The sequence below is a fragment of the Metabacillus idriensis genome (assembly GCF_050483325.1).
Classification (GTDB): Bacteria; Bacillota; Bacilli; order Bacillales; family Bacillaceae; genus Bacillus_P; species Bacillus_P idriensis_A.
Genome location: NZ_JBCMYF010000018.1, coordinates 57,190 through 106,977 on the forward strand (window position 1 = coordinate 57,190; position 49,788 = coordinate 106,977).

The 49,788-nt window shown below is 41.7% G+C and carries 44 protein-coding genes and 1 riboswitch (1 of these 45 only partly in view); of the genes, 12 read left to right on the top strand and 32 right to left on the bottom strand.

Annotated features, from left to right (window positions below; all coding sequences use genetic code 11):
- Window positions 1-544, top strand: partial view of a uracil/xanthine transporter gene (locus ABEQ24_RS11770; RefSeq protein WP_430006982.1) — the 3' end only. 728 nt of this gene lie to the left of the window's left edge; the window shows 544 of its 1,272 coding nt (coding positions 729-1,272); the start codon falls outside the window, past its left edge; the stop codon is at window positions 542-544.
- Window positions 545-1,153: 609 nt separating this feature from the next.
- Here ABEQ24_RS11770 and ABEQ24_RS11775 read toward each other — a convergent pair.
- From ABEQ24_RS11775 to ABEQ24_RS11790, 4 genes are all read right to left on the bottom strand, one after another.
- On the bottom strand, window positions 1,154-1,543 hold the full coding sequence (locus ABEQ24_RS11775; protein ID WP_430006983.1) for an RDD family protein: 390 nt from the start codon (window positions 1,541-1,543) through the stop codon (window positions 1,154-1,156).
- 406 nt (window positions 1,544-1,949) lie between these two features.
- Complete coding sequence (locus ABEQ24_RS11780) at window positions 1,950-2,669, bottom strand: hypothetical protein (protein ID WP_430006984.1); 720 nt, start codon at window positions 2,667-2,669, stop codon at window positions 1,950-1,952.
- Complete coding sequence (locus tag ABEQ24_RS11785) at window positions 2,666-3,541, bottom strand: ABC transporter ATP-binding protein (RefSeq protein WP_430006985.1); 876 nt, start codon at window positions 3,539-3,541, stop codon at window positions 2,666-2,668. Before ABEQ24_RS11785 ends, ABEQ24_RS11780 begins: the two co-directional genes overlap by 4 nt.
- The gene (locus ABEQ24_RS11790; RefSeq protein ID WP_430006986.1) at window positions 3,538-3,906 is read right to left on the bottom strand and encodes a GntR family transcriptional regulator; all 369 of its coding nucleotides are present in this window, start codon (window positions 3,904-3,906) and stop codon (window positions 3,538-3,540) included. The genes ABEQ24_RS11785 and ABEQ24_RS11790 overlap by 4 nt, the downstream gene beginning before the upstream one ends.
- A gap of 433 nt (window positions 3,907-4,339) precedes the next feature.
- Here ABEQ24_RS11790 and ABEQ24_RS11795 point away from each other — a divergent pair, with 433 nt between their 5' ends.
- On the top strand, window positions 4,340-4,657 hold the full coding sequence (locus tag ABEQ24_RS11795; protein ID WP_430006987.1) for an ArsR/SmtB family transcription factor: 318 nt from the start codon (window positions 4,340-4,342) through the stop codon (window positions 4,655-4,657).
- Window positions 4,658-4,723: 66 nt separating this feature from the next.
- Here the strand turns inward: ABEQ24_RS11795 and ABEQ24_RS11800 are convergent, their stop codons facing one another.
- Together ABEQ24_RS11800 and ABEQ24_RS11805 are read right to left on the bottom strand one after the other, a co-directional pair.
- The gene (locus ABEQ24_RS11800) at window positions 4,724-5,203 is read right to left on the bottom strand and encodes a CarD family transcriptional regulator (RefSeq protein ID WP_430006988.1); all 480 of its coding nucleotides are present in this window, start codon (window positions 5,201-5,203) and stop codon (window positions 4,724-4,726) included.
- A gap of 135 nt (window positions 5,204-5,338) precedes the next feature.
- Window positions 5,339-6,151, bottom strand: coding sequence for a YihY/virulence factor BrkB family protein (locus tag ABEQ24_RS11805; protein ID WP_430006989.1), 813 nt, complete (start codon window positions 6,149-6,151; stop codon window positions 5,339-5,341).
- Between the two features lie 129 nt (window positions 6,152-6,280).
- Between ABEQ24_RS11805 and ABEQ24_RS11810 the strand changes: the two genes are divergently transcribed.
- Entirely contained in the window at window positions 6,281-6,931 is a 651-nt protein-coding gene (locus tag ABEQ24_RS11810) for a phosphatase PAP2 family protein (RefSeq protein ID WP_430006990.1), read from the top strand.
- Window positions 6,932-6,967: 36 nt separating this feature from the next.
- On the opposite strand, the gene ABEQ24_RS11815 is transcribed toward ABEQ24_RS11810, so the two are convergent.
- The 3 genes from ABEQ24_RS11815 to pruA (ABEQ24_RS11825) are packed head-to-tail and all read right to left on the bottom strand — an operon-like array spanning window position 6,968 to window position 11,044.
- On the bottom strand, window positions 6,968-8,239 hold the full coding sequence (locus tag ABEQ24_RS11815; protein WP_430007021.1) for a Glu/Leu/Phe/Val family dehydrogenase: 1,272 nt from the start codon (window positions 8,237-8,239) through the stop codon (window positions 6,968-6,970).
- 42 nt (window positions 8,240-8,281) lie between these two features.
- Window positions 8,282-9,484 (bottom strand): ornithine--oxo-acid transaminase, encoded by a 1,203-nt coding sequence (locus ABEQ24_RS11820; protein ID WP_430006991.1) that lies wholly within the window; start codon window positions 9,482-9,484, stop codon window positions 8,282-8,284.
- Between the two features lie 12 nt (window positions 9,485-9,496).
- Window positions 9,497-11,044: an L-glutamate gamma-semialdehyde dehydrogenase gene (gene pruA, locus ABEQ24_RS11825; RefSeq protein ID WP_430006992.1), complete on the bottom strand. Its 1,548-nt coding sequence runs from the start codon at window positions 11,042-11,044 to the stop codon at window positions 9,497-9,499.
- Between the two features lie 201 nt (window positions 11,045-11,245).
- On the opposite strand from pruA (ABEQ24_RS11825), the gene ABEQ24_RS11830 reads away from it, so the two are divergent.
- The gene (locus ABEQ24_RS11830; protein ID WP_430006993.1) at window positions 11,246-12,646 is read left to right on the top strand and encodes a sigma-54 interaction domain-containing protein; all 1,401 of its coding nucleotides are present in this window, start codon (window positions 11,246-11,248) and stop codon (window positions 12,644-12,646) included.
- 28 nt (window positions 12,647-12,674) lie between these two features.
- Here the strand turns inward: ABEQ24_RS11830 and ABEQ24_RS11835 are convergent, their stop codons facing one another.
- From ABEQ24_RS11835 to ABEQ24_RS11850, 4 genes are all read right to left on the bottom strand, one after another.
- Window positions 12,675-13,712 (bottom strand): PTS sugar transporter subunit IIC, encoded by a 1,038-nt coding sequence (locus ABEQ24_RS11835; RefSeq protein ID WP_430006994.1) that lies wholly within the window; start codon window positions 13,710-13,712, stop codon window positions 12,675-12,677.
- 220 nt (window positions 13,713-13,932) lie between these two features.
- A riboswitch (purine riboswitch) is annotated at window positions 13,933-14,036 on the bottom strand.
- A gap of 243 nt (window positions 14,037-14,279) precedes the next feature.
- Complete coding sequence (locus ABEQ24_RS11840) at window positions 14,280-16,808, bottom strand: cyanophycinase (RefSeq protein ID WP_430006995.1); 2,529 nt, start codon at window positions 16,806-16,808, stop codon at window positions 14,280-14,282.
- Between the two features lie 53 nt (window positions 16,809-16,861).
- Complete coding sequence (gene iadA / locus ABEQ24_RS11845) at window positions 16,862-18,037, bottom strand: beta-aspartyl-peptidase (protein ID WP_430006996.1); 1,176 nt, start codon at window positions 18,035-18,037, stop codon at window positions 16,862-16,864.
- A gap of 38 nt (window positions 18,038-18,075) precedes the next feature.
- Window positions 18,076-19,494 carry a YfcC family protein gene (locus ABEQ24_RS11850; protein ID WP_430006997.1) on the bottom strand — a complete coding sequence of 473 codons (1,419 nt, stop codon included), beginning with the start codon at window positions 19,492-19,494 and terminating at the stop codon, window positions 18,076-18,078.
- A 519-nt stretch (window positions 19,495-20,013) separates the two neighbouring features.
- Here ABEQ24_RS11850 and ABEQ24_RS11855 point away from each other — a divergent pair.
- Entirely contained in the window at window positions 20,014-22,032 is a 2,019-nt protein-coding gene (locus tag ABEQ24_RS11855; protein ID WP_430006998.1) for a sigma 54-interacting transcriptional regulator, read from the top strand.
- A 37-nt stretch (window positions 22,033-22,069) separates the two neighbouring features.
- On the opposite strand, the gene ABEQ24_RS11860 is transcribed toward ABEQ24_RS11855, so the two are convergent.
- Window positions 22,070-22,750: a zinc metallopeptidase gene (locus tag ABEQ24_RS11860; protein WP_430006999.1), complete on the bottom strand. Its 681-nt coding sequence runs from the start codon at window positions 22,748-22,750 to the stop codon at window positions 22,070-22,072.
- A 133-nt stretch (window positions 22,751-22,883) separates the two neighbouring features.
- Here ABEQ24_RS11860 and ABEQ24_RS11865 point away from each other — a divergent pair, with 133 nt between their 5' ends.
- A complete protein-coding gene (locus ABEQ24_RS11865) occupies window positions 22,884-23,291 on the top strand; it encodes a YkvA family protein (RefSeq protein ID WP_309190535.1) in 408 nt (135 codons plus the stop codon).
- A gap of 49 nt (window positions 23,292-23,340) precedes the next feature.
- Here ABEQ24_RS11865 and ABEQ24_RS11870 read toward each other — a convergent pair whose 3' ends face one another.
- The 11 genes from ABEQ24_RS11870 to ABEQ24_RS11920 form a co-directional block, all read right to left on the bottom strand.
- Window positions 23,341-23,667: a YnfA family protein gene (locus ABEQ24_RS11870; protein ID WP_430007000.1), complete on the bottom strand. Its 327-nt coding sequence runs from the start codon at window positions 23,665-23,667 to the stop codon at window positions 23,341-23,343.
- Between the two features lie 28 nt (window positions 23,668-23,695).
- A complete protein-coding gene (locus tag ABEQ24_RS11875) occupies window positions 23,696-24,916 on the bottom strand; it encodes a PucR family transcriptional regulator (RefSeq protein ID WP_430007001.1) in 1,221 nt (406 codons plus the stop codon).
- 157 nt (window positions 24,917-25,073) lie between these two features.
- Entirely contained in the window at window positions 25,074-26,168 is a 1,095-nt protein-coding gene (locus ABEQ24_RS11880; RefSeq protein WP_430007002.1) for a Gfo/Idh/MocA family protein, read from the bottom strand.
- Between the two features lie 19 nt (window positions 26,169-26,187).
- Window positions 26,188-27,009 carry a carbohydrate ABC transporter permease gene (locus ABEQ24_RS11885; RefSeq protein ID WP_430007003.1) on the bottom strand — a complete coding sequence of 274 codons (822 nt, stop codon included), beginning with the start codon at window positions 27,007-27,009 and terminating at the stop codon, window positions 26,188-26,190.
- Window positions 27,006-27,953: a carbohydrate ABC transporter permease gene (locus tag ABEQ24_RS11890; protein ID WP_430007004.1), complete on the bottom strand. Its 948-nt coding sequence runs from the start codon at window positions 27,951-27,953 to the stop codon at window positions 27,006-27,008. The genes ABEQ24_RS11885 and ABEQ24_RS11890 overlap by 4 nt, the downstream gene beginning before the upstream one ends.
- A 68-nt stretch (window positions 27,954-28,021) precedes the next feature.
- Window positions 28,022-29,317 carry an ABC transporter substrate-binding protein gene (locus ABEQ24_RS11895; protein WP_430007005.1) on the bottom strand — a complete coding sequence of 432 codons (1,296 nt, stop codon included), beginning with the start codon at window positions 29,315-29,317 and terminating at the stop codon, window positions 28,022-28,024.
- A 30-nt stretch (window positions 29,318-29,347) separates the two neighbouring features.
- Complete coding sequence (locus ABEQ24_RS11900; RefSeq protein WP_430007006.1) at window positions 29,348-30,112, bottom strand: sugar phosphate isomerase/epimerase family protein; 765 nt, start codon at window positions 30,110-30,112, stop codon at window positions 29,348-29,350.
- Window positions 30,113-30,233: 121 nt separating this feature from the next.
- A complete protein-coding gene (locus ABEQ24_RS11905; protein ID WP_430007007.1) occupies window positions 30,234-31,244 on the bottom strand; it encodes a LacI family DNA-binding transcriptional regulator in 1,011 nt (336 codons plus the stop codon).
- Window positions 31,245-31,747: 503 nt separating this feature from the next.
- A complete protein-coding gene (gene putP / locus ABEQ24_RS11910) occupies window positions 31,748-33,217 on the bottom strand; it encodes a sodium/proline symporter PutP (protein WP_430007008.1) in 1,470 nt (489 codons plus the stop codon).
- A 166-nt stretch (window positions 33,218-33,383) separates the two neighbouring features.
- Window positions 33,384-34,925, bottom strand: coding sequence for an L-glutamate gamma-semialdehyde dehydrogenase (gene pruA, locus ABEQ24_RS11915; RefSeq protein WP_430007009.1), 1,542 nt, complete (start codon window positions 34,923-34,925; stop codon window positions 33,384-33,386).
- Between the two features lie 36 nt (window positions 34,926-34,961).
- Entirely contained in the window at window positions 34,962-35,879 is a 918-nt protein-coding gene (locus ABEQ24_RS11920; protein ID WP_430007010.1) for a proline dehydrogenase family protein, read from the bottom strand.
- A 374-nt stretch (window positions 35,880-36,253) separates the two neighbouring features.
- Between ABEQ24_RS11920 and ABEQ24_RS11925 the strand changes: the two genes are divergently transcribed.
- The 3 genes from ABEQ24_RS11925 (at window position 36,254) to ABEQ24_RS11935 (ending at window position 40,661) form a co-directional block, all read left to right on the top strand.
- Entirely contained in the window at window positions 36,254-37,726 is a 1,473-nt protein-coding gene (locus ABEQ24_RS11925; RefSeq protein ID WP_430007011.1) for a SulP family inorganic anion transporter, read from the top strand.
- Between the two features lie 146 nt (window positions 37,727-37,872).
- Window positions 37,873-39,171: an MFS transporter gene (locus ABEQ24_RS11930; protein WP_430007012.1), complete on the top strand. Its 1,299-nt coding sequence runs from the start codon at window positions 37,873-37,875 to the stop codon at window positions 39,169-39,171.
- Between the two features lie 293 nt (window positions 39,172-39,464).
- Window positions 39,465-40,661 (top strand): oxalate decarboxylase family bicupin, encoded by a 1,197-nt coding sequence (locus ABEQ24_RS11935; RefSeq protein WP_430007013.1) that lies wholly within the window; start codon window positions 39,465-39,467, stop codon window positions 40,659-40,661.
- A 189-nt stretch (window positions 40,662-40,850) separates the two neighbouring features.
- On the opposite strand, the gene ABEQ24_RS11940 is transcribed toward ABEQ24_RS11935, so the two are convergent.
- The 7 genes from ABEQ24_RS11940 to ABEQ24_RS11970 all read right to left on the bottom strand — a co-directional run bounded on the left by ABEQ24_RS11940 (window position 40,851) and on the right by ABEQ24_RS11970 (window position 47,638).
- Entirely contained in the window at window positions 40,851-42,503 is a 1,653-nt protein-coding gene (locus ABEQ24_RS11940; RefSeq protein ID WP_430007014.1) for a ribonuclease J, read from the bottom strand.
- A 171-nt stretch (window positions 42,504-42,674) separates the two neighbouring features.
- On the bottom strand, window positions 42,675-42,827 hold the full coding sequence (locus ABEQ24_RS11945; RefSeq protein ID WP_223440000.1) for a lmo0937 family membrane protein: 153 nt from the start codon (window positions 42,825-42,827) through the stop codon (window positions 42,675-42,677).
- Window positions 42,828-42,917: 90 nt separating this feature from the next.
- Window positions 42,918-43,367 carry a FixH family protein gene (locus ABEQ24_RS11950; RefSeq protein ID WP_430007015.1) on the bottom strand — a complete coding sequence of 150 codons (450 nt, stop codon included), beginning with the start codon at window positions 43,365-43,367 and terminating at the stop codon, window positions 42,918-42,920.
- A 5-nt stretch (window positions 43,368-43,372) separates the two neighbouring features.
- Window positions 43,373-44,785: a PepSY-associated TM helix domain-containing protein gene (locus ABEQ24_RS11955; protein ID WP_430007016.1), complete on the bottom strand. Its 1,413-nt coding sequence runs from the start codon at window positions 44,783-44,785 to the stop codon at window positions 43,373-43,375.
- Between the two features lie 13 nt (window positions 44,786-44,798).
- Window positions 44,799-45,323 (bottom strand): SCO family protein, encoded by a 525-nt coding sequence (locus ABEQ24_RS11960; RefSeq protein WP_430007022.1) that lies wholly within the window; start codon window positions 45,321-45,323, stop codon window positions 44,799-44,801.
- A 242-nt stretch (window positions 45,324-45,565) separates the two neighbouring features.
- The gene (locus tag ABEQ24_RS11965) at window positions 45,566-46,960 is read right to left on the bottom strand and encodes a sensor histidine kinase (RefSeq protein WP_430007017.1); all 1,395 of its coding nucleotides are present in this window, start codon (window positions 46,958-46,960) and stop codon (window positions 45,566-45,568) included.
- Window positions 46,961-46,963: 3 nt separating this feature from the next.
- On the bottom strand, window positions 46,964-47,638 hold the full coding sequence (locus ABEQ24_RS11970) for a response regulator transcription factor (RefSeq protein ID WP_430007018.1): 675 nt from the start codon (window positions 47,636-47,638) through the stop codon (window positions 46,964-46,966).
- Between the two features lie 138 nt (window positions 47,639-47,776).
- Between ABEQ24_RS11970 and crcB (ABEQ24_RS11975) the strand changes: the two genes are divergently transcribed.
- From crcB (ABEQ24_RS11975) to ABEQ24_RS11985, 3 genes are all read left to right on the top strand, one after another.
- Window positions 47,777-48,175, top strand: a complete 399-nt coding sequence (gene crcB / locus ABEQ24_RS11975) for a fluoride efflux transporter CrcB (RefSeq protein WP_430007019.1) — start codon at window positions 47,777-47,779, stop codon at window positions 48,173-48,175.
- Window positions 48,169-48,531 carry a fluoride efflux transporter CrcB gene (gene crcB, locus ABEQ24_RS11980; protein WP_430007023.1) on the top strand — a complete coding sequence of 121 codons (363 nt, stop codon included), beginning with the start codon at window positions 48,169-48,171 and terminating at the stop codon, window positions 48,529-48,531. Before crcB (ABEQ24_RS11975) ends, crcB (ABEQ24_RS11980) begins: the two co-directional genes overlap by 7 nt.
- Window positions 48,532-48,598: 67 nt before the next feature.
- Window positions 48,599-49,687, top strand: a complete 1,089-nt coding sequence (locus ABEQ24_RS11985; RefSeq protein WP_430007020.1) for a M42 family metallopeptidase — start codon at window positions 48,599-48,601, stop codon at window positions 49,685-49,687.
- Window positions 49,688-49,788: the final 101 nt, after the last annotated feature.

Consider the following 49,788-nt stretch of genomic DNA (forward strand, 5'->3'; position numbering starts at 1 on the left):
CATGATGAACCTCAGCAATACAATTGCTTCCGTTCAGGCTGCCGCAAAACTTTATAAGGATGTTCCAGACTCTGCTCAATATAGAAGATCGTTTTTTTTAACTGGCACTTATTCCGTATGTGCCTCCCTGCTTGGCCTTGTCTCTTATGCACCTTTTACATCGACAATCGGATTTTTAGAAAGCACTCAACTATTTAAACGCAAACCCTTTTTCATTGGCGGGGCACTCATTACCCTTTTAGGCATTTTCCCGCCGCTTGTAGCTATTCTTATTACCCTTCCAATAACAGTCGGAAACGCAGTCCTTTTCGTTGCCTATCTGCAGCTTTTCGGCACAGCACTTAAAAGCATTCAAGGAACAAGCTTTGACTCAAAAACCATTTTCCGGATTGCAGCGCCTCTATTGCTCGGAGTAAGCATCATGAACACAGATCCTGCAGTCTTCCAGAATCTATCAGTCTATATTTCGCCCCTCCTCTCAAACGGTCTTATGATGGGAATTCTGCTTTCTATTCTGCTAGAGGCTTTTGTGAAGTGGGAATAATTAGAAAAGCGGAATCGCCTGTTTAGCTCCGACAGACAGATAAGGATACGCCAGTAAAGGCGCTTTTTGCCTTTGCTGGCGTATCCGTTCTGGCCGAGGAGTTGGGCGGTGGAGCTGGACAAAGTGTTAAACAGAACTACCTGATTTGTTCTGGCCGAGGGGCTAGGAGATGGAGCTAGACAAAGCCGAAAAGCGGAAGCGACTGTTCAGACTCGGGCAGACAGATAAGAATTCCCCCGAAAAGTCCGGGTCCCGCCTTTTTGGGGGAATTTGTTCTGGCCGAGGGGCTAGGAGATGGAGCTAGACAAGCCGAAAAGCGGAAGCGCCCGTTTAGCGCAGGCAGACAAGATAAGGATTCGCCAGTTAATGCGCTTTTTGTCAATACTTTCGAATCCGCTCTGACCGAGTAGCTGGACAAAGCCTAAAGACGGAAGCTGAACTTACACACCCAGCATTTTGGAAACGTGCAAAAGACAAATAGTTATGCTGTTCAACAATACGGGGTGTTTCGTCATTCTTGATGTTTTAGGATTGGTCCCCAGTTACAATTAAGTCGGGGACCGATCTTTTTATTGGTATTCGAACGTAAAAAGATAACTTTTCACCTTTTTACAGTTTTCTTACAACTGTACCTGAAAAACGGTCATGTGGAAGTATCGCTCCTTCTTGGACTTCGAACGTTTTCCGGCTTTTCAAGTAATCTAAAGTACTCACTGTATCCCTAAATCCTATTCGCTTAATGATTTGACAGGGTGTAAGTTCTGAACCATCCTCATTCTCAAGTGCCAGTCCCATTTTTTTGTACCCAATTGTCTGACCTCTTTGGCGCATCTGTGCGTACTCAAGTGTCCACATTACAATAGTCGGTGTTATCAAAGCATGCACTACTTCGCTTTTCACTTTTTTCCGCAAGAAATACTCAACACCAGCAGTCAAAGCGCTTGAAATCGCCAAGTCTATCAGAAACGCTTTCGTTCGTTTTTTCGTTATGGATTTCACCAAAATTCCTCCTCTGATTTTTTCTTTTGATTTCATTTTCTGTTTTTCGTCATTAATAGAAAGACGACTTGCTGAACCTCTATTGCTTCATCTTCTTTTAAGGAGATCCACATTCATTTTAATACCATTTACCAGGGCATTTTCAAACGAGAAGTCTTCATAATCGTTACCAATTGTCCATTCTAAAACTCTTTGATTCATATTCTCTTTATCAAAAGTTAGTATTTGGTCTAGCTATAAGGAATCCTGAATCTTAATCCCAATTATTTCAAATTGAAGTCTAATTAACAACAATTAGTTGCATATAAAAAAAGCTTATCTTGTTCCAGATAAGCCGCCGATTGTAGATAAACCACCTTTGATGAAAAAAGCTGTTTTAATCTGACCACACTTATTAGGCTTTTTACTAATTCTTTTTCGACTTAGCCGTTAACGGTGCATTTCGCATAATAGGATATGTGAGGAACAATGCGATCAGACTGATTATCATCACAAAAGAAACTATCACCATGTCATGAAACTCCTGCGTCACTAACCATTCCCATAATGTTAAATTGATCAAACCGCTGTAGTTTAATAGCGTACCAATGATCACTAACACCAATAACCAGATCAGACTTTTCTTGAATCCGAGTCTATAATATATACTAGAAAACAGAAAAGCGAAGGAGAAGGTAAAAATACCTAATATTAAATCTATTAAATAATAGGACAGGAAGGTATACTCTAGATTAAAAAAGGCTGCTGGATGCAAAATTTTAGCCGCTGCGTCCCAGCGTTCATAAAGTGTTAAGAGCATCCATTGAAAGACGTTTAAAATAAATGTGCTAACCAGAACACTTGCTAAACCCACCACATAAAAGGTTTTTAACAAATTAACCCTAGTACTTCCCAATCCTACTGCTATTGGGAGGATAGTATTGAATCCACTAATTGCAAACAGAGGAATAAAAAAATAAGCTGGTCCTGAGATGGCTGCTACTACATCTTCTCCCAAGGTGAAGAAATATCCAATGAATAACCATAACAAAAGTAAAGGGATGGTTAAATACAGGAAAAGAAACTTCCCTAACAAAAATAGTGCCCCTTCATAAACCATCCTAAATGTTCCGCTGTTCAAGTTCATGTGCTCACCTCATTTCGTTCTTCCGTTCTATTTAATAAATAATCATGTAAGGAGGCTGATTCAATTGATAAGCCATGGGACTGAGCAAAATGCTTCCATTCGTTCGTATAAGGTTCATCAAGCATGACTTTCATTTTCGTACCCATTTCTTGTTGCTCCAACACAGTGTGCGACTGGATGATATTAACAAAAGAAGTCTTCTCTCCACTTAACCAAATGCCTTTTTCCCGCATCGCTTCCATTGTTTCATGGAGAAATACACTGCCATCATGAATGACTACCAACGCTTCACATAGAGTTTGAATTTCTTCGATATGATGGGAGGATAAAAGAATGAGCCTCGGTTTTTCTTCATAACTTTCCAATAATACTTTGTGAAATTTCTTTCGCATGCCTATATCTAAACCATTAGTCGGTTCGTCAAGTATTGTTATATCAGCATTACTGGAGATGCCGATAATAAATTGCAGTGCCGATTTCATACCTTTAGAGAGACTTGATACATATTTGTTTTCATCTAAATTAAACACAGTTAAAAGCTCTTCAGCAAAATTCATATCAAAATTTGGATTGTAATAATCGCCAAAGCGTAACGCATCTTTCACCTTCCAAATCTTACTGAATGGATGCTCTTCTTGCATATAACATAAATGATTATTTGTTCGATTATCGTTATAAGGATTAAATCCCTGTATTTTTATCTCCCCTTGATCAGGTTTTATATGACCAGCTAACAACCTCATAAAAGTTGTTTTCCCAGTTCCATTTCGCCCCCAAAGTCCAACGATGATCTTCTCACTCTCCGACAAATTAAAGTTATGCAATATTCTGTTTGAATCATAACTAAAGTGAACCTGATTGATTTCTATCATGATAGATCCTCCTTTTTAATTAATTGGATAATCTTTTGAACATCCATCCCTAGACGTGCCCCCTCTTCTAATAAAGGAGTTATATAATTCTGATGATATTGTTTCTGCCGTTCATCTATTATCTTTTGATAAGCCCCTTCACTCACAAACATTCCGATACCTCTTTGTTTATAAATAAAAGCATCATCCACTAACGTTTGAAGCCCTTTTCTTACGGTTGCACGATTAATATTGTAAAAGCGGGACAATTCATTTTCGGAGGGCAATTGTTCTCCTTCTTTTAAATGACCTTCCACGATTTCATCTAATATGATTTGTGCAATTTGTTGAAAAAGCGGCTGATTTTCATCTAATAATGGCTTCAATGCTTCACCTCCAAATCCAAATATATGTTTACTTGGACACTCGACTATACAACTGTACAATATTTTAATTATTTTGTAAAGTTTTTCCACAAAGTTTCTATCGGTTCCAGTTTTCATCATTTGTCTTTGAAATAACAGTAGTCACTTATTCCGTTAAACTGCCCTTTAGCGGATACCTGATATATCCATTTATACATATTTGTCAGATCCGCCCTTATAAAAAACACACCATTTCAACTACAAAATGGTGTGTGATTTTAACTGCAATTTCTATTGAGTTTCAAGAAAAATTGAAATTTTCTCCTCCAAAACGGAACCCGTTCCCTTCATGATAAACGGTTTTTTATTTTCTTTTTTTAAGAGATTTCTCTTGATAAAACATTGTCAAACAGTTTCAGAGCGAATATACTTTAATCCATGAAAGGTGATGAATATGGAACAAACAATTAAAAAAGAACCCTTTGCACGCTATGAAAAAAAATTCAAAGCGCTGGCTGATCAGAAACGGCTGGAAATTCTTCAGCTCATTTGCCGGCACCAGACAGTGTGTGTGGGCGATTTGAGTGAAATGATAAACATGCCCCAATCTAAATTATCCTATCATCTGAAGATTTTATTGGACGCAGAGGTTATTTTTATAGAAAGCAAAGGCACCTGGAGTTATTATTCTTTTAATAAAAATGAAATGAATCAGCTTCTTTCTGAAGAATTGTGCGGACTGTTTAAATCAAGGTGCATAGAGGAAAAGTGATGCTCAGGAATTATTTTTTTCAAAAAATCAAAAAAAAAAAATAGCTTTCACTATTTTGGGCAGAGCTTAAGATATTTTTTTGGTCATCAGCATTTCATTAGCCTGATTTTCCGTACAGCCTTTTATTAATACAAGCTCACTGACAAAAATGTTCTTTGCGTTGTTCAGCATTTGTTTTTCACTTGTATTTAGGGCTTTTTCAATGCTTTTTCGCATGAGGTCTCTTACTACTTCCGCCCCCTGCTGGAATTCTCCTGATTTTATTTTATCCATATTGGTTTTATATCGTTCTTTCCAAGGCAGCTGCTCATCTGATTCTCCGTCATGAAAAACAACTAAGACTTCTTCTAGTTTTATTTGATTTTCAACAGGACGAATTCCGAGCTTTGAAAGTTTTTGCAGAGGGATCATAATCTGCATATTTCCGATTGACAGCTGAATCACAAAGTACTCCTGTTTCTTTCCTTGTATCTCCATCTCTTTTACAGATTCTATAATTCCTGCTCCGTGCATTGGGTACATAATTTTGTCGCCTATTTTGAACAAAAAAACACCTCCATATGGTATCCATTTACATTATACCACACAGAGGTAAATATATAAAATTTTTAATTTTAACATCATTCTTCATTTAATGTCAATAGTTTTTTATTTCCGCAGCGGGAGCCACTGTAGAATGGCTTAAACACATTTCTTCCCGTTCCTCTCACAAACCTTAATGGCGTTGATTTCTCCGCCGATCAAAATGGCAAATCCGGATAAATAAAGCCAGGTTATAAGAACGATGACACCTCCAAGACTGCCGTATGTAGCATTAAAATTCCCAAACTGAGAAACATAAAATGCAAACCCGAGCGATACAAGCTGCCATAAGATGGTTGCAATGATTGCCCCGAAGTAGACTCCTTTTAAAGTCATCTCTTCATTCGGTGCCAAATAATACAAAACCATCAGCACGGCACACATCATCAGAAAAGAGATTAAAAATCTCATCACATTTAAAATAATTTCATTGTCACTGACAAATGAAAAATAATTTCCCACAAATCCGATAATGGCACTTCCAAACACGGGCAGTACAAGTGTTAGAGCAAACGTAATGACAAGACCGATTGTCATAATGACTGCGTGAAAACGAATTTTCCAAAATGGGCGTGTTTCTTCCACAATAAATGCTTTATTTAACGACCTGATGAGGGCATTTGTTGCATTAGATGCTGACCAGATCGTTGCCAAAATACCAAATGACAGCAAGCCTCCGTTAGGTTCACTGATTATCCCTTCTAAATGGTCAGAAAGCATTCCCCCTGCCTCTGCAGGCGCATATTGGTTTATAATATCAACCATACTGCTCATTTCAATATTAAAGTAAGGAAGCAATGCAACCAGGAAAATTAGAAGCGGAAATAAGGACAGTAAAAAGAAATGGGACAGCACTGCTGCCTGATCACCTGTTTCATGCAGCTGGATTCGTTTAATAAGTTCTTTAATCAACCTGAGACACCTCCAATTGTACTATTCTTTTTCCTTAAATCACGTTCTTAAAACCTGAATCCATCATGAATGTTTGCCGAATGAGCAATAGTGGTATTTTGTTAATTAAATACGGTAAGGAGTTTTACAATGAAGAATGATGCACAAGAAAGAATGTCAAAGACATTTATTATGTATTCCATCCTCCTTATTGGAGCTTTCAGTTTTATCTTCATAGAATTTGCAGATGAAGTCATTGAGATGGAACTTAAATCATTTGATCAGAACATCATCCAATACATACATGGATTGCGCACCCCTATGCTTGGTCAAATTATGGCAGGCATTACTTTCCTTGGATCTGTAACCGGCATCATGATTGGAATGTCCATCGCACTTATTGTGCTGTTCATCAATCGCCAGTGGTGGGAAGGCCTGTTTTTAATTGTGGCTGTATCGGGTTCATCTCTATTGAATTATTATCTGAAATGGATGTTTAAACGGGACCGTCCCACATTTAACCCTCTTATTGCCGAAGACGGATATAGTTTTCCGAGCGGACATTCAATGGTTTCCTTTTCATTTATTGGTATTCTCGCCTATTTAACAATATTAAATATCAAAAAAAAGAGTCTTAAGGCTCTGATTATGGCATCTTTCTTTTTATTCGTTTTTTTAATAGGCTTCAGCAGAATTTATCTTGGCGTCCATTACCCGAGTGATGTCATTGCAGGATTTGCTGCGGGAGGCGCGTGGCTCGTCATTTGTATTGTGGCCCTTAAGTTTAAAGCAAAAATATAGAAGAGCCCGGAGAATGATCTCCTGGCTCTTTTCACTTTAAATCCATCCGCGGAAACGGGAAGCTTCCGCCATTTTCCGGCTTCCGATCATATACGCAGCAAGTCTCATGTCTACATTATGGACAAGTGCGGTTTGAAATGTGTTTTCGAAAGAATCAATCATCACTTTTTGAAGTCTTTCTGCTACTTCTTCTTCTGACCAATAATACCCCTGATTATTTTGGACCCACTCGAAGTATGATACTGTCACACCGCCGGCACTTGCCAGCACATCCGGCACGAGAAGAACACCACGCTCCGTCAAGATTCTAGTGGCTTCGATCGTTGTCGGTCCATTTGCAGCCTCGACCACGATAGACGCTTTGATTTGATGCGCATTTTCAGCTGTAATCTGATTGGAAATGGCAGCCGGTACAAGGATGTCGCAATCAAGTGCAAGCAGTTCTTTGTTTGTAATGGTATTCGTAAAAAGTGTTGTTACTGTTCCAAAACTGTCTCGGCGGTCCAGCAAATAGTCGATATCCAAGCCATCTGCATCGTAGAGTGCACCGTATGCATCTGAGATGCCGATTACTTTTGCACCTGCGTCATGCATGAACTTCGAAAGGAAGCTTCCTGCATTGCCGAATCCCTGAATAACTACGCGTGCACCTGCAAGGCTTATGCCTTTTTTCTTAGCTGCTTCTTCTATGCAGATGGTCACGCCTCGGGCTGTTGCTGTTTCTCTTCCGTGTGAACCGCCAAGGACAAGCGGTTTGCCTGTAATGAAACCAGGAGAATCAAATTCGCGGAGCCTGCTGTATTCATCCATCATCCACGCCATGATTTGAGAGTTTGTAAACACATCCGGGGCAGGGATATCTTTCGTGGGACCTACAATTTGGCTGACTGCCCTGACGTATCCGCGGCTCAGTCTTTCCAGTTCTTTAAGTGACATTTCTCTCGGATCGCAGATGATTCCGCCTTTTCCCCCTCCATAGGGCAGATTCACAATGCCGCATTTTAAACTCATCCAAATGGACAGTGCCTTTACCTCATCTTCGCTTACTTCGGGATGAAAGCGCACTCCTCCCTTAGTCGGTCCGACGGCATCGTTGTGCTGTGAGCGGTACCCGGTAAAGACTTTTACCGAGCCATCGTCCATCTGAATCGGAATACGAACCGTGAGCATTCTGACAGGTTCCTTCAGAAGCTCAAAAAATTCTTCTGAGTAGCCTAATTTATTCAATGCCTCTTTAATAATCGTCTGCGTCGATTGAAATAAATTTAAGCTTTCTTTTTCTTTATCTGCCTGTACGTCCTTAATCATCCCCATGATTCCACCCCATTGATATGAATAGTATTTATTTTTTTATTCTGATAACACGCGCGTGATTTTTTCGATTGCCCACTTAAGATCTTTTTCTGAAATCACAAGCGGCGGTGCAAAGCGAATCACTGTTTCATGTGTTTCTTTGCACAGCAGCCCTTCATCTTTCAGTTTTTCGCAGTAAGGACGGGCTGGTACTGTAAGCTCCACCCCAATAAACAAGCCTCTTCCACGCACTTCTTTGATTAGAGGATTCTTAATTTCTGCAAGCTTTTCTTTAAAATAAGCACCTAGCTTAAGCGAACGCTCAGAAAGTTTTTCTTCTTCCAGAACCTGAAGGGCTGCAACAGAAACAGCACATGCAAGAGGATTGCCTCCGAATGTTGAACCGTGTGACCCTGGGTTGAATACACCTAGAATGTCCTTGTTTGCAGCAACGCAGGAAATTGGGAAAACACCGCCTCCAAGAGCTTTGCCTAAAATGTACATATCAGGCTTTACATCTTCCCAGTCACAGGCAAATGTTTTTCCTGATCTGCCGAGCCCTGACTGTATTTCGTCAGCAATAAAAATGACGTTGTTCTCTTTGCACACTTGAGCTGCCTTCTTCAGGAATCCCTGAGGAGGAATGACGATTCCTGCTTCTCCCTGGATCGGCTCGATTAAAAAGGCTGCTGTACTTGGTGTAATGGCTGCTTCCAATGCTGCCAGATCACCATAAGGAATCAGCTTAATTCCAGGGAGCATCGGACCAAAACCGCGCTTGTATTCTTCTTCTGAGGAAAGCGACACAGCTGACATGGTGCGGCCGTGAAAGTTTCCGATGCACGCAATGATTTCAGCGCTGTTTTCAGCAACGCCCTTCACATCATAAGCCCATCTTCGTGCAGCTTTGATAGCTGTTTCCACCGCTTCTGCTCCCGTGTTCATCGGGAGCACCATTTCTTTTTCTGTTAATGCAGCAACAGCCTCGTAGAATGGTCCAAGTTGATCGTTATGAAATGCGCGTGATGTAAGCGTAATTTTATCTGCCTGATCCTTTAGCGCCTGAATGATTTTCGGATGTCTGTGCCCCTGATTGACAGCTGAATAGGAACTAAGCATATCCATATACTTGTTGCCTTCAGGGTCTCTCACCCAAACGCCTTCAGCCTCCGAAATCACAATTGGAAGCGGGTGATAATTGTTTGCACCATATTGGGATGTTTGCTGAATGAGTTCTTGAGATTTTGTCAAAGTTGTCATATGTGTTCCTCCTTAAAATGTCTCTGAAGTTGTTTTTGCCTGCATGTGAAGCAGCAAATAGTCAGGTCCGCCGGCTTTAGAATCTGTGCCTGACATATTAAATCCTCCAAACGGCTGATAGCCGACAATGGCTCCTGTACAGCCTCTGTTAAAATATAAGTTTCCAACGTGAAACTCTTCTTTGGCACGTTCAATGTGATCGCGGTTGTTTGAGATGAGCGCACCTGTTAATCCATAATCTGTGTTGTTGGCAATCTCAAGAATGTGATTAAAATCCTTTGCCTTGCAGAAGGCTACGACCGGTCCAAAAATCTCTTCCTGCATAAGGCGGTCTTTTTCGCATATATCTGCAAAAATAGTAGGCTGGATGAAGAAGCCGTCTGAATCGTCTCCCTCCCCTCCTGTCATAAGTCTGCCTTCTTCTTTGCCGATTTCTATATAACTCATAATCTTTTTGAATGCACTCTGATCGATAACCGGCCCCATATAAGAGTCCGCATCCTCAGGATTTCCGACTTTCAGCTCTTTTGTAAGTGCTACTGCCTTTTCAAGAACTTCATCATATACATCCTGATGAACAACCGCACGAGATCCTGCCGAACACTTCTGCCCTGAAAAGCCAAAAGCAGAGGCAACAATGGCTGATGCAGCCAAGTCCAAATCCGCGTCTTTATCAACGGCAACAGTATCTTTTCCGCCCATTTCAGCGATGACCCGCTTCAGCCATTTTTGTCCGCTGTGAACTTTCGCCGCACGTTCATAAATTCTGCAGCCGACTTCACGAGAACCTGTAAACGAAATAAATCGTGTTTTCGGGTGATCAACCAAGTAGTCCCCTACTTCAGCACCGCTTCCCGGAATGTAATTCAGTACACCCGCTGGAAGTCCAGCTTCTAAAAGGAGCTCCGCAAATTTCGCTGCCACAACAGGCGTTGAATTAGCAGGTTTTAAAAGAATCGTTTTTCCCGCAACAATAGCCGCTGCTGCCGTTCCCGCCATTATGGCAAGCGGAAAGTTAAAAGGAGAAATAACGATTCCAGCTCCAAGAGGAATATAGCTGAACGAGTTCCGCTCTCCTTCTCTGCTCTGCACAGGAACACCGTCCTTCAGCTTCAGCATTTGGCGTGCATAATACTCAAGAAAATCAATGGCTTCTGCCGTATCTGCATCTGCTTCACTCCATGGCTTTCCAGCTTCTTTTATGAGATAAGCTGAAAATTCATGCTTTCTGCGGCGAAGAATGGCTGCTGCACGTATCAGGATGGCTGCACGCGCTTCGGGTTTTCTAAGTTTCCATGTTTCAAAAGCTTCCAGCGCCTGCTCCATGGCTTTTTCGGCTAATTCCTTTGTCGCTTTGGAAACGACTCCAACCACTTCTGATTTGTTGGCCGGATTAACAGACGTTATTTTTTCTGATGTGGTGATCCGTTCTCCCCCGATGATAAGCGGATACTCCTTATTCAGATGAGAGTTCACGAATTCCAGTGCTTCTTTTATTGCCTGAATGTTTTCATTTTTACTAAAATCTGTAAACGGTTCATGCTTGTATGTGACGGTCATGGCCATTCCTCCTAAGTTTGATTCTTCAATTAAGATAGAATGCAAGTTCCGTGCCAACCTATTATTACAGAAGTGAAAGGGTTTAAGTGCAAAATAATATGGCAGTGCCGAATTTTTTTGCATCTAAAACGCAAAATTATTTTGCCTGCAATACATATGAGAGGATAGAATGGAAGAAAAGCACGATAAAGGGGGTCAACTATGAATCTAAAAAAAGAAAATCTGTATTTGTTTATGGAATCCATCATTGATGAAATTGATGTGGGTCTTCATGTGATCGATAAAAAAGGACATACCATCCTCTACAATAAAAAGATGATGCAAATTGAATCAATGGACAGCAGGGATGTCATGAACAAAAATCTCCTGGACGTTTTCATGTTTTCTAAAGACGGAGACAGCACGCTCGTGCAGGCTCTTCAAAACGGCACCGAAACGAAGAATATTAAACAAACTTATTTCAACAACAAAGGAAAAGAAATCACGACCGTCAACAACACTTTTCCAATCCGGGATGGCGATGAAATCATCGGCGCTGTTGAAATTGCAAAAGATATTACTAAGATCGAGAGGCTGATAAAGGACAATATTAAAAGAAAGGGAGGTACACGTTATACCTTTGAAAGTATTATTGGGGAAGGTCCTGCTATAAAAGAAGTCATTGAAAGTGCCAAGCGTGCGACACGCACAGCGTCATCTGTCCTGATTGTCGGGGAAACCGGTACAGGAAAAGAGCTTTTTGCACAAAGCATCCATAACGGAAGCAGCCGTTCAGCAGCTCCTTTTATCTCTCAGAACTGTGCCGCACTGCCGGACAGCCTGATTGAGAGTTTATTGTTCGGCACCAAAAAAGGAGCTTTTTCAGGAGCGATTGATCATCCCGGTTTGTTTGAACAAGCAGAGGGAGGCACGCTGCTGCTTGATGAAATTAACTCTTTGAATCCCCATCTGCAGTCCAAGCTTCTGAGGGCTTTGCAGGAGAGAACGATCCGGCGGATTGGCGATACGAAAGATACGCCAATTGATGTAAGAATCATAGCGACAATTAATGAAGATCCGATTGAAGCGATAACGAATGAACACATGAGAAAGGATCTATACTACCGTCTGAGTGTCGTGACTGTTTTTGTTCCTCCGCTGAGAGACAGAACGGAAGATATCCCTCTTCTTATCAGGCAATTCATCCGAAAATATAATGAGCTTTTTCAAATGGATGTTCAGCGTGTTGATCAGGAGGTCATGGATAATCTTCTTTCTTACGAATGGCCGGGCAACGTGCGGGAGCTTCAGCACATAATTGAAGGAGCGATGAATTTCATTGCAGATGAGGAAACGATCCGCCTTAACCATCTGCCTCTGCATTTCCGCTCAAAATCAAAGGCGCGGACAACTGATTCTTCTCAAGTGCAGGTTTATGAAGAAACAAGTGAGTCCCTGAAGCTGAAAGAACACTTGGACCGTTCAGAAGCTAACTATATTAATGCCTTGCTGAAAAAGAACGGATATAACATTTCAAAAGCGGCAGAAGAAGCAGGATTAAGCCGCCAGAGCCTGCAATATAGAATGAAAAAGCTTCATATTGAAGCAAAAAAAAGCTTCTGAGGAAAGATGTCCCCAGGAGCTTTTTCCGTTATGCTGCCTCTTTAAGATCGCTGCTTTTACGAATATCAGAAACTGTTTTGATCTTATAATTTTTAAACAAAATCGATCCAAGCAGGCCGAAAACTCCACCGGCAAGAGCACAGAGCGCAGCTGTTATCGTAACGGTTAATGGGTCATTAAATCCATACATGACAGCTAAACCTGCGATTGGAGTTGCCGTTCCTGTTGCGTTGTTTACAAGTCCGAATAAGGCAACGACTACACCTGCTGCAGCTCCGCCGAAAAAGTTCGTCACATACACCGGAATCGGATTTGCCGTAATAATGTCTGCTTGAGTCAGAGGCTCAATCGCTACGGCAATCGTTGTTCGTCTGTCGCCAAATTTCAGACGGCTGAAGAGAACATAGTTCATGAAGGAAGAACCGAATACGGCCAGGGCGCCAATCGCCATAGGCAATCCAGTTAAACCAAGCATAGCTGTTAGAGCCATGGAGCTTAATGGCGCTGTAGCTACAACTGTAATCACTCCGCCAAGGATAATTCCCATTAGAATCGGGTTGCTGTTGGCTGTTTCAGTAATAATACCGCCAATGTTCAAAAGAGTAGCATCCACTACTGGAGTTAGAGCGTTTCCTATTAATCTCACAAGTGGTGCCGCGACGATAATCGTCACAAGCAAATCAAGACCGGCAGGCGTTTTCTTCTCAATCAGTTTTACCAGGAAAGCAACAAGATAGCCTGCAAAAAAGCCAGGAAGCAAACCCAGTCCGGCACACGATACGCCAAGCATCAGGGCATAAACCGGGGACACACCTAGTGCGAGCGCCACAAGAGCAGCAGCTGCTACCCCCCCCATGCTTCCTGCGGCATCCCCAACTTCTCCGAGAAATTCAACCTTCAGAAGATCTCCTCCAACATATCGCTGAAAGGCTTCAACAAGAAAAGCAGCAACGGCTGCGTTTGCGAGCGCCCCCATCGCTTTCATGCCCTTTGGAGCTTTGTAGCTGAATAATGAAAATAACCCAAGTACTAGTAATAATAGCGCTGTTCCTTTTACCAATTCCATCTGTCTCTCTCCTCTGGCTGTTAAGAATGCAACATCAGCTGGCATTCATTCTTTTATAATCATCAAAAAGCTCTTATCCTTTCACACCTTCAGCCGCAAGACAGAAGGGATGAAAAAATAAGAGCCTGAATGCGGAATCACTGTACAATACGATTTTCATAGATTAGCCTCACAGGATAATCAAAGATTAGCATATCACACAATTCACATCTTCTCATCTTAGTTGTTCATACCTTCTTGTAGTCTGGCATTTTAGCGGCTGCCAGGTAGAAACGATCAGACCATCTTAACTGAAATTATACAAGAATATAAAAATTTTAATAATAGTTAGAAGTATATAGGAATTGGTTACATTGGACAATGGATATTGAAAAGTTCGGAATAATCAATATACAAATTACATAATCTGCTGAATATCGCAGAACTCGCTCAAATCTTCCTCCAACTATAGAAAAGTGGTCTCTAACTCGCGGGAAACCGTCCACCTCGCCACCTCCAATTCCTGATTAAAACTTGTTAGCCTCCTTAAAAAAAGAACCAAACCGCATTCGGCTTGGTTCCCCGTTCTTACTTCACTTTTACAGACACTGGAGTAATATCAAGAACAGCGTTAACTACTGAATAATCATCTTTTCCGCCATCTTTATATCCCCAGAATCCGTCTGTTTCTTCGGTTTTTCTGAATGTAAGTTTGACACCCTTTCCCTGGTCAAAAGCATAGCTCATTACTTCTTTCTCACCGTTGTTATCTACCAGGTTATAAGAGAGGAACTTGCTTAATGTTCCGTGAGCAGTCAGAACGCCTGAATGCGGTGCTGCTTTGTAATCTCCGTACTCATAGCCAGCTGTACTGACTTTGTGTTCGCTGATGTCGAATTGGTTTGTTTGAAGATCAACGGAGTCACCCGCTGCAATAGTTGAAAGAAGAATGTTCTTAAATTCATTCTGTACTTTCGGATTTGTTTTTACTTTAGATAAATCAATCACTGTCACTCCTGCACGGCCGACTACTTCAATTTTCCTTTCTTCATTGCGGACGACCATGGCTGTATCTTCATCGATTCCATAAGAAAGCTGATTACTTTCTCCTTTTTCATAAGCTGTCGCAATCAATCTGCCAAGGCGGGCTTTGTTGTCAAAGTGCTGGTCGATGATGCCGTATTGGAAGAAACCAAGTCCGCGTTCAAGATAGCCTGGTCCGCCTTCTTGCTGCTGCATGCCGTCATATGTGTCAGTAAAGCCTTTTGAAAGAGTATCAAGACTGCCGCCGCCTGCAAGCATAACATCGCTCATAATCGCTGCACCGGCACTTGTGCCGCCTAGAACAGCTCCTTTTTTATAGATGTCCCAGATGGCTGTTAATGCTTTCGATTCAGATTGGTCAGTATTAAACAGCGCTTTTGTAATTTTCGTCTGATCGCCCCCTACAAACCAGATGGCATCAAGCTCTTTAATGCTTCCAGCTGCTTCTTCACTGTTTTTATTCTTTTCCCACTCTGCTGCATCGTTTTCAGGAGTATCTTTGTAGTTTGTCGTTGAAATCGGCAGAATCTGAATATTTTCTTCTTTAACTCCGTATTTTACAAGATCATTTTTAAACGCATCGGATGATTTCAACGACCCGCTCGCTGCCGGAACAATCCCAAATTTCGCGTCTGTTTTCCCTTCAGCAAGGTCAATAAAAGCTTTATATACTGCTTCGTTTGTTGATCCAAGAGCACCGCCTGCGATTACAAGGTTTCCTTTAATTTGGCCGCGATCGGTTTCTTCATGAATTTCGAAATTAGAAGGTTTATAGTCTTTGAATGCCTTATCATCTTTTTTGAACTCAATAGAAACCGGTGTAACATCCATTTTTACGTTTGTGATTGAATAGTCATCTTTTTGGCCATCCTGATATCCCCAATAACCATTCGTTTTATCTGTTTTACTGAACGTTAAGGCAAAGCCCTTTCCTTTACTGTCATATAAATAGCTTTTTACTGATTCGGTCGATGAGTTATCAATCAGCGAGTAAGAAAGATATGGTTTGAGTCTTCCGTAAGAAGTAAGGACTCCAGTCGCTTCAAGCGGTTTAAACGAATAATACTCGTAGCCTTTTGTTTCATCTTTGTCCGGATTCACCGTAAAAGCTTTAGTCTTCAAGTCAATTTTGTCCCCAGGAGATAAGAAGCTGATGGAGACGTTATTGACTGGGTGCAGTTTCTTGCTTGCTGGTTTTGCCTTGCTGGCATCTACAACTGTGACACCGCCTCGGCCTGCAATTTCCGCTGTTTTCTCCTTATTGTCAACGATTAAGGCTGTATCTTCATCAATCCCATATGAATGAAACTTCTCTTTTTGCTTTTCATATTTCACAGCTGCTGCTGCAAGCCGGCCCAGTCTTGCTCTTTCATCAAAGTGCTGATCCACAATGCCGTATCGGAAAAAACCCAGCCCTTTTTCAATGTAAACAGGTGCATATTCTTTGTTCGCAGGTGCTTTATCCGCCTCTGTGAATTCACCTTTTAACCCTCCAAGGCTGTCGCCTCCTGTAATCATGACGTCACTCATGATCGCAGCTCCGGCGCTTGTCCCGCCAAGAACAGCCCCATCCCTGTAGATGTCCCAGATCGCATCTAGTGCTTTGGTATTTTTTCCTTTTTCATCAAAAAGAGTGTCCGTAATTTTCAGCTGATCTCCGCCGACGAACCAGACTGCTGAAAGGTCTGCAATCTGATTGATAATCTCTTTTTCGTTTACGTTGTTTTTCCACTTGCTCTCATCAAAATCAGTATCACTGAAATCATGATTTGAGATTGGAAGAATATCTACATTTTCGGCTCTCACCCCGTATTTAACGAGGTCTGCTTTAAACTCATTTGAAGATTTCAGCTTTCCGCTCGCAGCAGGAATAATCCCGATTCTGGCATTATCCTTTCCGCCTGCACGGTCAATAAAAGATTCATAGACTGCTTGATTGCTGCTCCCCAAAGACCCTCCTGCAATAACAAGACTGCCTTTAATTTCTTCCTTGCTGCCTGCTGCTGCAGCAGACATGCTGAAACTTGATGCAAGCAGACAGGCTGCTGCAAGCATACTGAATGGTTTCTTCACTCCAATTCCCCCTAAAATTAGATATTCTTCTGTTAAAGCAGACTGACATCCATTTATGCTTCAAAAGTTCCCTTAATAGTTGCGATGCCTCCTTCAACCATTACTTTTCCCTTTGCCAGAACTGTGTCAATGTCGAGTGTTTCTTTATCAAGCAAAACGAGATCTGCATCGTTGCCTGCACGAATTTCCCCTTTTTTCTTCAGCTTTAATATGCGGGCTGGATTCGATGTAATGACTTGAAGAGCTGTCTCGAGAGAAACTCCCTCATCAAGAACAGATGAACGGACCTCTTCAAAAAGGGAAGATACTTTCCCAACTTGAAGCCCGGCAAAATCACCGTCTGAATTAAAATATGGAAGGCTTGCCTGACCATCAGATGAAAACGTAATTTGTGTAACTGGAATACCTCTTTCAAGCATCAGGCGCAAGCCTCTGCTGCACTTCACTTCGCCCTCCTCTAGAAATTGAGGAATGGTGCTTGTGGTCATATCTACATAACCGCCAAGTTCCGCATATTTGATTCCCTCTTCAAACAGATTTGCGTTTCGGTTAATATGGGTCGGGTGGAAGTGATGGATAGGGATGTCCGTTTTTTCTGCAATTTCAAATAACAGATCAAGTTTGCGGTCACTGTCGCCGACATGAATTTCAAGCACGCCGGCTTTCCCAGTAATCAAACCGCCATTTCTGGCGGCAGCTGCAATTTTGGCCAGCTCTTCAATCGTCGGTTCAGATGAACGGTGATCAGATATCGCAATCTCTCCAACACCGATGATCTTTTCAATAAAAATCAGATCCTCTTCAATTTTACCGGTCAGCGTTTTCACCGGAATCTGGTAAGACCCTGTGTGAAGATAAGATGTGATGCCTTCTTCATCAAGTGCATGTGCTTTTGCAAGCAGACTCTCAATTCTTCTTGTTGTTCCGTCCGTTCCGAGTACTCCTATAACGGTAGTAATCCCGGCAGTCGTAGCATCCGTCAAATTCAGCTCAGGGGTGCGTGTTTTAAATCCGCCTTCCCCGCCGCCGCCAATCAGGTGAACATGAGCATCAATAAAACCGGGCACTAAAAGCTTGCCTGTTCCGTCGATCACCAGCACATCAAGTGATGCCGCATCCAAATTAATGCGGTCTTTGATATAGCCGATTTTATCTGCCGTAAGGAGCACGTCCTTTTTGCCTAAATAATGAGGCGCGTATACTTCTGTATTTTTTATAAGAGTAAGCAATGTTTGACCTCCTGTGTTTATCTATGATGACCAGTCTTTTAAAACGGCCCGTAATTCATCAAGTGAGCAAGAACAACTGCTGCAAGCCCGATGAGATATTGAATGAAAACAAGCGGCAGCACCCATTTAGCCCACTTCGTCCAAGGTATACCAGCGATAGCAAGACCTGCCATTAGTGTACCTGCTGTCGGGAAGATGATGTTTCCGATTCCATCTGCAAATGAGAAGGATAGGACAGCTGTTTGACGAGTAATATCAAGCAAATCTGCAAGAGGCGTCATGATTGGCATTGTAAGCATCGCATGTCCGCTTCCTGAAGCAAGGATAAAATGGATAATAGCCTGGAAATTGTACATTCCGATGACACTCCAAAAAGCAGGAATATTCTTAAGCGCATCGGAAACTCCGTAAAGCATAGGATCAATAATATGCCCTTCATTTAACACGACCAGCGTCGCTCTCGATACCCCGATAATGAGTGCTCCGCCAATTAATAGGGAAGAACCTTCTACGAATGATTTCGCAATTTGATCTGCAGAAAGTCTGCCGATGATTCCGATGACAATCGTTAATACGATAAAAAGAGCAGCAATCTCAGTGATATACCATTGAAACTTTATGACTCCAAATGCAAGAACTACGTAATTCAGCAAAAAGGCGCCTAAAATCAATTTATGTTTTGTCTCTAATTTTTCATTTGAATTCAACAGGACATCCGCTTCTTCTTTACTGTATTTTCCGAAAAAGCCCTTTGATGGATCTTTCTTCACTTTCATTGCATGACGGTAAACAAAAATAACCGATACTGCATAAACAATAACGAATAATACAAGCCTGTACCCCATGCCGGAGAACATCGGAAGCTCAGCAATACCCTGTGCCACCCCGACTGTAAATGGGTTCATAACAGCTGTTGTAAAACCTGCCGCAGCCCCAAGAATGACGATCGCTGTTCCGGTCAGCACATCAAATCCCAATGCGAGCGCAAGCGGAATCAGTAATGGAATATAAGCAAGTGTTTCCTCTGCCATCCCCATAAGAGATCCCCCGATGGCAAAAAACAGCATCATCGCAGGAATCAAAAGTTTTTCACGTGTTGCAAGCCTCTTAGCGAGCGTAGTAATCAACAGGTTAATCGTACCCGTTGCCGTTAACACTCCAAAAAATCCGCCGATGATCAAAACAAAGAAGATAATGTTTGCAGCTTCTACCATCCCGGTATGGAGTGCTTTTACCATTCCAAACGGGCTGACCGGTGTTTGTTCAGCGGACTGAAACGTATCCGGATCAATTTCCGTTCTTCCGTCTACCTCTACCCTTGCATAATCTCCTGCAGGCAATACGTAAGTTAATAGTGTTGCAACAACCAATACACCCAGTAAAAGGGCAAATACATTAATCTTGCGTTCTTTCTTTTCCTTCCCCTTTGGTTGATAAGCTAATTCAGCTTGAGCCATAAGTTCTTCTCCCCTTTTTCATGTTTTATTTAGATGGCAAACGACATCTCCCTTGGAAATGCCTCTCCTCTCGGAAATTGTCATTTGCAAGTATATAATGCAATTTTTGTGCCAACATGAAATGAGAGGGGCTTTTTTATTTTAGGCTCTTTTCGTAATTATTGTTGCTATTAGACTAAATGATAAAAACATGAGTGGATTGCAGCGGAAGGAACTTGACTCCTGCGGGATATAGAGCAAAATGGGAGACCCCACAGGCAAAGCCGAGGAGGCTCCCATGCTCCCCGCGGAAAGCAAGTTCCTGGAGCGGAAAGGAACGGACAACATTTATCATGTCGTCCACCTCACAGCTTGTCCTTTAGTAAGTATAGTCCAAAAATAAAATTGACCCAACTCTAATATTCATCATATTGCATAAAGTATTATTATCTAAAATTTCTAATAATCATTGTCTTTTTGGTCTAAATTGGTTTGTTTTTATGATATTATATAACCAATAGAACCAAAAGGAGTGAGAAAATGAAACCTTCCATTATTCTCCTGACAGGCGGTATAAAAACAAAGAAAACGCTTCATACCCAACTCAATCAGCTATTGGGAGATTATCTTTCCATTAAGAGCTATGCTGCCGATGATGGTCTTCCGGCTGACCTTAAGGCAGACATTATTCTCTATTCCTCAGAATCCCTGAAAGAAGAACTAAGTCATTTAAAGAATATAGATGCAAAAATACTAATAACCGGCCAGAGGACTGTTCATCACGAATACTTGGACAAGATGCTGAACCTTCCGGCGGGTTCAAACGTGCTTGTGGTAAATGATGAATACAATGTTACTATGGAGCTGATTCAATCCCTTTATCAGCTGGGAATTAACCACGTCCGCTTTATTCCATTTAAGAAAAGTCACTCTTATCAAGAAAATATAGATGCTGCGGTTTCACCCGGTGAAACCGAGCTTGTCCCTTCATATGTTCCGCTAATATTGGATATTGGCGTCCGTCTCTTTGATATGACCACTATCCTGAAAATAGCTGATTACTGCAGCCTGCCTGAAAATGCCACCCTGCAGATCTCTGAAAGATACATCCGCAGCATCATCGAGCTTCAGCAGAAACTGATGCTTGCCGAAAAGCAGACAAAAGAGGTCTATCAGCACATTCAGAATGTAGTTAACACTGTGGACGATGGCATTTTAGCCATGAATGAAAGAAATGAGATTACCGTTTTTAATGAAAAACTTGAAGCGCTTTTTCAAGTTAAATCATCAGAAATAATCAATTTCCCCATCCAGACTGCCAATTTTGAGAAAGAAGTGGTGGAATTTATTATGCAAGGATCGGAAGAAAGTCATTTATTCACCATTAACGGGGTGGATGTCGTCGTATTCCGCCACTCAATGACAGGAGAACAAACAACTGTTGCTGTTTTTAAAAGTGTGCGCCAAGCCTTTGAAATTGAAAAAACAGCACAGCGAAAGCTAAAGGATAAAGGTTTTTATGCTAAATACAGCTTTGATGACATCATTTGTGAAAATTTAAAAATGAAAGAGCTTAAACAAATTGCAAAGAAGCTTGCATTATCTGAACACCCGATTTTAATTCAGGGAGAATCAGGAACCGGCAAAGAATTATTTGCCCATGCGATCCACCAGCATTCCATGAGAAAGAACGGCCCATTTTTGCCGGTGAATTGCAGTGCCCTGTCAGAAAGCCTGCTTGAAAGTGAACTTTTCGGATATGAAGAGGGAACTTTTACCGGAGCACAGCGCGGCGGAAAGAAGGGATTGTTTGAACTTGCAGATAACGGCACCATTTTCCTTGATGAAATTGGGGATATCAGTCTCTCCATGCAGTCCAGGCTGCTTAGGGTTCTTCAGGAAAAGGAAATTAGAAGAATCGGTGGAACCAAAATTATTCCGATCAACGTAAGGATTATTTCAGCAACAAATAAAAGAATTGAGGAACAAATGAAAACTCAAACATTCAGAAATGATTTGTTTCATCGTTTAAACGTGCTGAATCTTTCCATTCCTTCTTTAAATCAGAGAAAAGAAGATATTCCTCTGCTGATTCACCACTTTATTACGAAGAATGGAAAATGGCTGAAGGTCGATCCTATTCTGATGGAAAAGCTGACGGCAGCTGAATGGAACGGAAACATCAGAGAGCTTAAAAATGCAGTGGATTATATGATTACGGTTTGTGAAGGGGCCATCCTTTCATTAAAAGATCTCCCTCATTCTTTTTCAGCAGCTCTGGAGACAGAACCGCCACATCAAAACATGCTTGAACAATCAGAACATGACACCATCCTGCAGATTGTAAAAGAATGCAATGATTCAGGAAAAGCTGCAAGCAGGGACTATATTTCAGAAAAAACAAAAGAACGAAGCACTCCGCTGCCATTGTCTCCGCAGCAGGTGAGAAGGCGTTTAGATGACCTCGAGGAAAAAGGAATGATTTTGAAACGCAAGGGACGCGGAGGCACAAGGATAACAGAGAACGGCTTAAAGTATTTAGAGAGAATTCTCCGCTAAAAAACCGGACTCTTTATCATGCGAGTCCGGTTTTCCTTTATTCTCTGTTACCTGCAAAGATCATAATGAATTTCAGCAATTCAAACAGCGAAATTAAAGCAGCTGCTACATATGTCAGCGCAGCGGCTCCGAGCACTTTGTTCACTCCTCGTTCTTCTTCATTGCGGATGATGCCTTCTGCAATCATAAAGTCCTTCGCTCTTCTGCTTGCATTAAATTCAACAGGAAGTGTGACAAGCTGAAAGCCAACTGCTGCGGAAAAGAAGAGGATTCCGACCCCGATCAGATTCAGCGAACCGAGCAAAAATCCACCAATCAGCAAAAACGGAGCAATGCCGGAAGAAATACTGACAACAGGGAACATTTTATGCCTGAGCGTTAATGCACCATACGCCTCTTTATGCTGAACAGCATGGCCCACTTCATGAGCTGCAACTGAAATAGCCGCAATGGACTGCCCGCCGTATACAGGCTCAGACAGTCTGACTGTTTTCTTAGTCGGATCATAATGATCTGAAAGTGTGCCTCTTACAGGTTCAACGGGTACATGATGAAGACCGTGATGATCAAGAATTCTCCTGGCAACCTCCATTCCGGTTAACCCTGAAGAAGCCTGAACTTTTGACCATTTATTAAAATTGCTTTTCACTTTAGCCTGAGCCCAAAGCGCAAGGCCAAAGGCTGCAAAGACCAAAATATCCATAGGATGAAAAAACATACAGCGCCTCCTGAATCAGATTCTTACTGTTATATTTCCTCTAACAGCTTCTAATAAACAGAGAAGTGCTAACATGATGTGCCCGGAATGTAGTAAAATAATGGTATACTCCAATCGAAACGGATGTGAATACATGTCTTTAAAACAGGAACAGGACACCCTTCAAGAATTACAAGAAGCTGAAAAGCATTATTCAGAAACAAAATTCTGGGATAAATTAAAGAAATTCGGAAAAAAAGCGGGCTCATCTGTAGTCTATGCCGTATTGCTTTTGTATTTTACGCTGCAAAAACCTGAAGTGCCGAAGAAAACAAAAGCCATCATTATCGGGGCATTAGGCTATTTCATATTGCCGCTCGATCTAATCCCGGACCTTGCAGCCGGAGTCGGCTACACGGACGATTTGGGTGCACTTGGTCTAGCCCTTCTGCAGGTAGCGATGTATATTGACGACGATATTAAAAATCAGGCGAAGGAAAAGCTGACAGAGTGGTTTGGCCAATCAGTCGATACTTCTGATATTGATGCGAAAATTAAATAAAAACAGCAAAAATGTCTATTCCGTTTGGGATAGACATTTTTGCTGTATTCTAATGCCTGGGAGCAAACAGCATTACCGAAACTCCGGCCAAACAGATTACTGCGCCCGTCCAATCATAAACATCAGGCGTTTTCCGGTCCACTCCCCATCCCCACAGTACGGAAAGAATAATAAATATACCGCCGTAAGCCGCATAGACCCTCCCAAAGGAAGGGAAAGTCTGCATAGCTGCAATCAATCCATATATAGCTAAAGAGATTCCGCCAAAAACACCCCAATAAGCCGGCTTGCCTTCCCGGAGCCAAAGCCAAATTAAATATCCTCCGCCAATTTCTGCGAGCCCTGCCAGCAGAAATAGGGAAATTGTGTAAACCAACAGACACCCTCCTTTTGCAATATTTTTATTAAATTTCTTTCTTCATCAGCTGAAGATCAATATATAATTGAATCCTTGTATGAAAATCATCAAAATCAACGGATGTGAGCTCATTGATTTGATTAATCCTGTATTTGAGCGTGTTTGTATGAACATACAGCTGCTCGGCTGTCGGCTTGATTTTACAGTTGTTGAACAAATAAATCTCAAGTGTATGAATCAGTTTTGTCTGGCTTTCTTCATCCTTCTTCTTCAATATTTGAAGGCTTTTATTATTATAGCCGGTTATACTGTGATGCTTTGAAATGGTTTCGAGATAGCGGAATATCCCAAGTTTGCTGTATGTGAAGGGAAGTTTTTCAGGAGAGCCGACAAATTTAGCTGCATTAATGACTTCCAGTGCTTCAAAGTACGATTTTCTCAACTGCAAAATGGACGAATAAGCATTGCCGATCCCGGCATAAATTTTCTGGCTGTTTAATTGCGAAAGGACGGTTGATGTCAGCTCTGAAGCACTTGCTGCGAGCTGGTCTGCAACTTTTGCATTGCTCCCGATAATGACGATCACTTTCAGCTGATCTGTAAACACATGCGCAAAATGATTCAATGCGTTCGCAAATAAACGAACCGTTTCAGTCAGGTCATCCAGCTGTTCTTCTTCACTTTGAGACACAGTGAAAATATTGACGATAAACGTTTCCGGGATGAGAATACTGTGATTTGCCGCTTCCCATTTAACTTGATTCTCCGTTTGAAAGACTTCTCCGATAATTTTTTTATAAAACTCGTTTTTTTCTTCATTTTCTCTTATGTTTATCTGATTTTTTTGATATAAAAGCTTTCCTATATGATGGGATACTTCATGAAGGAAATTCAGTTCCTTCTCGGTCACCCGCTTTGTTTCCTGAACCCATATATAGCCGAATACCTGATCTTTGTAGATGGCGCTTACTACAACCCGCTGATTTAAACCGATTTCTTTTATCTGTTTTACCCTAAAGGGATGAGGAATTGTTTTAAGCTGATCCACAATGCCTTCATCCATGAATTTCTCAAGGATGGGGATCGGCCAGTGCTTTGTAAAAATAGTCTGCTGATTGGCTTGATCGAAATGGTCTATGTAATATGAGCTGTATGAAAGCAAAGAGAATTGATCATTTTCAATGACGACCGGTTTTTTCAAGTACGTGCTGACCATATCAGTAATATCGTTAATGTTAGTAATCGTCTGAATCTTTTCCAGGATCATAGAGATGGACCCCCGCTTCTCAAGTAAATGATGAACCTAATTATAATACTTTTAAGCGGGGAAAGGGAATAGAGAAAAGCGGAGCAGGCTATTCAGGTCAAAAAAGGCCCGCATAATTCTCATGCGGGCCGCTTTTCTATCACTAAATTGTCTCTGTCTATTTCCCTTCAGATATGAATGTGTTCACACCTGCAGGAAAGCTGTAAGAACTTTGCATCTCGTAATGCTTGCCAAGGGATGCCGACTCATGAAATCCATGCATGATTTCAAGGACATGAAAAGCAAGATCGCCCGAGGCACGATGCTGCCGATTATTCAAGATCGCATCTGCCATATCTGCAATCCCCAGGCCGCGGAGGTTCTCAACTTCATCCGTTACCAGCTCCTGCTCTACCCACTGATCCGTTCCTTTGCGGTTTAGCTTTACCGGTCCGGCAAACGTGTTTGGATCGGGAACAGAAATTGTACCTTCCGTTCCGTAGATTTCAAGAAACGGAGTTTGTGTGGACTGCACATCAAAGCTTGTGATGATGGTGCCGATCGCTCCGCTTTCGAACTCCACATTTCCGGAAATATGGGTTGGTGTCTGAACAGGTATTTTCTTGCCTGCATCCTCTCCCGTCATGATTGTCCGCTCTAAAAAGGGGATGCCTGCAGAAGCGGTAACCCGTTTAACAGAGCCCATAAGAGAGATAAATGCAGTTAAGTAGTAAGGACCCATGTCATACATGGGACCGCCTCCGGTCTGGTAAAAAAATGCTGGATTCGGATGCCATTGCTCAGGTCCGCTCTTAAGCATAAAAGCCGCAGCTGCTACCGGCTGGCCGATTGCGCCATTCTCAATGAGTGCCCGGCATGTCTGCAATCCTGCTCCAAGGAATGTGTCTGGTGCTGCACCAATCATCAGTCCGTTCTTTTTTGCCGCATCCACCAGTTCTTTCCCTTCTTGGACAGAAACGCTGAGCGGTTTTTCCACATAGACATGCTTCCCGGCATTTAAGGCCTGAAGACACAATGCATAATGTCCGCCAGGAGGTGTTAAATTAAGCACAATATCAACGTCTTCATGGCTGATTAATTCATCTGCTGAAAGAACAAAAGGAATGCCATGCTCCTTTGCCTTCTCTTCTGCTCTGCCGCGATCTAAATCAGCAACCGCAATAATGGTTACATGCTCAAAACGACTGCAGTTATTTAAATAAATATCACTGATGACACCACAGCCAATCAGTCCAACGTTCAGTTTTTTCATGTTCTTCCTCTCCTGTCTATTACTCTTTTACAGCTCCCCCGGCCAATCCTTTCACCACTTTTTCCTGCGAAAAAATATAAATGACAAGGATCGGCAGACTTGCAAGTGTAAGTGCGGCCATCAGCCCCGGAATATTGACTGAAAATTCCCCTTTAAAATCCTGCAAACCAAGCGGCAAGGTCATATTTTCCGGACTTGAAATCAAAACAAGAGCAAATATGAATTCATTCCATAAATGAATAAAGTTATAAATTAAAACGGTCATTAACGCAGGTGTCAGCATCGGCAGAATGACACGCCAGAAAATACCGAAATGATTACAGCCGTCAATTTTTGCCGCTTCCTCAAGCGACACTGGAATCTCTTGCATGAATTGAGTCAGAATAAAGATTGAAATCGGAAGACTGAAGGCAATATACGGCCCGAGCAATGCCCAGATTGTATCGTACATCCCCATACTTTGTGAAAGCTTGAAAACAGGAATTAAAGTTGCATGGATCGGAAGCATCATCCCTGCAATAAAAAGAAGAAACACGACACGATTGAACTTAAACTTCATCCTGCTTAATGGATAACTCGCCAATGCAGCGATGAGCATTACGGCAAATACAGCCACAACCGATACAAGTATGCTGTTAAAAAAATAGCGGGACAGTCCCATTTCAAATACACTCTTAAAGTTTTCAAGAGTAAAGGAAGAAAAAAGAGAATAAGGCTGTTCAAAGAACTCTGTTCTGCTCTTTAAACTTGTTGAAATCATATAAAGAAAAGGAAAACCTGTAAAAACAAGCAGAACAATGGCAATCAAGTACAGAGGAATCTTCTTTATCGCTAAATTCATGCATAGGCTCCTTTCTTTTTCCGATAAAAGTCTAGCGCCTGAATGATGACCGTTACGATCATTGCAAGGAAAAACATAACAAACGCAATGGCACTCGCATATCCCATGTTAAAGTTTATAAATGCCTGCTTAAACATGTAGGTTCCCAGCAGTTCAGTTCCATGGTTTGGTCCGCCGCCCGTCATTACATAGAAAATATCAAACGCCTTAAGAGATCCGACAATCGCAAGGATGGATGAACTGACAATCGTAGGCATTAACAGCGGAAATGTGATACGGAAAAACTTCGTGAAGGCATTAGCGCCATCAATTTCAGCAGCTTCATAAAGCTCTTCTGGAATTCCAACAATTGCTGCTTTAAACAGAATCATATAAAACGGTGAAAACTGCCAGACGATAACAAGCAAAACCGCAAACATGGCTGTATGCGACTCGCTCAGCCATTCCACATTTGCAAATCCGAACAAGCCTACAAGCTGGTTGATGATGCCGTTCAAAGGATCGAGCATGAGCATCCATAATAGTCCAACTGCTACAGTGGAGATTAAAAATGGAAAAAAGTAAACACCGCTGAACAGCCTGATGCCCCTGATTGGTGCAAGGAGCATTAGAGCCATAATCAGTCCCAGAGGAATCTGGACAAAAACTGAAGTAAGCACAACCCAAGTATTATTCGTCAGCGATGTCCAAAAAATGCTGTCATTTAATAGATTGGCATAGTTTTGCAGTCCAACATATGTGCCGGCACCAACACCATCCCACTCGTAAAAGCTGTAGAGCAGGGTGGAGAAAATGGGGTACAGCACATAAATGATATAAATGATAATGGCAGGGGCTAGAAACAGACTGATCGTTACAAATTTGTTCAGTGATTTCCTCTTTGGTCTCACAGCAGGCTGAACTGCCGTCTTGCTCGTTCGTATTCCTTTTAATTGCGTTTCCACGTCATCCCTCCTAGTCGTATTTCAAATGCAAGGAACAAAGGGGCATAGCCCCTTTGATACAGTTCCAATTACTCTTTCTTCAAATCTTCCTTGGCTTTTTGCTCCATCTTTTTTGCCGCTTCTTCCGGTGTCATATCAAGACCGAACACAGCTTGGGTAGTATCTTTATGCAGCTCTGCAAGCTCCGGAGGAAGTGTCTGATCATATGGCATCTGAAGGTGAGTCGCATTTTTTACCACATCATAAAAACGTTTAGTGAATTGATCTTTTGGAACAACATTGTCCACAGCTGTTAACGAGCCTGTGCGGTCTACATACTGCTGGGCAGTTTCCGTACTGCTCAGTTCCTTGGCAAGCTCGATTGCAAGCTCCTGGTTATTGCTGTTTTTTGCAACAGACCATACCGGACTCGCTGATGCGCCAAGGTGGGTTTGATCGCCATTTCCTCCATCCACTGTCGGGAATACAAAGAAATCGAGCTTACTTTCAAATTCAGGAGCTTCTTCTTTCATATTGTTCACAAATGAAATGGTCATATCGGTCATTGCAGCCTTGCCTGAATACATGAGCTGGCGCCCTTGACCTTCATCATAAGGAACACCATTAAATCCTGAGTTAAAAGCTTTCATTTTTACCATTTCCTGAATGAGTTCCCCTGCTTTTACATACGCCTGATCGTCAAAGCCTTTTCCAGTCCGGCGGAACGCACTGTCGAATAGCTCTGGACCGCCAATACGGCTGGCGAAGTTCATTAAATAGTAAGCACCTGGCCACTTAGTTTTATTGGCAAGCGCAATTGGAATAATGTCATTTTGATTAAGAGTATCAATAATCTTCAGCCACTCATCATATGTTTTTGGAGGAGTTAATCCGTACTCATTGAATATTTCTTTATTATAAAATACAACGTCAATGGATAAGCCGAGAGGCAATCCGAACACTTTGTCATCATACGTGGAATTATCCAGAGCCAGTTTGTTGAAATGATCTTTATCAGTTTCAGAAGTAATATCAAGTACCTTATCTTGGTCCACAAAATTCTTCAGCCATCCTCCTCCCCAGCTCACAAAAACGTCCGGAGCACTGTCGCCGGACATGGCAACGGAAAGCTTCTGCTTGTAAGCATCATTTGGAATCTGGAGCATTTCCACCTCAACATCGGGATGTTTTTCCTCAAACCGCTCCACAGCTTCCTGGTACACTTTTTCTTTCTCACCCGGATCAATTTGCCAGAACTCAAGTGTCTGTTTTCCCTTGGAGTTTGATTCATCAGCTGACGATTCTTTCGCCCCTCCGCCATTTAAACCGCATGCAGATAACAACATTGCTGCTGAAATACTTAACGTCAACAATCCTCTTTTCACGGCTATTCCCTCTTTTCATATAAATGATGATTACGCAGTTATGTAGTTCTTGGTGAGGTATTGAAAACTGATCTCAATGCTTTCAAGCGGTGAACGTCTGCTTTGATCTTGCTCGACAATCCACCAATTCACTTTGGAGGATTCCCCTGTGTTTAAGATTGCTTCAAGATTTACACCGCCTGTTCCAAGTTCCGCGAAAAACTGATCTCCATCTGTGGTCATGTCTTTTAAATGAACAAGCGGGGTTCTTCCCTGATATTTTTCCAGCCACTTCACCGGATCCTCTCCTGCTTTTGTCAGCCAGTACACATCAAGCTCCGCTTTTACCCAATCATGATTTGTTTCATCTAGCAGCAGTTCCAGAGGCTTTTTGCCATCAGACAACGGCTGAAGTTCAAAATCATGATTATGATAAGCAAATGACAATCCTTCTTTATGACAAGTTTCGCCAACAGTATTAAGGATAGATATTAGCTCACGGTAATCCTGCTCACTTCTCCGCTCTGCCGGGAGGAATGGACAGACAATGTGTTTATTTCCGATTGCGTGCTGATATTCTATGACAGAACTCAATTCCATCTCCAATGTTGATAGGGGAATATGGCTTGATGCTGTCTTTAATCCGAAATCATCCAGCACCTTTTTCAGCTCTGATGCTCCCAGTCCGCCATATCCGGCGAATTCAACGCCTTCATATCCGATGCTGGCAACCTTTTTCAGCGTTCCGATAAAATCTTTTTCTGCTTCATTGCGCAGGGTATACATTTGCAGGGCTACAGGTATGCGTTTTGACATTTCAGCCTCTCCTCTTCTATAAATCTGGATTTATTAAATGTAATCGGTTACATTTTTCATCACCTTCAAAGCCTTTATTTCATAAGTATTTGAGTTTCATATAATGAAACCGATTACAATATTAATTATTTTTAAGTAGTTTCGCACCGCATGATTCACGAATAATCAATTCGTTCTCAAGTACATATTGCCTTTTTGTCATTTCAACTCCATTAATCTGCTCAAGCAGCAGTTCCATCGATTTTTTGCCCATCTCAAACATAGGCTGAGCAATTGTGGTTATACCCGGATCATAAATAGCTGAAAGCTTAATATTATCAAACCCTACAACTGCAAGATCCTCAGGAACCGAGAGTCCGTAATCTTTCGCAGCCTTTATCACGCCTGTTGCCATTTCATCATTTGCAGAAAACACAGCAGTCGGCGGATGTTCCAGCGCCAGCAGCTTGGTCATCTGGTTATAGCCGGATTCATAGGAGAAATCGCCTTCCTGAATCAGGATGTTGTCAACAGCCAAATCATTTTGCAAAAGTGCTTGACGATAGCCCTTCAGCCTGTCCTGACTCAAAAGCAGATGAAGCGGGCCTGTGATATGAGCGACCCTGGAGTGTCCAAGCTTTATGATATGCTCTGTTGCGGTTCTTGCGCTGCTCACGTTATCGATGGAAACGGTTGGAATGGCAATGCCTTCGAGGTAGTCCGCCGTAAGTACGACCGGGTACTGTCTCATCACTTCGCCTAAAACACCTTTGTCCATTCTGGCAGACAGCAAGATCATTCCATCCACCTGACGCTGTTTTAAATGATCAAGGTATTCATATTCTTTTTCTACCTGTTTATTTGTGTTTGCAAGCAGCACCCGGTACCCTTTCTCTCCTGCAGCATGCTCAATTCCGCCGAGAATATGGGAAAAAACAGTGTTCATGATATTTGGAACAACTACCAGAATCGTGTTGGTCTCACTTCTTCTGAAATGACGGGCCAAAATATTCGGCTGATAATTCAGCTGCTCAATAATTGCCAAAACCTTCTCCCGCGTATCCTTCTTCACTGTTTCCGGGTTTCTGAGCACTCTGGAAACCGTAGCCTTTGAAACATTTGCTTTTTCTGCAACATCGTTCATCTTTACCATTGATGCATCCCCTATACTACTAAAATTGAATCTATAAAATGTAACCGGTTTCATTGAGTATATCATAAGATGTCAGAATTAAAAGATTATTTATTGAAAAATATTAAAATAGACCGTATTTCCTAGATTTCACTTTAAAAACTTACTAGAGTTTAAGTGTGATAATAACGATTAAGACTGTTTTCGAATAGATTGTTGATTTTGAGTACCCTCTTTAAATTTGGTTATTGTGCAGAAAAGTAGAATCAAATTCATGCTTTGATTCCACGATTTTAGCTTTTGCACCGAAGAGTGGAATCAACCGCAAGCTATGATTCCACAATTTAAGTTTTTGCACCGAAAAGTGGAATCAACCATTCCCATTAATCTCCAGAAGAAGTCAAGTTCCTCTCGCTGCAAGGAACGGGCAACATTAAAACAACAATCTATGCGATAACAGCCTTAAAAAAGAGCAATAAAAAAACAGAAAGCTCCCGCAAAGGGTTCTTCCTGTTTTATAATACCTACTGCTTTAAAATTCTCTCAAATTCATCAAATTGCTCTTCCGCTTCTTTTGGAGGCTCAGGTGTCAGCAAGCTGACCGCAACAATAGCGATTAAGCTTAATCCAAATCCAGGGATCATTTCATAAAGAGTGTCTGACAATCCTGCCATCGACCAGAAGATAACGGTTGCCGCGCCGACGACCATCCCTGAAAGCGCTCCCCACTTCGTCATTCTTTTCCAGAAGAGACTCAGCAAAATCAGCGGTCCAAATGAAGAACCAAATCCAGCCCAGGCATAACCGACAAGTCCAAGGATTGTGTCGTTTTGCTCCCAAGAAAGAATAAGGGCAATGACCGAGATGAGCAGAACGGAGGTTCTGCCTAAAAAGACAAGTTCTTTATCTGAAGCAGAACGTCTGAAGAATGTTTTGTAAATATCCTCTGTTAAGGAACTCGCTGTTACAAGCAGCTGAGAAGAAATCGTGCTCATAATCGCTGCGAGAATAGCTGAGATCAAAAATCCTGTAATAAACGGATGAAACAGTACTTCTCCTAAAACGATGAAAACTGTTTCCGGATCATCAAGCTTCATCTCATTTTGTGAAAAATAAGTGATGCCGATAAATCCTGTAAGCATCGCACCGATACTTGAGAAAATCATCCATCCCATCCCGATATTTCGGGCTTTTTTGATTTCTTTTACAGAATTAATGGCCATAAAGCGGACAATGATATGCGGCTGGCCAAAATACCCGAGGCCCCATGCAAATAATGAAATAACTCCCAATAGGCTTGTTCCAGTAAAAATATTTAAAAGTGCCGGGTCAATTGAACGAGCTGTGTCAATCGAAGGACCAAACCCTCCAACATGGATAAGAGTCACAATAGGTACAAGAATCAAAGCAATAAACATGATGATTCCCTGAACAAAGTCAGTCCAGCTTACCGCCAGGAATCCGCCAAACAATGTATAGGCTACTACAACGCCGGTTAAAATCCATAATCCAGTATGATAATCAAGGCCGAATGTGCTTTGGAATAAAACACCGCCCGATACCATTCCAGATGAAACATAAAAAGTAAAGAATATTAAGATAACTAAAGCTGAAATAAGTCTCAGAATCCGTGATCCGTCAGCAAAGCGATTTTCAAGGAATGCCGGAATGGTGATGGAATTGTTCGCTACTTCTGTATACGTTCTTAATCTAGGAGCAACATAAAGCCAGTTGGCATAAGCGCCAAGCGTTAAACCGATGACGATCCATATAGAACTGAGTCCCGTTGCAAACATAGCGCCCGGCAGTCCCATTAAAAGCCATCCGCTCATATCTGCCGCACCGGCGCTTAACGCCGTAACAGCTGGTCCGAGACCGCGGTCTCCAAGCATGTAATCATTCAAATTAGACGTTCGTTTATAAGCAAAATACCCGATCAGGAGCATGCCTGCCATGTAAATGCCTATAGATGTAATCAATGCGTAGTCAATCATAGATGAACCCCTTCCCCGCCAATACCTCTATTTTTATAGCAGCGAATTTCACCAATTGCTGCGGAAAACCGCCTTTTTGAGCGAAATTAGCTTTTAAAAAGAGGAAGCAACCTGTTATGTTACTTCCCCCATCTATTAAACCCAATCTTTTCTATGAATCTGCAGATTAAAATGTTTCAGATGTTGTTTTAGCCTGCATGTGAAGCTGAAGGTAATCAGGACCGCCTGCTTTAGAATCTGTTCCTGACATGTTGAAGCCTCCGAATGGCTGGTAGCCTACGATTGCGCCAGTACATCCGCGGTTGAAGTAAAGGTTTCCTACATGGAAGTCTTCACGTGCTTTTTCCATGTTAGCGCGGTTTGTCGTAATAACCGCACCTGTTAAACCATACTCTGTGTTGTTTGCAATTTCAAGTGCTTCATCAAAGTCTTTCGCTTTTGCAAAAGCAACAACCGGTCCAAAGATTTCTTCCTGCATTAAGCGTGCTTTTGGATCTACATCTGCAACGATTGTCGGCTGAACGAAGTAGCCTTTAGAGCTGTCTCCTTCTCCGCCTGCAAGAATTCGCCCTTCTTCTTTTCCGATTTCTGCATAGCTCATGACTTTGTCAAAAGCAGCCTGATCAATAACCGGTCCCATGAAATGGTTTTCTGTCGGATTGCCGACTGTTAATTGTTTTGTTAATTCTACAGCGCGGTTCAATACTTGATCGTAAACATCTTCTACGATTACTGCACGTGAACAAGCAGAGCATTTTTGTCCTGAGAAGCCAAATGCTGATTTTACGATCGATTGAGCAGCAAGCTCAAGGTCAGCCTCTTTATCTACTACAATTGTATCTTTTCCGCCCATTTCAGCGATAACGCGCTTCAGCCAGATTTGTCCGTCGTTAAGCTGTGACGCACGGTTGAAGATGCGAAGGCCTACATCACGTGAACCTGTGAAAGAGATAAAACGTGTTTTTGGATGGTCAACAAGGTAGTCTCCAACTTCTGCACCGCTTCCTGGAACAAAGTTCAGAACGCCTGAAGGAAGTCCTGCTTCCATCATAACTTCTACAAATTTAGCTGCAACAATAGGTGTAGTTGAAGCCGGTTTTAATAGAATCGTGTTTCCAGTAACGATTGCAGCTACCGCTGTTCCTGCCATGATCGCAAACGGGAAGTTCCAAGGTGAAATGATGATGCCGACACCTAGTGGAATGTAGTCATAGCGGTTGTATTCTCCCGGACGGCTTTCAACAGGAACCCCGTCTTTAAGCTTCAGCATTTGACGGGCATAAAACTCAAGGAAGTCAATCGCTTCAGCTGTATCAGCATCAGCTTCATTCCAAGGCTTTCCTGCTTCTTTTGTTAAAAGAGCTGAAAACTCATGCTTGCGGCGGCGGATGATGGCTGCTGCTTTTACAAGAACATCTGCACGGATTTCAGGCTTTACTTTTTTCCAGCTTTCAAAAGCAGCAGAAGCTTCCTGCATCGCTTTTTCTGCATGGTCACGGCTTGCTTTTGACACGCGGCCGATTACTTCTTCTTTATCAGCAGGGTTATAAGACACGATTTTATCATCTGTCGTTACTTTTTCTGCACCGATGTATAAAGGATAATCCTGTCCTAAATAGCCTTCAACTTTTTGAAGAGCTTCCTGGTAGGCTTTTTTGTTGTCCTCGTTTGTGAAATCAGTAAATGGTTCGTGTTTGTATGGAATCATTAGAAATCGCTCCTTTAGAATAATTTAGTGTAATCCTTAACTTTTCACCATGCCTTTAAAGGCAAAAGCAATATTGGATGGCCGCTCGGCAAGTCTTCTCATGAAGTAGCCGTACCAGTCAAGACCATATGGTACATAGACGCGCATTTTGTACCCTTGTTTGACAAGGTCTAATTGCGTTTTGCTTCTCATTCCGTAAAGCATTTGGAATTCAAACATAGAGCTTGGAATGTTATGCTTTTTGGCGAGCATTTTTGTGTACTCGATGATCTGGTCATCATGAGAGGCGATAGCTGTATAGTTGCCGTTAAGCAGACTTTGTTCAATCAGCTTTTTATAGTTCTCATCAACATCTGCCTTTTCAGGAAAGGCCACCTCAGGTGACTCTTTATATGCGCCCTTTACGAGACGCAGAAACGGTTTATACTTGGCGAGATCGCTTAAATCTTTCTCTGTACGATATAAGTAAGCTTGTAAGACTGTGCTGATGCAGCTGTACTTTTCTTTAAACTGTTTGAAAATATCAAGAGTAGCCTGACAGCGCACTTCATCTTCCATGTCAATCGTCACCATGACATTGTGTTTTTGTGCTGTATCAAGGATTTTTGTCATATTTTCGATGACCAGCTTGTGATCAATATCAAGACCGAGGGATGTCATCTTTAATGATACTTGTGAATCAAGCTTTTCCCTGCTGATCATTTCGATTGTTTCGATGCATTCTGCCGTTCTCTCTCTTGTGACTTCCTCTGAATCTACGAATTCTCCAAGATGATCGACTGTTACCAGCAGGCCGCTTTCATTCAGCTGTTTAATAAATTTGATTGAACTTTGAAAATCCGTTCCGCCGATTATTTTTCCAGCTGCAAAACTGCCGCCGCGTTTCTTTGCAATATTATTAAGTAAGTTATTTTTGGATAAGAATAAGAAAAAATCTCTTGTAATCGCTTCCATCGTTAACGCACACCTCCTGTAGAAGTTGTAATCACAAGATAATCTTACTTTTTTTCGACAATTTTCACAACGTTCTAAAAATACAAGAATTAAGCGCTTTATTTGTTGTTTTTGGACAAAAGACAATCAATTTATGAAAATGATAGATTAATAAATTCCGTTTACATTTTTTACATAAAGATATAGCTGTATAGGCAATTTAGTACCTAATCGGACGAAAACAAGGGATATAAAGAGTAGTTTGCTAATGTACCCGCTTACTTCAAATTACTGTTTTTTCATAAAAGATGATATAATTTCCGGGTTAACAGCGGCCACGGCTTTCATGAGAGTTGAAAGTCACAACAAAATAAGATAAAAGAGGTGTTTTTTGATTGAACGCACAGACAATTAAACAAGAGTGGTTCGGCAATATCCGGGGAGATATTTTGTCGGGTATCGTCGTTGCTTTGGCTCTTATTCCAGAAGCAATTGCCTTCTCCATTATTGCAGGAGTTGACCCGATGGTCGGATTATACGCATCCTTCTGTATTGCTGTGGTAATTTCATTTGTAGGCGGCAGACCTGGAATGATTTCGGCAGCTACAGGAGCCATGGCATTGCTGATGGTGACGCTTGTTGCTGATCACGGCCTGCAATATTTACTGGCGGCAACCGTGCTTACAGGTGTCATTCAATTTGGTATGGGTGTATTAAAGCTCGGAAAAGTAATGAAATTCATTCCAAGATCGGTTATGGTTGGATTTGTAAATTCATTGGCTATTCTGATCTTTACGGCTCAGCTTCCGCATTTCGCTGGTGAAACGTGGATCATGTATGCTATGGTAGCAGGTGCTTTAGCTATTATCTATATCCTGCCTAGATTCACTGCAGCCGTTCCTTCTCCGCTGGTGGCAATCATTGTGATTTCCATTATTTCAGTTATGACAGGAGCAGGTGTAAGAACAGTTGGAGATATGGGCGAATTAACACAGGCACTGCCTTTCTTCTTGATCCCTGATATTCCATTAAACTTTGAAACTCTTCAGATCATTTTCCCTTACTCATTCGCTTTAGCCATTGTCGGATTATTGGAATCCCTGCTGACAGCGCAAATCGTGGATGACATGACAGATACGGAAAGCGATAAGAATAAAGAAGCAAAAGGCCAGGGTATTGCCAATATTATCAATGGTTTTTTTGGCGGTATGGCAGGCTGTGCGATGATCGGCCAGTCTGTTATTAATGTTAAATCCGGCGGAAGAGGCAGATTATCGACTTTTGTTGCCGGAGTATTCTTAATGGTGCTGATCTTATTGTTAAACGACCTGCTGATTCAAATTCCAATGGCAGCTCTTGTTGGAGTGATGATTATGGTATCAATTGGAACTTTTGACTGGTCTTCTTTAACAAAGCTGCATATTATGCCAAAAACAGACGCAGCGGTCATGATTGTAACAGTTGTAACAGTTGTTGCTACACATGATTTATCAAAAGGTGTGCTTGCAGGAGTCCTTTTAAGTGCGCTGTTCTTTGCAGCAAAAATTTCTAAAGTACATGTAGAAACACTTGTCAGCGAAAACAAATTAATGAAAACCTATAAAGTCAGCGGTCAGGTCTTTTTTGCATCAGTTGAAGATTTGCTTTCAACATTCAACTTCAAAGAAGAGATTGATACCATCACGATTGACTTAACCAATGCCCATCTTTGGGACGATTCAGCTGTAGGGGCAATTGATAAGATTATCCTTAAGTACAGACAAAATGGGACTGAGGTCAGAATAATGGGGCTGAACAAAGACAGTACCACCCTTTTAAATAAATTGGCCGTATATGACAAACCGAATACTAAAACAGCAAACCATTAATTCCTAAGAGATGCACATTCGTGCGTCTCTTCTTTTGTTTTACGGTGGCGTGAATCAAAAAGAATGATAAATAAAAAAGAGGAAACCTTAAACAGGAATTCCTTTTTTTACTTCCTTCCCAATGGGCTAAAAAGGCGGTGTCTGTTTTGAGCAAGTCTGAAAAAATAATCCGTCCTCTCGGCAAAAACACGAGATGGGCCATTTCTTCCCTGCTTAGCAGTCTGATTATTTTAAATTACTTTGACCGGGTTGCAGTTGCTGCAGCAGCACCAGAACTGCAGAAAGCTTTTTCTCTCAGTGCATTTGAAATGGGACTTGTTTTTACTATTTATAACTACGCTTATACTTTTATGCAGCTTCCTATTGGAGGGTTGCTTGATAAATGGGGAGTCGGCTGGGTTACAAGAATCGGCATGATCCTTTGGACGCTTTTAACCATCAGTATAGTGTTTGTTCAAGGAACCCTTCTCTTATATATTCTGCGTTTTTTTACCGGCATTACGAGCGCATCCGCTTTTCCTGCAGCAGCAAAAGCTACAGCCAACTGGTTCCCTTTTCATGAACGGGGATTCGCAAACGCTCTTTTTGATTCTTCAGCCAAACTGTCCAATGTAATTGGAGGACCGCTGACAGCTATTTTAATTACTCTTTATGATTGGAGAATTGCCTTTTTAACAATTGGAGTCATAAATGTAATTTTTACGATTATCTTCTGGAAATATTATGATGAACCGCGTTCTCATAAGAGCATTTCAAAAGAAGAAATCAATTACATTCAAAAATATGGGGATCTTTCTGATATGCCTTCCTATAAAGTTCTTCGCGTAATAAAAACCTTCTTTAAAAATCGAAAAGTATGGGGGCTCATGATCGGCTTCACAGGATATGGCTACACCTTTAATTTGCTTCTGCTCTGGCTTCCGACTTTTTTCAGAGAGCAGTTTAAACTTGATTTACTTTCCTCTTCCCTTTATACGGCCATTCCCTGGCTGATTGCCGCGATTTCAGGGATTATTGCAGGAGGCTGGCTGGTTGATTTTCTGATAGGAAACGGTCATGCTCCTAACAAAGTTTATAAAGGCATCATTGTCACCGGAATGACAGTCGGACTGACATTTATTGGATCTATTTTTACGGAAAATCCAATCATGTCCATGCTTTTTATTTCGATTGGCCTCGCAGGTATTTCTGCTGCTGCCCCGGTCGGATGGACGATTGCAGCAAAGCTTTCCCCTCCTGGTTCAACCTCTGTTCTCAGTTCAATGGTTAACTTTTCAAACAATTTATTCGGAGGAATCATTGCCACTTTCCTGACAGGGTACATCGTTGATAAGACAGGTTCATTTAACATGGCATTTGTTCTTGCTGCTGCTTTGGTAATTGGTTTGTTCTTTTACACAGTTGTTCTAGGCAAAATTGAACAAATTTCAATTGAGAATACATAAATAAAGCTGAAAATCTATCTTTTTATTACAGTTTAGAGGTGCATAAACCCAAATAAATACCGTGTTAGAGTCTGATTTAACCGCTAAATCAGACTCTTTACTTTTCGTTGATAAATAACCAATATTAGATCTCAGTAATTCGATTATTCATTTCATTACAACTAAAGGGAGCATTCCTTCATTAAGGGATGCCTCCTTTTTTTATCAATAGGCAAAGTAACCCTTTGAAGCCCAATTCATACACTACGATGAATGATTCTCACTTAATAATCCCATTAAAGAGGAGCATAATGATGGAAAAACGCACTATTAATCAAGCAGGCGAAAAAGTGCCACAACCAATCCGGAGTGACGGAGCAGGTGCGATTGACTCCGGACCGCGTAATATTATGCGGGATCTTCAAAATCCGAATATGCTTGTCCCGCCTATGACAGATGCTGGATTGGTTCCAAACTTAAAATTCTCATTCTCAGATACTTCTATGACATTAAATCACGGTGGATGGTCCCGGGAAATTACCGTCAGGGAACTTCCAGCAGCGACCACTCTTGCTGGAGTAAATATGAGCTTAACTGCCGGCGGGGTGCGTGAACTCCATTGGCATAAACAAGCAGAATGGTCTTATATGCTGTTAGGCCGGGCACGAATCACTGCGGTTGACCAGCAGGGCCGGAATTTTATTGCCGACGTTGGCCCAGGCGACCTTTGGTACTTTCCGCCTGGCATTCCACATTCGATTCAAGGGTTGGAACATTGTGAATTTCTGCTCGTCTTCGATGACGGGAACTTTTCCGATCTTTCCACTTTATCCATCTCCGATTGGTTTGCACATACGCCAAAAGATGTTTTATCGGCTAATTTCGGAGTACCGGAAAGTGCTTTTAACTCCATTCCTTCTGATCAGGTATATATTTATCAAGGGGAGGTACCAGGTTCACTTGAAAGTCAAGAAGTCCAGTCTCCCTATGGAGAAGTTCCTTTAACCTTCAAGCACGAGCTGTTAAAACAAACGCCCGTCAAAACACCGGGCGGCAGCGTGCGAATTGTGGACTCTGCTAACTTTCCCATTTCAAAAACAATTGCCGCAGCACTCGTTGAGATTGAGCCGGGTGCAATGAGAGAACTTCATTGGCATCCGAATAATGACGAATGGCAATATTACCTTACCGGGGAAGGAAGAATGACTGTATTTCTTGGAGAAGGAACAGCCCGTACATTTGATGTTAGAGCTGGAGATGTCGGATATGTCCCATTTGCTACTGGACACTATATCCAAAACACCGGAACCGAAACATTATGGTTCTTAGAAATATTCAAAAGCAACCGCTTTGAAGACGTGTCACTAAATCAATGGATGGCACTGACACCTAAAGAATTAATTAAGAGCAACTTAAATGTTGGAGCAGAATTGACTGATGCTCTGCGCAAGGAGAAATGGCCTGTTGTTAAATACCCAGGATTTTCCTATTATCCTAAAAACAATAGATAAGAGATTTAATAAACCTATAGCTTTAGAAAAATTTAGAAGCGATAGTCCATTCACTTGAAAAACGAGCCATTTTTCATAGCAAAAAACCACCGAAAATCGGTGGTTTTTTTATTTACCGTGATAAGTGATAAATGTGTGAACCATAAAACAGAATCCGTTAATATTTGTACAACGCTTTTAGCTTGCGGCCTACTTTTCCTTTTTCACATCAATCACCTTGACAACGACGATAGGCGATCTTTTAAGTCTTTTATAAATAAAGTCGGATATCACTGAATTTAAATGTTTCTCGATATCCCCTTCGACTTTATCTTCCCTGATGACAGCAGCGGCAAGTGCTTCTATTTCCATAATAAAGTCATTGGACTCTCTTAAGTAAACAAAGCCTCTTGAAATAATCTGCGGTTTGCGGATGATTTCTTCTCCGTTTTTAAAAATCAGAATCGATATGATTCCGCTGTCTGCAAGCTGCTTCCGCTCGCCAAGCAAGGATGTTCCTACATCACCGATTCCATTTCCATCAACATAGACAGAACGGGCAGGCACTTTCCCCGCCTGATACGCCTTGTCACTGGAAACATTCAATACATGCCCATTGTCTAAAATGAAAATGTCTTCTTCTGGAATAAAGCATTCCATTGCAAGCGTCTGATGCATTTTCTGCATGCGGTATTCCCCGTGAATCGGCACCAGGAATTTTGGGTTCAGCAGCTTCAGCATAAGCTTCAGCTCTTCCTGACCTCCATGCCCTGACGTATGAATGTCATAGAGCTTATTGTCAATCACGTCTGCTCCGGCTTTCATCAGCTTGTTGATAATTCTGTTTACACTTAGAACATTTCCCGGTATTGGGGAAGATGAAAAAATAATGGTATCGCCTTCCTCTATATGGATGTGGCGGTGTTTTCCTTCAGCAATCCTCGATAGAGCAGCAAAAGGTTCGCCTTGGCTGCCCGTACACAGAATAGTCAGTTCGTTGTTTTTATAAGAGCTGATTTCATCCGGATCAATAAATGTACCGCTTGGGGCTTCAATATAGCCGAGCTCAAGGCCGATAGATATCGCTCTTTCCATGCTTCTTCCAGTGTAAGCCACCTTCCTGCCGCAGGCTACAGATGCTTGAATGACCTGCTGAAGGCGGAACACATTTGATGCAAATAAGGCCACAATAATACGTCCGGACTGTCTTCTGACTAAATCCAGAATGTTTTGCCCGATCTTTTTTTCTGATACTGAAAAGCCGGGTACTTCACTGTTTGTGCTGTCTGACAGCAAGCAGAGCACACCTTCTTGTCCAACCCTTGCAACTCTTGATAAGTCCTGCTCAGGTCCTGCAGGTGTCAGGTCAAATTTAAAATCTCCTGTATGAACAATATTTCCAATTGGCGAATGAATGACCACGCCAAATGAATCCGGAATACTGTGAGTTGTCCGGAAGAACGTGACATCCAGGTTTTCCAGATTAATCGTGCTTTCTTCTGTAATTTCATGCAGGACTGCATCTCTGAGCAGGTTGTGCTCCTCAAGTTTGTTTCTGATAAAGCCCATTGCAAGTCTTCCTGCAAAAACAGGAACATTCAGCTTTTTCAATAAGAAAGGCACACCGCCAATATGGTCCTCATGTCCATGAGTGATAAAAAGTCCTTTTACTTTATGGGCATTTCTCACCAAGTATGTATAATCAGGGATGATGTAATCAACGCCTCTTAATTCTTCGTCAGGGAATTTGACTCCTGAATCGACAATTACAATCTCATCCTTATATTCGACGAGGTACATATTTTTCCCGATTTCACCCATTCCGCCAAGCGGAATAATCTTTACATTTTTCTCTATTGTCATATTTAGTCTCCTAGCACTGTTGATCACTTACAATTTCCGAGTCAGTATTTTTACAGCTATTATTTCATTGTATCATACCTTCTGCCTCGTGAAGGGCATTTATAAGACGGCATAAAAAAAGACTGGGACAAAAGCACGCATTGTGCCCTTATCCTCAGACTTCAGTACTGCTTAAACCCTCGTTTTGCGTCGTTTCACAAAAAAGTTATATAGGAATACAATCACTGCAAGAACAAGTAAAACGTGAATAATTCCGCCCACTACATTAAATACAAGACCAAGCACCCAGAATAAAAGTAAAAGTCCAATAATCGTCCATAACATCGCATTTTCCTTCTTTCTATCTTTATTTATTTTTTTAAAGATTATCTTCCCTCCATTTTTAAAAATTAAACTTTTGCATAGACGATTCTCTTAATGATGTTTTCCTGATGTGCCGGCTGATTTTTCTTTTTCAGCAGCTTTCAGCTCTTTTTTGGCCGCATTTCCTACGGTAAATTGCAGCTTTGGCATGACGTGCATATCCCGGGCGGTGACATGTGTTTGGATAAAATACACACCGTCAGCTTTGAAGCTGCTCTCGGTTTTGTAGATACCATTTTTATCATGCAGGGCTTCAAAGAAGACAGCCTTTTCTTTTTCATTCGCTTTCCATATTTCAAACATGACTTCATCCGCATCTTTAACAGCATCATTGCCCTGTGTCAGTTTTACTTGCAATTCAATTTTTTGATTAGAAGCAAGTGTTTCTGGCAGCTGGATGTCAGCTTCTACAATTTCAGGCGTTTCATTTTCATTGGCTGTACAGCCGGTTAAACAGAATATAAGAAGGATCATCCACGTATTAAATGATTTCCTAATCACGATTTTCATCCTATCCACGCTTTCAGCGGTTTGATTCTCACGATTACTAAGCGGTCCAGTAAATAGACAGCGATGATCGAAATTCCGACTAGCGGCATAATTGCCCCCAAAATCAGCATAATGAAGAAAACTCCCCTTGCAGCCTTGTTATTCTTTGACCCAGCGGGAGCTCCTGATTTCCCTTCAGGCTTTCTCTTACTCCACATAATGAAAGAACTGACAACCAAGCCGATCAATCCTAAACAAACAATCAACCCGATCACCTGATTGGCTAGCCCGAATAATGTGCCCTCATGCAGGGATATGCCAAGGGATATCCCTTTTGCCATGATCCCGTAGTCACTGAACCTCACGTCACTTAAGATAGTCCCGCTGTACTGATCTAGGTGCAATGTTGCATCATCTCTCGGATCGGGGTTTGATGCGGAAATGGTATAAACACCCTCCTCACCTTGAGGGAAGGAGATTGTATACGGCTTCGCAACTTTTTCATTTTTAGAAATAGCTTGAACATCCTCAAGCGAAATAGGGACATTTTTTGCACCGGCTGATGATGGAACTGGAAGATTTTCCGCTGCCCACGGCACCTCCTCTGCAACATCCCGCGTTTTGATGACAGACTCAGGCTTTTCACCCCAGCTATAGGCAAATGGCGGAGCTCCCGTATTTGTGGCTGTGGCCATCTTATTAATTTGCTCCCCCATAACCCCTGACCACGGAAGGCCTGTTGCAATTAACACCAAGATTGCAGCTGATAACCAAAAAGCAGGCACGGCATGCATATCTCGCCAAAACGTTCTGCCTTTTTTTGTGAACCTCGGTAAAATAGTTCCCCAGATGGAAGCTTTATTTCTTGGAAACCATATATATAATCCTGTGATCAAGAGGATTACCGCCCAGCAGGCTGCAAGTTCGACAAGTCTATTTGCGACTGTACCGCCGACAAGCATTTCACTGTGAAGCTTTTTAAAAATCTCCGTGAATTTTTCTTCTGCTTTTAAGCTTCCCTGAATGTCCCCGTTATAAGGATTTACAAATACGGCAATCATTTTTTCATCCTGCAGCAATCCAAGCTCTGACGTCCGCATCGGATCATCGTAAAATTTGATAGAGGTTACGGTTCCATCGGGATATTTCTCCTTAACATTTGAAACTTGAGCGGCCGTTGACAGTGTGCTTGATCCTTCTTCCTGGACAAAGTAAATATCCTTATATATGAAGTTTTCTATCTGCGGTTTAAAAAGGTAGACGCCTCCGCTGAATGCCAGAATAATCAAAAATGGCGAAAAGAATATTCCTGCATAAAAGTGCCACCTCCAGACAACTTGATAAATAGATGGTTTTGTTTTGTTTTTTGAAGGTTTTACTGGTGCTTGTTCTGTGTTTTCCCGTTGATCGTTTATCTCGCTTTTAATCATGTTCGTTCTCCTTTTACATTTGTTTCTTCACATCACCAATAAGTTTTTTGAAATGATTTCCATGTGTGAAGCTATAATCGTTTACAATTTCACCATTCTTGTTAATGAGGTAAAAATTTGTTCCATGTATCACTTGATCAGATTCTTCAGGTTTTTGAACAAGAGTCTGAAATTCATCTCTTGCAAATTTCTCTATCTCCCCCTGGGAATACCCCGTAAGCATATTCCAGTTTGAATCATCCTTTGTAAACTTTTGCATGAATGCTTTAAGCTTTTCCGGAGTATCCACAGATGGGTCTACGCTAATTGAAACCAGCTCCACAGGCAGCTCTTCTGCCTTCAATTCTTTCTGCAGGGCTGCCATGTTTGCCGTCATTGGCGGACAGACAGTTTCACAGCTTGTGAAAATAAAATCGGCAATCCATACCTTACCTTTTAAATCATCCGAGCCAAAAGCCTGTCCATTTTGGTTTGTATAGGTAAACGATTTCATTTGGTAGGGTCTTTCGTCATTAAATTGGCAGGCGCTTTGAATCACACAGCTGAGAATCAATACAAGCAGGGCTGTTTTTTTCAATGTTTCACCTCATTTTTTCATTTGATTACCTTAAGATTACATAATGATTGTGAAATTACTGTGAGGAAAGGATTGAGATTTTCAAACAAAATAAAGAAGAACAATTGCGCCAGAGGGCAATTACATTTTTCCTTCGGCCGGCAATTTAGAGGACTTATGCAACAACCAAAAACCGCCCGAAAAATTGGGCGGTTTTACATAAATTATAATAGGTCTGGAAGGATAACAATAACAGTGGTTCCATCGGAAGAACCGCTGGTGATTGAGAACTCTCCCCCGTGCAGCCTGACAATTTCTTTTACAATTGAGATGCCAAGACCCGTCCCGCCCGTCATTCGGCTTCTTGCTTTGTCAGTACGGAAAAAACGTTCTCCAATATGGGTGAGATCTTCTTCTGCTATTTCATTCCCCTTGTTATTTAAGCGGAAGAATAGCTGCCTGTTTTCTTCATTGAGGGTGATATTAATATGGCTTTCTTCTGAAGAATACTTAATCGCGTTGTCCAGAAGATTGTAAAAAACTTGCTGAAGACGTTTAGGGTCGCCTGTTACGATAAGATCTTCCTGAATATCCAGTTCAGTTTTCAGCTTTTTTTCACTGATACGGATATCAAATAATGCCAGCGTATCTAAAAACAGCTGAACAATGGCGATTGGTTCAACGTTTAGGGTATACATACTTTCCTGCAGGTGATCAAGGTCAATTAAATCGGTTATCAGCTTATTCAGGCGATTTGTTTCTCTTTCAATCGTCATCAAATAGTGATCCGCTTCTTCAGGCGACGTATACATTTGCCGGTTAAGAGCCTGACTGTACCCTCCAATATATGTGAGCGGCGTTCTCAGCTCATGTACAACATTAGCAAGAAACTCTTTTTTCCTCGCTTCCTGCTCCTCAAGCGACTGACTCATGGAATTGAATGCGTGAGCAAGCTGCCCTATTTCGTCATGATTGTTATGAACAAGCCGATTCGAGTAATTGCCCTTTGATACCTCTTTTGAAAATTCCTGAAAATCATTCAGAGGCTTAAAAAGCGATCGCCGAATCTGATTGACCGCTAAAAAGAGAATCATAAAAAACAGAGATCCGACAAGCAGAAGAATCGGCAGACTTCCTTCGAATACTTCTTGAAGATCTGCTAAAGGAACATAGATATAGATGAAACCAATAAGCTCTTTATCTCCCATAATCGGGAAGACGGCGCCAATGATTTCACGGTTAAATTCTTTTACATATCCATCCTTAACGATATAATCCCCATTTTTAAGGATTTCGCGGTCTTCACTTGTAATCAGAGCTTCATAGTTCACTTCATATGGAAAATACGAACGTAAATCTTCAATATCGTCCAGTACAATGACTTCATACTCAGACACGACATTGTACCAGTGAATTTTTTCAATGATTTCATCGCTTAAAGAGCCGTAATGATAATGGGCAGCTGTTCTCTCGCCCTGATAAATGACAGATTCTTTGATGCTGTTAAAGTATAGTTCTTTGTATAAAAAATGCAGAAAGAAAAAAGAGAATAAAATGCTGAATACAATGCAAATGCCGATCAGCATCAGTACTTTCTGGCTTAAGTTCAGACGTTTCAATCGTTACACCTCAAATTTATACCCGACACCCCATGCTGTTTGAATGAGATATGCATGATCTTTCAATTTCAATCTAAGTGTTTTAATATGAGTATCTACCGTTCGGCCGGTACCAATGTAATTTAATCCCCAAACCGATTCAAGAAGCTGTTCTCTCGTAAAGACGGTCCCTTTATTTCTCGCAAGCAGGGACAGAATCTCAAATTCTTTTAATGTTAAGGATAAAGGCTGATTTTTTATCATTGCTTTATAGCCTGATGCATCAAGAATAAGCGGACCAGCCGTAATCCGGTTACTTAAAATGTCGCTCTGCCTCACTCTTCTTAATACAGATTCGATTCTTGCAAGCAGTTCTCCCTGATGGAACGGTTTTACAATATAATCATCCCCTCCAAGTTTGAGGCCCTGGATTTTATCCCATTCCTCCCCTTTCGCAGATAAAAAAATAAGGGGGATGTGATGGTTTTTTTTCATTTCTTCTGCAAATGTAAAGCCGTCCATATAAGGCATCATAACGTCCGCAACTATTAAATCAGGCGCATCAATATTTATCCGTTCAAGAGCGTCCATGCCATTAGAAGCTTCAATGACTAAATAGCCCTCACTAATTAGAAATGTTTTGATCAGTGCTCTCATTGTTTCTTCATCATCAATGATCATAATAGTTATTGTGTTCACTATTCAAACCCCGCTTTAATGTTCTATATTAAAGTATAATCTTTATTTTATAATAATGATGTGAAGTTTTTATGAAACGGTGATCTTAAAGACAAAAATTGAGGTTTGGTTTTTCTTCTTAAATAGGAGGTTTACAAGATGAATTATCTTCTGATCGGAGCCGGAGGAGTGATTGGCAGTTTGCTCAGATATTCTTTAGGTGTGCTCACCCACCCTTGGCTCAGCAATGGTTTTCCTCTGGGAACCCTTCTTGCGAACCTGATCGGCTGCTTTATCCTCGGGTGGTTTACGACGGGTATTTTGAGGCTGAAGCTCTTTCAACCTCATGTTTTAGCCGGCCTTGGAACAGGGCTTGTCGGGTCCTTCACAACCTTTTCCACGTTCAGCGTTGAAACGGTGCTGCTGCTTCGGAGCGGTTCAATTCTCATGGCGTTTATCTATGTGATTCTTAGTCTTGCCGGCGGACTTTTTCTGTCATGGTATGGATACTCCCTTGGTCTCCGCATGTATAAGGAAAGAGGCGAGGCTGCATCATGAACTTATTATTAATTGCTGCTGGCGGGTGTTTAGGAGCCATTGCCCGTTTTATGATCAGCTCACGGCTGAATAACAAAAGTCAGACCGGATTTCCATCAGGCACACTCGCGGTCAATTTAGCCGGCTCTTTTCTGCTAGGGTGGATGACCGGTAAAGGGCTGTCTGAAAACTTATATTCCCTGCTCGGCATTGGCTTTATGGGAGCTTTCACAACGTTTTCCACCTTTAAGCTTGAGAATATCCAGCTTAGAGAAAAGAAAAATCATTCTGTCTTAATTAAATATCTCGTTTTCTCTTATACTGGCGGAATTTTGCTCGCATTTATCGGATTAATGATCGGAATGGGCAAACCGTGATTTCCGCATAAAATAAACAGCGTAAAATCTTCACATCCAAGACATCCTATAAATGGAGGGATGTATAGTGGAAAAAGACTTACAGCTGCTGAAACAATTAACCGAAACTGCAGGTCCATCAGGTTTTGAAGCACGGATTCATAAAGTTCTTGAAGAAAACATTAGTCAAATAACGCCAGAGATTTTAAAAGATCATCTTGGAAGCATCGTTGGAATTACGGGAAAAAAAGGCCCGAAAATCTTAATCGCCGGTCATATGGATGAAGTCGGCCTTATGGTAAAAGCCATCACGAATGACGGCTTTCTGAAATTCCAGACATTAGGCGGCTGGTGGGGGCATGTCATGCTTGCCCAGCGCGTAAAAGTCCTGACGAAAAATGGAGATTTAACTGGTGTCATAGGATCAAAGGCACCTCATGTTCTGTCCATTGAAGAACGAAAAAATGTTCTGAAGCCTGAAACGATGTTTATTGATATTGGAGCATCAAGCAAAGAAGAAGCAGAGAGTTTTGGAGTTCAGGTCGGAGACCCGATTGCGACGGTTTGTCCATTCGAAGTACTTCCAAATCCTAAGTTTCTGCTTGCGCGGAACTGGGATAACCGCGCAGGCTGCTATGTAGCGCTGAAAACATTAGAAAAAGTCGCTGCAGATAAAAAATCTTCAAATATCTTATATGCAGGCGCAACAGTTCAAGAAGAAGTGGGACTAAGAGGTGCCCAGACTTTAGTCAATAAAGTCAATCCGGATATTTCGTTTGCACTTGATGTTGGTGTAGCCGGAGATACACCAGGCATGAAAGATAAAGAAGGACACACAGAACTTGGGAAAGGTCCATTGCTCGGTTTTTTCGATGCAAGCATGATCCCGCATCCAAAACTCCGTGATTTCGTCGTCGGTGTGGCAAAAGAACTTTCAATTCCTTACCAAGTAGACATCATGCCTGGCGGAGGCACTGATGGAGGAAAATTCCACCTTGGTTATCAGGGTGTTCCTACTTTGGTTGTAAGCGTTCCGGCAAGATATATTCACAGCCATGTTTCAATCGTGCACAAGGACGATCTGGATCATTCAGTCGAGCTGCTCTATCAAGTCATCAAGCGGCTTGATGAAAAAACACTTAAGCTTATTACAGAAATGAATGGAAAAATTCATTAAAATTTATGAAGGCTGTTTTCTCATAGTGACGCTCGAACTTCAGCTTCCAGGGACGATTTCGTATTGCAAAATCAGGTTTGGTGCACAAACTTTGGCTTCGG

Bases quoted from the DNA above. Each gene is read 5' to 3' on its own strand.
- ABEQ24_RS11780 (WP_430006984.1), bottom strand. From the start codon at position 2,669: ATGAACTTGAACAGCGGAACATTTAGGATGGTTTATGAAGGGGCACTA.
- ABEQ24_RS11785 (WP_430006985.1), bottom strand. From the start codon at position 3,541: ATGATAGAAATCAATCAGGTTCACTTTAGTTATGATTCAAACAGAATA.
- ABEQ24_RS11795 (WP_430006987.1), top strand. From the start codon at position 4,340: ATGGAACAAACAATTAAAAAAGAACCCTTTGCACGCTATGAAAAAAAA.
- ABEQ24_RS11810 (WP_430006990.1), top strand. From the start codon at position 6,281: ATGAAGAATGATGCACAAGAAAGAATGTCAAAGACATTTATTATGTAT.
- ABEQ24_RS11815 (WP_430007021.1), bottom strand. From the start codon at position 8,239: ATGATTAAGGACGTACAGGCAGATAAAGAAAAAGAAAGCTTAAATTTA.
- ABEQ24_RS11820 (WP_430006991.1), bottom strand. From the start codon at position 9,484: ATGACAACTTTGACAAAATCTCAAGAACTCATTCAGCAAACATCCCAA.
- pruA (WP_430006992.1), bottom strand. From the start codon at position 11,044: ATGACCGTCACATACAAGCATGAACCGTTTACAGATTTTAGTAAAAAT.
- ABEQ24_RS11830 (WP_430006993.1), top strand. From the start codon at position 11,246: ATGAATCTAAAAAAAGAAAATCTGTATTTGTTTATGGAATCCATCATT.
- ABEQ24_RS11835 (WP_430006994.1), bottom strand. From the start codon at position 13,712: ATGGAATTGGTAAAAGGAACAGCGCTATTATTACTAGTACTTGGGTTA.
- ABEQ24_RS11850 (WP_430006997.1), bottom strand. From the start codon at position 19,494: ATGGCTCAAGCTGAATTAGCTTATCAACCAAAGGGGAAGGAAAAGAAA.
- ABEQ24_RS11855 (WP_430006998.1), top strand. From the start codon at position 20,014: ATGAAACCTTCCATTATTCTCCTGACAGGCGGTATAAAAACAAAGAAA.
- ABEQ24_RS11860 (WP_430006999.1), bottom strand. From the start codon at position 22,750: ATGTTTTTTCATCCTATGGATATTTTGGTCTTTGCAGCCTTTGGCCTT.
- ABEQ24_RS11865 (WP_309190535.1), top strand. From the start codon at position 22,884: ATGTCTTTAAAACAGGAACAGGACACCCTTCAAGAATTACAAGAAGCT.
- ABEQ24_RS11875 (WP_430007001.1), bottom strand. From the start codon at position 24,916: ATGATCCTGGAAAAGATTCAGACGATTACTAACATTAACGATATTACT.
- ABEQ24_RS11880 (WP_430007002.1), bottom strand. From the start codon at position 26,168: ATGAAAAAACTGAACGTTGGACTGATTGGCTGTGGTGTCATCAGTGAT.
- ABEQ24_RS11885 (WP_430007003.1), bottom strand. From the start codon at position 27,009: ATGAATTTAGCGATAAAGAAGATTCCTCTGTACTTGATTGCCATTGTT.
- ABEQ24_RS11900 (WP_430007006.1), bottom strand. From the start codon at position 30,112: ATGTCAAAACGCATACCTGTAGCCCTGCAAATGTATACCCTGCGCAAT.
- ABEQ24_RS11905 (WP_430007007.1), bottom strand. From the start codon at position 31,244: ATGGTAAAGATGAACGATGTTGCAGAAAAAGCAAATGTTTCAAAGGCT.
- putP (WP_430007008.1), bottom strand. From the start codon at position 33,217: ATGATTGACTACGCATTGATTACATCTATAGGCATTTACATGGCAGGC.
- pruA (WP_430007009.1), bottom strand. From the start codon at position 34,925: ATGATTCCATACAAACACGAACCATTTACTGATTTCACAAACGAGGAC.
- ABEQ24_RS11920 (WP_430007010.1), bottom strand. From the start codon at position 35,879: ATGGAAGCGATTACAAGAGATTTTTTCTTATTCTTATCCAAAAATAAC.
- ABEQ24_RS11935 (WP_430007013.1), top strand. From the start codon at position 39,465: ATGGAAAAACGCACTATTAATCAAGCAGGCGAAAAAGTGCCACAACCA.
- ABEQ24_RS11940 (WP_430007014.1), bottom strand. From the start codon at position 42,503: ATGACAATAGAGAAAAATGTAAAGATTATTCCGCTTGGCGGAATGGGT.
- ABEQ24_RS11945 (WP_223440000.1), bottom strand. From the start codon at position 42,827: ATGTTATGGACGATTATTGGACTTTTACTTTTATTCTGGGTGCTTGGT.
- ABEQ24_RS11955 (WP_430007016.1), bottom strand. From the start codon at position 44,785: ATGATTAAAAGCGAGATAAACGATCAACGGGAAAACACAGAACAAGCA.
- crcB (WP_430007019.1), top strand. From the start codon at position 47,777: ATGAATTATCTTCTGATCGGAGCCGGAGGAGTGATTGGCAGTTTGCTC.